We start from the raw sequence: 57,149 nt of genomic DNA, 5'->3' as shown, positions 1-57,149 counted from the left end.
GCCTGCGCCCCGCGGCGAGAATCTGACACCATTCCCCGGGGGCGCCGTTCAGCGGGCGGACGGTGCTCTGGAAGAGAGCTTGCGACCAGGGGACGGATGGGACCGCGCCGTGCGGGGCTACGAACGCCAGGAGAGTATTCAGGCTGAGGCCGACCATCTCTCGCGCTTCGAGGCCGAGATGGAGCGGCTGAAGAAGGAGCGCGAGAAGGCCGTCCAGCACGCCGACGACCTGGGCTACCAGGTGGAGGTGCTGCGCGCCAAGCTCCACGAGGCACGCCGCAACCTGGCGTCCCGCCCTGCCTACGACTCCGCCGACATCGGCTACCAGGCCGAACAGCTGCTGCGGAACGCCCAGATCCAGGCCGACCAGATGCGCACCGACGCCGAGCGCGAGCTGCGCGAGGCCCGGGCCCAGACCCAGCGCATCCTCCAGGAGCACGCCGAGCACCAGGCGCGGCTCCAGGCCGAGCTGCACGCCGAGGCCGTCAACCGCCGCCAGCGGCTGGACCAGGAGCTCAACGAGCGCCGCCAGACCGTCGAGTCCCACGTCAACGAGAACGTCGCCTGGGCCGAGCAGCTGCGCGCCCGTACGGAGGCCCAGGCCCGCCGCCTGATGGAGGAGTCCCGCGCCGAGGCGGAGCAGTCCCTGGGCGCCGCCCGCGCCGAGGCCGCCCGGGTGGCCGAGGAGACCCGCCGCCGGATGTCGGCCGAGGCCGAGGCGGCGCGTACCGAAGCCGAGGCGACGCTCGTACGTGCCCGCAAGGAGGCCGAGCGGCTGCTGACCGCCGCCTCCGCGCAGGCGCAGGAGGCCACCGAGCACGCCGAGCGGCTGCGGACCACGACCTCCGCGGAGGCCGAGCAGACCCGGCAGCAGACCCAGGACCTCGGCCGGGTGGCCGAGCAGCGGGTGCAGGAGGCCGACAGCGCCCTGCGCGAGGCCCGTGCCGAGGCCGAGAAGCTCGTCGCCGAGGCCAAGGAGGCCGCGGCGCGGCAGGTCAGCTCCGCGGAGTCCATCAACGAGCAGCGCACCCGTACGGCCAAGGAGCAGGTCGCGCGGCTGGTCGGCGAGGCCACCAAGGAGGCCGAGAGCCTCAAGAGCGAGGCCGAGCAGACCCTCGCCGACGCCCGCGCCGAGGCCGAGCGGCTGCGCGTCGAGGCCGGCGAGCAGGCCCGTACCGCCGCCGCCGAGGACACCGCGGCCCAGCTGGCCAAGGCCGCCCGCACCGCCGAGGACGTGCTGAACAAGGCCTCCGAGGACGCGAAGGCCACCACCCGGGCCGCGAGCGAGGAAGCCGAGCGGATCCGCCGCGAGGCCGAGTCGGAGGCGGAGCGGCTGCGCGCGCAGGCCGCCGACACCGCCGAGCAGCTCAAGGGCGCGGCGAAGGACGACACCGAGGAGTACCGCGCCAAGACGGTCGAGCTGCAGGAGGAGGCCCGCCGGCTGCGCGGCGAGGCCGAGCAGCTGCGCGCCGAGGCGGTCGCCGAGGGCGAGCGGATCCGCGGCGAGGCGCGCCGCGAGGCCGTCCAGCAGATCGAGGAGGCGGCGAAGACCGCCGAGGAGCTGCTGACGAAGTCGAAGGCCGACGCCGACGAGCTGCGCGGCGGGGCCGCCGCCGAGAGCGAGCGGGTGCGCGCCGAGGCGATCGAGCGGGCGACGACCCTGCGCAAGCAGGCCGAGGAGACCCTGGAGCGCACCCGCGCCGAGGCGGAGCGGCTGCGCACCGAGGCCGAGGAGCGCGCGGAGACCGTCCGCGCCGAGGCCGACGAGGCCGCGCGGGAGCGCCGCGAGGAGGCCGAGCGCGCGGTGGCGGCCAAGCGGGCCGAGGCCGACGCCGAGCTGACGCGGCTGCACCAGGACGCCGAGAGCCGGCTGAGCACGGCCGAGGAGACCCTGCGGGACGCCCGGTCCGGCGCCGAGGGCATCCGCCGCGAGGCCGCGGAGGAGGCCGAGCGGCTGCGCACCGAGTCCGCCGAGCGGGTCCGTACGCTCCAGGCGCAGGCCGAGTCGGGGGCCGAGAAGCTGCGGGACGAGGCCGCGGAGGACGCGGCCCGCACCCGCGCCGAGGCCGAGACGGCTGCCGTACGGCTCCAGTCGGAGGCCGCCGCCGAGGCGGAGCGGCTGCGCGTGGAGGCCCAGGAGACCGCGGACCGGCTGCGCGCCGAGGCGAAGGCCGCCGCCGAGCGGGTCGCCGAGGAGGCCGCCGAGGCGCTGGCCGCCGCACAGGAGGAGGCCGCGCGGCGTCGCCGCGAGGCCGAGGAGACCCTCTCCGCCGCCCGCGAGGAGGCCGACAGCGAGCGCGCCCAGGCACGCGAGCAGAGCGAAGAGCTGCTGGCCGCGGCCCGCAAGCGGGTCGAGGAGGCCCAGGCCGAGGCGCAGCGCCTGGTCGAGGAGGCCGAGCAGCGGGCCGGCGAGCTGGTCGCCGCCGCCGAGCAGACCGCGCGCGAGGTGCGCGAGTCGGTCGCCGGGCTGCACGAGCAGGCCGAGGAGGAGGTCGCCGGGCTGCGCAGCGCCGCCGAGCACGCGGCCGAGCGCACCCGCACCGAGGCGCAGGAGGAGGCGGACCGGGTCCGCGCCGACGCGTACGCCGAGCGGGAGCGGGCGGCAGAGGACGCGACCCGCATCCGCACCGAGGCGCGGACCGAGACGGACGCGGCGAAGGCGCTCGCGGAGCGCACGGTCACCGACGCCATCGCCGAGTCGGAGCAGCTGCGGGCCGACACGGCCGAGTACGCCCAGCGCGTGCGTACGGAAGCGACGGACGCGCTGGCCTCGTCCGAGCGGGATGCCGCGCGGACCCGGGCCGACGCCCGCGAGGACGCGAACCGGATCCGTTCGGAGGCCGCGGCGGAAGCCGAGGGCGTGCGCGCGAAGGCGCAGGAGGACGGCGAGGCCGTACGAGCCGAGGCCGCGCAGGTGCTGGACGACGCGCGGGCCGAGGGCGCGCGCCTGATCGGCGAGGCCACGGCCGAGACCGAGCGGATGACGGTCGAGACGCGCGCCGCCAACGACCGTACGGTCGGCGAGGCCGCGGAGGAGGCCGAGCGGCTGCGCACCGAGGCCGCGCAGAGCCTCGACGAGGCGCGGGCCGAGGGCGGCCGGATCATCGGCGAGGCCACGGCCGAGGCCGAGCGGGTCACCGCCGCGGCGAGCGAGACCCTCGCGTCGGCGGAGCGGGAGTCGGAGCAGACCCTCGACGAGGCCCGTGCCGAGGGCAACCGGCTGCGTACCGAGGCCGCCGAGCAGGCGGACCGGCTGGTCGGCGAGGCGACCGCCGAGGCGGAGCGGCTCACGGCCGAGACCCGCGCGGCGAACGACCGCACGGTCGGCGAAGCCGCGGAGGAGGCCGAGCGGCTGCGCACCGAGGCGTCCGAGTCGCTGGCCTCTGCCCAGGAGCACGCGGCGCGTACCCGGTCGGAGGCCGAGCGGGTCAAGTCGGAAGCGGCGGCGGAGGCGGAGCGGCTGCGCACGGAGGCCCGCGAGGAGTCCGAGCGGCTGCTCGACGAGGCGCGCGAGGCGGCCAACAAGCGGCGTTCCGAGGCGGCCGAGCAGGTCGACCGGCTCATCAGCGAGACGGCCGCGGAGGCCGACAAGCTCACGGCGGAGGCGCAGAGGCAGGCGCTCGCCGCCACGACCGCGGCCGAGGAGCAGGCCGATTCGATGGTGGACGCGGCGCGCAAGGAGGCGGCGCGGATCACCGCGGAGGCGACGGTCGAGGGCAACTCCCTGGTGGAGAAGGCCCGTACGGACGCGGACGAGCTGCTGGTCGGCGCGCGCACGGACGCGGCGGCCATAAGGGAGCGGGTGGAGGAGCTGCAGGGCCGGGTCGAGTCCGAGGTCGAGGAGCTGCACGAGCGTGCGCGCCGGGAGTCGGCCGAGCAGATGAAGACGGCCGGCGAGCGCGTGGACAAGCTGGTGAAGGCGGCCACCGAGCAGAGCGAGGAGGCCGACCGCAAGGCCAAGGCCCTGGTCTCGGAGGCGAGCAGCGAGGCGAGCAAGGTGCGCATCGCCGCGGTCCGCAAGGCCGAGCAGCTGCTCAAGGAGGCCGAGCAGAAGAAGGCCGAGCTGGTCCGGGAGGCCGAACGGCTGCGTACGGACGCGGAGGCGGAGGCCGAGCGGCTGGTGGCCGAGGGCCGGCGCGAGCTGGAGGTGCTGGTGCGCCGCCGGGAGGACATTCAGGCGGAGATCTCCCGTGTCCAGGACGTGCTTGAGGCGTTGGAATCATTCGAGGCGCCTGCGGGTGGCGGGAAGTCGTCCAACGGCTCGCCGGGCGGTCCGGCAGGGGGCGGAGTGAAGGCCGGAGCGGCGGCGGGTTCCACTCGTTCGGGTGGCAAGACGTCAGAGGGCTAGTCAGTGGGACTGGAAGTGTGCTCCTGATGGAGGATCAGGCGAACGAGTGACAAGCATTCCGTCGCCTTGCCACTCAAAAGGGGTGTCATTGTCCGGATCAAACGCGGATTGACTCGATGACACGCCGCTCCGGCGCCTAGGATTCCCCTTAACACCTCACCTAGCACCTCATCGGTCTCATTCGACAGGAACCCCATGAGCGACACTTCCTCCCCCTTCGGCTTCGAGCTCGTGCGGCGTGGTTACGACCGCGGTCAGGTGGACGACCGCATTACCAAGCTCGTCGCCGACCGTGACAGCGCCCTTGGTCGCATCAACTCTCTGGAAAAGCGCATCGAGGAGCTCCACCTCGAAACGCAGAACGCCCAGGCCCAGGTCAACGACGCCGAACCGTCGTACGCCGGCCTCGGCGCCCGGGTCGAGAAGATCCTGCGGCTCGCCGAGGAGGAGGCGAAGGACCTGCGTGAGGAGGCCCGTCGTGCTGCCGAGCAGCACCGCGAGCTCGCGGAGTCCGCCGCTCAGCAGGTGCGCAACGACGCCGAGTCGTTCTCCGCGGAGCGCAAGGCCAAGGCCGAGGACGAGGGCGTCCGTATCGTCGAGAAGGCCAAGGCCGACTCCGCCACCCTGCGCGCCGAGGCCCAGAAGGACGCGGCCTCCAAGCGCGAGGAGGCCGACGCTCTCTTCGAGGAGACCCGCGCCAAGGCCGCCCAGGCCGCCGCGGACTTCGAGACCAACCTCGCCAAGCGCCGTGAGCAGTCCGAGCGCGACCTGGCCTCCCGTCAGGCCAAGGCGGAGAAGCGTCTCGCCGAGATCGAGCACCGGGCCGAGCAGCTGCGCCTGGAGGCCGAGAAGCTGCGTACGGACGCCGAGCGCCGGGCCCGCCAGACGGTGGAGACCGCGCAGCGCCAGGCCGAGGACATCGTGGCCGACGCCAACGCCAAGGCGGACCGCATCCGCAGCGAGTCCGAGCGCGAGCTGGCGGCGCTCACCAACCGCCGCGACTCCATCAACGCGCAGCTGACCAACGTCCGCGAGATGCTCGCGACCCTGACCGGTGCCGCGGTGGCGGCGGCGGGCTCCCCGATCGACGACGAGCCGGTGACCCGCGGCGTCCCGGCGCAGCAGAGCCGCTAGTTTCCGAGCGGTTCCGGCACACACCCCCGTACGGCCAAGGGCCCCTGCGTCACTCCGGTGGCGGGGGGCCCTTGGCCGTTTTAGCGTGAACCGCATGATCGAGCTCGAGGCCCTCACGAAGCGATTCGGCACGAAGACCGCCGTGGACCACCTCAGCTTCCAGGTCAGACCGGGGGTGGTGACGGGCTTCCTCGGCCCCAACGGCGCCGGGAAGTCCACGACGATGCGCATGATGCTCGACCTCGACAACCCGACCGGCGGCTCGGTCCGGATCGACGGGAAGCACTACCGCGACCTGGACGAGCCGCTGAAGTACATCGGGGCTCTGCTGGACGCGAAGGCGATGCACGGCGGGCGCAGCGCCTACAACAACCTGCTGTGTCTGGCGCAGTCGAACCGGATCCCGCGCAGCCGCGTGGACGAGGTGCTGGACACGGTCGGACTGTCGTCGGTGGCGAAGAAGAAGTCGAAAGGATTTTCGCTCGGCATGGGGCAGCGGCTGGGAATCGCCTCTGCACTGCTGGGTGACCCGGAGATCCTGATGTTCGACGAACCCGTCAATGGTCTGGACCCCGAGGGAATTCACTGGATCCGCAATCTGATGAAGGATCTTGCGGCCGAAGGAAGAACGATCTTCGTGTCCAGCCATCTGATGAGCGAAATGGCGCTGACGGCAGACCATTTGATCGTGATCGGCCAGGGACGGCTGCTGGCCGATACATCGATGGCTGATTTCATTCAGCAGAACTCGCGCAGTTACGTGCGCGTGCGCTCGCCGCAGCAGGAGCGGCTGAAGGACCTGCTGCACGACTCCGGCTTCACGGCGGTCAGCGCCGGCAGCGGAGCCCTGGAGATCGACGGGGTGCCGGCCGAGCGGATCGGCGAGCTCGCCGCCCGCCACGGGCTCGTCCTGCACGAACTCAGCCCGCAGCGCGCCTCGCTGGAGGAGGCCTTCATGCGGATGACCGCGGGCACGGTGGAGTACCACGCCCACTCCCCCGGCGCCGACGGCGAGCTGCCGGCCGGGGAGCCGCTCGCTGCGGCTCCGCTCGCTGCGGCCGAGGCACCGCGCTGGGGCGCCTCGTACGACGAGCTGCGCAAGGGAGAGTGACCGATGGCCTCGGTACCCGCCGTCCTCACCTCCGAGTGGACCAAGATCCGTACGGTCGCCTCGACCAAGTGGACGCTGGTCAGTGCGCTCGTGGTGACCGTCGCGCTCAGCGCCGCGCTGTGCGCGCTGATGAAGTCCCAGTTCGAGAACCTCTCCGACATCGAGCGGGCCACCTTCGACCCGACCCTGATCAGCTTCTCCGGGATGGTGCTGGGCCAGCTCGCCATGGTGGTCTTCGGGGTGATGGTGGTCGGCACCGAGTACAGCTCGGGCATGATCCGCACCTCCCTCGCCGCGGTCCCCCAGCGCGCCACGTTCCTCTTCGGCAAGATCGCGGTCGCGGCGGCCCTGGCGCTGCTCATCGGCCTGGCGACGAGCTTCCTGTCCTTCTTCCTGGGCCAGGCCCTGCTGGGCGGGCACCGCACGGCCATCGGCGAGCCGAACGTCCTGCGCGCCGTCTTCGGCGCGGGCCTCTACATGGCGCTGATCGCGGTCTTCTCGATGGCCGTAGCGGCGATGCTGCGCAGCTCGATGCTCTCCCTCGGCATCCTGATGCCGTTCTTCTTCCTGGTCTCGCAGATCCTGTCCGCCGTCCCGGGCGCCAAGAACGTCGCGCAGTACTTCCCCGACCAGGCCGGATCCAAGATCATGCAGGTGGTCCCGGAGGCGATGGGCAGCGACAAGGCGCCGTACGGGCCCTGGGGCGGCCTGGGCATCATGGTGCTCTGGGTCGTCGCCGCGCTCCTCGGCGGCTGGCTGGTGATCAAGCGCCGGGACGCGTGACCCCCGCAGGACGGGACGCATGACGCCGGTCATGGGACGCACCGCCTCAGGGACGGGTCAGGGTCGGATCAGGGTCACCCCCGAGACCGCGACGGGGACGGAACCGTCAAGCCCCCGATAAGCTCTTAACCCTTACGCGGACGAAAGCCGTCCGGGCCTGGCAAGGGGCAGAGCAATGATCGAGGCAGTCGGCCTGACCAAGCGCTTCGGCGCCAAGACCGCCGTCGACCAGTTGTCGTTCCAGGTCAAGCCCGGTCTCGTGACCGGCTTCCTGGGACCCAACGGCTCCGGCAAATCGACCACCATGAGGATGATCCTCGGCCTCGACCGGCCCACCGCCGGTCACGTCACCATCCACGGGCACCCGTTCCGCGAGCTGCCGAACGCGCAGCGTCACGTCGGAGCGCTGCTGGACGCGAAGGCCATGCACGGCGGCCGGCGCGCCCGCGTCCACCTGCTCGCCCTCGCCCAGCTCTCGGGCATCCCCGAGAAGCGCGTCGACGAGGTGCTGAACGTCGTGGGGCTCCAGGACGTGGCCCGGCAGCGGACCAAGGGCTTCTCCCTAGGCATGGGCCAGCGGCTCGGCATCGCGGCCGCGCTGCTCGGCGACCCGCAGGTGCTGCTCTTCGACGAGCCGGTCAACGGCCTCGACCCCGAGGGCATCCTGTGGGTCCGCAACCTGATGCGGCAGCTGGCCGCCGAGGGCCGCACCGTCTTCGTCTCCTCGCACCTGATGAGCGAGATGGCGCTGACCGCCGACCACCTGATCGTGATCGGCCGCGGCCGGCTGCTGGCCGACATGAGCGTGTACGACTTCATCTCCCGCAACTCCGCCGACTTCGCCCGGGTGCGGGCGGCCGGCACCGACCCGGACGGCCGGAACCGGCTGGCCTCGGTGCTCGACGGCGCCGGCGGCCGGGTGCTGACCGAGCCGGACGGTGCGCTGCGCGTCACCGGCCTGCCGCTGGCACGGGTCAGCGACCTCGCCCACGAGGCCGGGATCCGGCTGTGGGAGCTCTCCCCGCACCGGGCCTCGCTGGAGGAGGCCTACATGCGCATGACGCAGAGCACGGTGGAGTACACCTCCACGGAGGACCCGCGGGCCGAGCTGTGGGAGCCGGAGCCGCAGGGCCTGAGGCCCTGGCCCGACGAGGAGGCGCCGGTGGTCCCGCAGGACGGCTGGTTCGTACCGCCGCCGCCGGGCAGCGGCGCTCCGGACGCCGCGCCCTTCCTGATGCCCGCCCGGCCCGGCGACCTGGCCCCCGCCCCCGCCCCCGCCCCCGCGGCCGCGAACGACCCCGAGGACTCCCGATGACCGGTACGAGCACCGGTGCGAACACCGGCACCCGCACCGACGGCGCCGCCGCGCCCGTCCGTACGGACTACACCTCGCCGCTGCCCGCGGTCCGCCCGCACCTCGGCCACGCCGTGGCCTCGGAGTGGACCAAGATGATCTCGCTGCGCTCCACGATGTGGACGCTGGGCTCGCTGATCGCGCTGGTCGTCGGCATCGGCGCGCTGGCCATCATGCAGACCGCGCAGGCCGACTTCCAGACGGTTCCGTACTTCACCCCCGCCATGTTCGGCCTCTACATCGGGCAGGTCAGCGTGATCGTGCTCGGCGTGCTGACGTTCAGCTCGGAGTACGGCACCGGCCTGATCCGCACGACGTTCACGGCCGCTCCCGAGCGGCACCGGGTGCTGACCGCCAAGCTGATCGTCTTCGGCGCCGTGGCCTTCGCCGCCGTGGCCGGCTCGGTGCTCGTGGTCGGGACGATGACGGCCCTGGTGCACAGCGGCCCGGAGGCCGGGCAGCACGGCGCCGACGAGTGGGTGGGCGCGCTCGCCGGCAGCTTCTACGTCACGCTGCTCGGCGTCCTCGGGCTGGCGGTCGGCGCACTGCTGCGGCACTCGGCCGGTGCGATCGCCGTGATGCTGGGCCTCGTCACGCTGCCGCCGCTCATGGGCGGCTTCCTGACCGTCTGGCAGACCACCGAGCCGATCGGCATCGCGCTCCTGCGGTACAACGCCCCGGTCGCCCTCAGCGAGCTGTTCGGCCTGCCGATGGCCGACAACGGCGGACCCACGAGCGCGGCGGGCCAGATCGCCCTGCTGCTCGCCGTGACGGGGGCCGCGGTGGCGGGCGCGTACGTCACGGTCGGCCGCCGCGACGTCTGAGCCCGCCGGCCAGACGGGACTTTGACGACGCGACCTAGTACCTGGGCGCGTTACGGGACCGCTGCACCTTCGAGGTGCGGCGGTCCTTCGCGTTCCAGCAGGCCTTGTGCCAGTGGCGGCGGTCGTCCACGCCGCCGTACTCCGGCCAGGCCACCAGGTGCGGCACGCCGGACGGGATCTCCTGGTCGCAGCCCGGGCAGCGGTACCGCTTGCCCTGCGCGCTCGCCCCGGCGACCTGGCGGACCTTCCAGTCCTCGCCCTGCCACTCCTCCGTCTGCTCCAGACCGAAGCGGTCCACGCCGGCGCTTTCGCGTTCCGGCGGATTCTCGCCGCCTCGGGGGCGGTTGTGGCGCGGTGACACGTATACCTCACGGGACAACAGCGGACAGGGACTTTTCTCCAGACTACGCGGCGGGGCACCGGGTACCCGCATGGTGGCAGGCGGAGGGAACGACTCCACGAGTCTTGCAAGAGTGGGCGGCCCCGCGGGGCGTTTCCCCGACAATCCCAATAACTTCCGCCTCTGCCCGTGCCCTTGGCACGTGTCGGACGTTGTTGCCATCGGGGGGAAGCCGCGTCAGCCGCAAGGAGGCAGAAGGCGATGCGTGTCGGAGCGTTTGTACTGGCGGCCCAGTTCCCGGGCCAGGGACAGGGGGAGGCACTGCACCGGGCGGTGCGGACCGCCGAGGTGGCCGAGGAGGCGGGGCTCGACTCCGTGTGGGTCGCCGAGCACCACTTCATTCCGTACGGGGTCTGCCCGTCGGCGGTGACGCTCGCGGCCCTGATGCTCGGCCGCACCCGGCGGCTGCGCGTGGGGACGGCCGTGAGCGTGCTGCCCACCGCCCACCCGGTGGCGCTCGGGGAGCAGGCGGCCCTGCTGCACCACACCTCGGGCGGGCGGTTCACCCTCGGGGTGGGCCGCGGCGGGCCCTGGGTGGACCTGGAGGTCTTCGACGCGGGCCTGCCCGCCTACGAAAGCGGCTTCCCGGACTCCCTCGACCTGCTGCGGCGCTGGCTGACCGAGCCGCGGGTCGGTGCCGCGGGCGGCCGGTACGCCTTCCGCGAGGTGGCCGTCGTCCCGCGTCCCGCGGAGGCGCTCGACGGCGACGGCGGCAGCCCCGAAGTGATCGTCGCGTGCACCTCGCCCGCCTCGGTACGGCTGGCAGCCGAACGGGGCCTGCCCATGCTGCTCGGCATGCACTGCGGGGACGAGGAGAAGGCCTCGATGGTCGCCCTGTGGCGGGAGACGGCCCTGGCGGCCGGCCGCTGCCCCGACGAGGTCGCGGCGGCCGGCCACGTGTCGGCGGGGGTCGCTCAGCTCGCCGACCGGACCGCGGACGCCGTGGAGACCCTCGTGAAGGCGATGCCCGGCTGGCTCCGGCAGGGCCTGGCCGCGTACGAGACGGTGGACGGGCGGCCGCGCACCATGCGCGACCCGGTGGCGTACACGGAGCTGCTGTGCGACCTCCATCCCGTGGGCACGCCCGCCCTGGCCGCCGACCGGCTCGCGGCCACGGCGGAGCGCACCGGCATCACGCGCTTCGCCCTGCTCGTCGAGGGCTCGGGCGATCTCGCGGCCACCGAGGAGAACGTCCGGCGGCTGGGCGCCGAGGTCCTGCCCTGCCTCGGCTGAGGTCACGGCGCGGTCCGTGACGGCGTACGGACTGCCGCTCCGGTATCAGTTGCACCTCCCGTGATACGGAGCGGCAGCGAAGGAGCGAGGCGGTCCGCAGGGCGCCGGAGGCGCGCGGACGGCCGCGCGCCTAGCAGTCCCGGAGTTCGGGCGACTGGTTGAGCAGCTGGCCGCGTATCGAAGTGAACTTGGCCAGCCGGTCGTCCACCGCGGGGTCCAGCGGGAACACCGCGACGCGGTGGCAGTTCTGGAACGCCAGGCGCACTCCGAAGTGGCGTTGCAGCGCCCCCCGTATCGCGTCACTCGCGAGGGCGCGCAGCAGCTGGCCGCGCGCCTGCTCGTCCGGCGGCGGCGTCTGGTTGTCGGCGAACTGGCCGCCGTCCACCTTCAGCTGGGCCACCAGGGAGCTGATCATCTCCCATGCGTAGGGCAGGGAGGTCCGGACGCAGTCGACGAAGGCGGCTTCGTCGACCTCGCCTCGCTCGGCCTGTTCGAGTAGGGCCGGTGAGACGTCGAGCGACATGGGTTCTCCTCTCGCGACCCCGGGTGACCGGGGTCTTACGGGCAGGGAAGAAGGACGGCGACGCAGCGTGCACGTTCGACGACCTCCTGCTAACACGGTAGGCGCCCGGTGGGTACGGCACCAGGAGAATGCGCATACAACGAGCCACCAGCGAAGGGGGCTTTCAGGGGCGAATCGCGCCGGGGCGTGTCGGTCGAGTAGCGTTGCGGACCATGCGTCTCGTCATCGCCCGCTGCTCCGTCGACTACGCGGGCCGGCTCACCGCCCACCTGCCCTCGGCACCCCGTCTGATCCTCGTCAAAGCCGACGGAAGTGTCTCCATCCACGCGGACGACCGGGCGTACAAACCGCTCAACTGGATGTCTCCGCCGTGCACCCTCAAAGAGGGCAGCGGAGACGACGCCGGCGTGTGGACGGTCGTCAACAAGGCGGGCGAGAAGCTCATCATCACCATGGAAGAAGTCCTCCACGACTCCTCGCACGAACTGGGCGTGGATCCGGGCCTCATCAAGGACGGCGTGGAAGCACACCTCCAGGAGCTCCTTGCCGACCGGATCGACACCCTCGGCGAGGGCTACACGCTGATCCGCCGCGAGTACCCGACGGCGATCGGCCCGGTGGACATCCTGTGCCGGGACGCCGGCGGCGCGACGGTCGCGATCGAAATCAAGCGGCGCGGCGAGATCGACGGCGTGGAGCAGCTCACCCGCTACCTGGAGCTGCTGAACCGCGATCCGCACCTGGCCCCGGTGCGCGGTGTGTTCGCGGCCCAGGAGATCAAGCCGCAGGCCCGGGTCCTCGCGACGGACCGGGGCATGGACTGCGTGGTCCTCGACTACGACGCCCTGCGCGGCATCGAGGACGACAAGCTCCGTCTGTTCTGACGCGGGCCCGGGAAGCCCCGGGTACCCGTCCGCTGCCCCGGACCGCACGAGCGGTCCGGGGCAGCGGCGTCAGGCGGTGTCCGTGCCGGCGGTGGTCGTGCCCGCGGTGGTGGTCCCCGCGGCGGCGGCGGTGCCCGCGTTCGTGGCGGTGCCTGCGGTCGTGTTGCCGTTGGTGCCCGTGCCGGCACCGCCCGTGGGGTCCGTGCCCCCGGTCTCCGTGCCGCCCGTGGGGTCCGTGCCCCCGGTCTCCGTGCCGCCCGTGGGGTCCGTACCGCCGGTCTCCGTACCGCCCGTGGGGTCCGTACCGCCGGTCTCCGTGCCGCCCGTGGGGTCCGTGCCCCCGGTCTCCGTACCGCCCGTGGGGTCCGTACCGCCCGTCTCGGTGCCGCCCGTGGGGACCGTACCGCCGGTCTCCGTGCCGCCCGTGGGGTCCGTGCCCCCGGTCTCCGTACCGCCCGTGACGGTTCCGCCCTGCGTGCCGCCCGGGCCCGTCGAGGGGCCGCCCGAGGAGGTCGGCGGGGTCGGCTTGGCCGTGCCGGGCGCGGACGGCTTGCCGGTACCCGGGACGACGGATCCGCCCGAGGAGCCCGAGGACGACACGGAGCCGCCGGAGCTGCCGTCGCCCGGCGCCGGGGCATCGCCCGCGTCTCCGCCGTCGCCGGCCGGATCGCCGGTCGGGTCCTGCGCCGGGCTGCCGGTCGAACCACCGGACACCGACTGCCCGCTGCGCTGGCGCTCGCCTCCGGGCTGGTCGCTGCCGGACAGACCGAGCGTGAGGACCGTACCGAGGACGGCGACCAGCACCGCGCCCACCGCTGCCGCCAGGACGTTGCGCCGCGCGCCCGCGAGTACGGACGGCCCGGTCCTGGGCCGCAGCGGCTCGGTGAGCTCCACCGGCGGCAGGACGGGCACGACCGGCTCCGGCGGGGTCGCGGTGACGACGCTCGGCGGTTCCAGCCGCGGGAACGCGTCCTTGACGACCTCCTCGGCGGGCTCCGCGCGGTCGAGCAGCGGAAGCCCCTGCGTCATGGCCTCCGAGGGCTTCGGGGCCTCCAGGACCAGCGGCGGCGAGAGGGGTCGCGCGCCGCGCGGTCCGCCCTCGCGGTCGTCGACGAGCGCGAGCGCGCGCCGGCCGGCGACCGTGCCGCGCTTGTCGGCCAGGGCGCCGCGCAGCCCGATGGAGGCCTCCAGCTCGGCGCGGGCGCGGTCCAGCTGGCCGTTGCAGAGTGCCAGGATGCCCCGCTCGTGGTGGAAGTACGCCTCTTCGGCCACTTCTCCGGCGATCCGCGCGGCCTCCTGCCCGGCCCGCAGGATCCGCTCCCACGCACCCCAGTGCAGTCCGCCCGCGAACGCGGGTGCCGCGGTCCGGGCGAGCAGCACGGCGGCGCTCGGCTTCCCGTCCTCCTGCCCGGCCACGAGGGTGGCGAGGGCCGCCAGGACGGCGTCCGCCTCGGCCACGGCCCGCTCCGGGGGCACCGAGGCATGTCCGGTCCACCAGGCGTAGTGCTGAGCGGCCGTCAGGGCCAGATCGGCGCTCTCGTCGCCGTACCCGGCCTCCTCGAGCTGCGCTGCGACGCCCGCGGCCAGCCGGTAGCGGGAGCCGACCGGCGTGAGCAGCCCGCAGGCCAGCAGCTCGCCGACGGCGGTGTCGGCGTGGGTGTCGCCGACGAGGGCCGGCAGGTGCGCGTGGTGCGGCACCTCGCCGCCGAGGGCGACGGCGAACCGCAGGGCGGCGCGGCCGGATTCGGTGAGCCGGGAGGCCAGCAGCACGGCGGGCGCAGCGGCCTGGCCGAGGGTGGGCAGCCCCACGTCGGCGGCCTCGCGGGAGCGTTCCTCGAAGACTCCCGGCTCGTCGTCGTCCTCGTCCTCGCCGGTGCGGTTGATCTCGTCGCGCTGCCGCAGCAGTGCTCCGGCCTGCACGAAGTGGCGGGGCAGGCCCTCGGAGGCGAACCAGAGGTCGCCGGCCCAGGCCGACTCCTCCTCGGTCAGCGGCCGGGTGAGGGTACGTTCCAGCAGCTCGGCGGCGGCGGACCGGCTGAGGCCGCCGAGTGCGGCCTCTTCGAGGTGGGCGTCCTCGGACGGCGCCGGGGCGTCGGTGGCCGCGGCGAACAGGAAGGCGCACTCGGGGGTGGCGCGCAGCAGCTCGTCGAGGGCGGTGCCGCCGATCTCCAGGTCGTCGACGACCACGACCGCGGCGATCTCGCGGACGCGGGCGAGGAGTTCCGTCTCGTCGGGGCGCTGCCGCGGGGCGTCGTAGACGGCGCCGTGGAGGGCGTAGAGCAGGTCGGTCGCGGTCTGCCGGTGGCCGCAGAGGCGGACCACGCCGTCGGGTGCGAGAGCCGAGCAGGCCCCGGCGACCGCGTCGAGGAGGGCGGACCGGCCGGATCCGGAGGAGCCGGTGACGCGTACGGAGCGGCCGCGGCCGAGCAGCCGGAGCAGCCGCTCGTGCTCCTCGTCCCGTTCGAGGAGCGGGGAGGCGGTGGCGGGGGTGCCGGGGCCGGGCGGTACGGGCGGCAGGGCGGCGGCGTGGAGCTCGGCGCGGTCGTCGGCAGGCCGCTTGGCGGGCTTGGGGGTGGAGCTTCCGGGCCGGCGGGGTTCTATCTCGCTGCCGTCGACGGGGTTGACCGTCAGGACGAAATCGGCGCAGTCCAGTCGGGTGATCCGGGCCGGCCCGGGCGTGCGCCCCTCGGCCTTGCCCCCGGGTCCGCCCCCGAGCCCCTGTATCCGGTCCATGACCAAAGCCCCCCGATCGCGTCGTGCGCCGTCGTTCCTCCCGGCCTTCGCACACTCCGCTGTCGCTTCTGGTCCGGCGTCCGCCCGCGGGTTCTCCAGGAGCCGACGGCCGAACCCTAGACGTAGGGCAAGTATCCAGGAACAGGCGGGGTACCCATCCGCACGGGACCATCACGTTATGGCCTCAGACGTGCAGCCCGGGGAAACGCGGGGGAAAGGATTGAGGGCTCAGACCCGGGGCAGGGTCTCGGCGGCGAGGCCGCCTTCGATGGCGAGGATCCGGTGAAGCCGCGTCGCCACGAGCAGCCGCTGCATCTGGGGCGGCACCCCGCGCAGGACGAGCCGGCGCCCGGAGCGTCCGGCCCGGCGGTGGGCGCCCATGATGACGCCCAGCCCGGTCGCGTCCCACGAGTCGAGTCCGGTGAGGTCCAGGACGAGGTCGCCGACGCCGTCGTCGAGGGCGGAGTGGAGGGCCGTACGGGCGTCCGCCGCGCTGCGCACGTCGAGGCGGCCCCCGACAGCGAGTTCGGCGTGGTCGCCCCTGATGTGCATGTGTGCTCCCCGGCAGGTACTGCGATACGTGTGGTCCGTTGGTCGGCAACTCTCACTGGAAGTGACTGCCCCGGGGGCAGGGAAGTTGCCGACCGTGAGCGAACCGATACCTAATTCACCCTGGGGGGTGTGGCATCCGAACGGCTGTTCGCTCAGTGCTTGTAGAAGCCCTGTCCGCTCTTGCGGCCGATGTCGCCGGCATCCACCATCCGGCGCATCAGCTCCGGCGGCGCGAACTTCTCGTCCTGGCATTCGGTGTAGATGTTGCTGGTGGCGTGCAGAAGGATGTCGACGCCCGTCAGGTCGGCGGTCGCCAGCGGCCCCATCGCGTGGCCGAACCCCAGCTTGCACGCGATGTCGATGTCCTCGGCGGAGGCCACGCCCGATTCATACAGCTTTGCCGCCTCGACGACCAGGGCCGAGATCAGCCGCGTCGTGACGAAGCCCGCGACGTCGCGGTTGACGACGATGCAGGTCTTGCCGACGGACTCCGCGAAGGCGCGCGTGGTGGCCAGGGTCTCGTCGCTGGTCTTGTAGCCGCGGACGAGCTCGCACAGCTGCATCATCGGCACGGGCGAGAAGAAGTGGGCGCCCACGACGCGCTCGGGGCGCTCGGTGACGGCGGCGATCTTGGTGATCGGGATGGCCGAGGTGTTGGAGGCGAGAACCGCGTCCTCCCGGACGAGCTTGTCCAGGGCGCGGAAGATCTCGTGCTTGACCTCGAGCTTCTCGAAGACGGCCTCGACGACGATGTCCACGTCGGAGACGGCGTCCATGTCGGTGGTCGTGGTGATGCGCGCGAGGGCCGCCTCGGCGTCCTCCGCGGTCATCTTCCCCTTCGAGACGAACTTGTCGTACGAGGCCTTGATGCCGTCCGTACCGCGCGTCAGGGCGGCGTCGGTGACATCGCGCAGTACGACGTCCCAGCCCGCCTGAGCGGATACCTGCGCGATACCGGAACCCATCAGTCCCGCACCGATGACGGCAAGCTTCCCAGCCACTGCACACCTCTGGATCTCTGTCGAAACTCCGGCTCTCCGGCGGAGACTAGCGCCCGTGAGGTGCCGTGTGACCGGGAAGTAACACGCGTCACGTCTCAGATGACGGACATCACACCGGTACGGCCCACCCGGCGGCGGGCGGCGCGCAGTTGGGTCGTGACTAGGCTGACCGCATGGTGAATCTGACGCGCATCTACACCCGCACCGGTGACAAGGGCACCACCGCCCTGGGGGACATGAGCCGCACGGCCAAGACGGACCTGCGGATCTCCGCCTACGCCGACGCCAACGAGGCGAACGCCGTCATCGGCACGGCCATCGCCCTGGGCTCGCTGCCCGCGGAGGTCCTCGCGGTCCTGACCCGCGTGCAGAACGACCTCTTCGACGTCGGCGCGGACCTCGCGACCCCGGTCGCCGAGAACCCGGAGTACCCGCCCCTGCGGGTCGAGCAGTTCTACATCGACAAGCTCGAGGCGGACTGCGACCGCTTCAACGAGGACCTGGAGAAGCTGCGCAGCTTCATCCTGCCGGGCGGCACCGCGGGCGCGGCGCTCCTGCACCAGGCCTGCACGGTGGTCCGCCGCGCCGAGCGCTCCACCTGGGCCGCCCTGGAGGTCCACGGCGAGGTCATGAACCCGCTCACCGCCACCTACCTGAACCGCCTCTCCGACCTCCTGTTCATCCTGGCCAGGACGGCCAACAAGGAGGTCGGGGACGTTCTCTGGGTGCCCGGCGGCGAGCGTTAGGGGCACGACCTAGTTCCCGGGGGCCCCGGCTCGGGCCGGGGCCTTCTTCGGCCAGACGGTGTAGCCCACGGCGATCAGCGCGTGGATCCCGAGGACCCGCAGGGCCGCGTACTGCCAGGACTCCAGCGAGCTGGTGTCCCCGGCGCCGCCGACGTACCAGACGGCCGCCTGGAGCAGGCCGTACGCCACGACGGCGGCGATCAGCGTGCGCCCGACCAGCTTCCACTCGTGGACGGCGCGCGCCTTGCCGTAGCCGGCGCCGGCCGGCTTCGGGCCGTCCCCGAAGCGGTACGCCGCGTGCCCGTCGAGCCACTTGATCGTGTAGTGGCCGTAGGCGACGGTGTAGCCGATGTACAGGGCGGCCAGGCCGTGCTTCCAGTCCGGTGAGGCACCGTTCTTCAGGTCGAGGGTGGTGACGACCAGCAGGACGAGCTCGAGCAGCGGCTCGACCAGCAGGACCGCCGCCCCCAGCCGGGGCATCTTCGCGAGGTAGCGCAGGGCCAGTCCGGCGGCCAGCAGCACCCAGAAGCCGACCTCGCAGGCGACGATCAGCGCGACGATCACAGCGTTCTCCGTTCAGGCGGTAAGGCGGGTTCGGTGGACGATCGCTTCCAGCGTCCCCCGGCGCCGGGCCCGGATCGTCGTCTGTACCGACGAGGTGCGACTGCATCCTTCGATGTACGCCGCAGCGCACCCGATTCACCTGCCGCGCCGAGGCCCCCGCCGCCCGCACCGTGTTGGATGGTCCCGTGCCGCTGCCACCCTTCCGCCCCCACCGCCACGACGTGCTGATCTCCGTGATCAGCACGCTCGCCGGCCTGCTCCTGTGGGCACTCGGCCTGTACACCACCGGTGTGCGGCTGCTGCCCGCCTGGGCCGCCCTGGTGCCCATGGCGGTCATGGGCGCACTGGAGCTCTTCCGCCGGACCGCCCCGCAGACCGTGCTGCTCATCGGCACCGCGGCGGTGATCGCGGACCAGTGCACGGTGGGCAATCTGGCCACCGTCTTCATGTTCACCGACATCATGTACGCCGCCGTGGTCTACGGGCACCCGGCCATGGCCCGCCGGCTGCCGATCACCACCGGCGTGATCACCATCGCCGTGACCCTGGTCTCCGTGGCCTGGCTGCGCACCCCGCAGTCGGTGCTGATCGGCGTGGTCACCGGCATCGTCTGCTTCGGCCCGGCGGTCACCGGGGCCACCCTGCGCAACCACCGGGAGGCCGCCGAGGCCGCCCGGCTGCGGGCCGAGCAGACCGCGCTGCTGGCCGAGATGGACCGGAAGGCGGCCGTCGTCGCCGAGCGGGCGCGGATGGCCCGCGAGCTGCACGACATGGTCGCCAACCACCTCTCGGCCATCGCCATCCACTCCACCGCGGCGCTGTCCATCGACTCCGCCGACACCAGCCGGGACGCGCTCGGGGTGATCCGGGAGAACAGCGTGCAGGGACTGGCCGAGATGCGCCGGCTGATCGGCCTGCTGCGGCAGGCCGGGGCCGAGCAGGAGCCGGTCGCCGTGCCCTCCCTGGACGGCCTGGCGGCCCTGCTCGCGCAGAACCGCACGGCGGGAGCGGCGGACGGCCTGGAGTTCGTCCTGGAGGACAGCCGGCCGCCCGGCGGAGAGCCGCTGCCCGCGCCGGTGGAGCTGGCGGCGTACCGGATCGTGCAGGAGTCGCTGACCAACGCCCTCAAGCACGCGGCACCGGGCACGGTACGGGTCCGGATCGGCCGCTCCGGCGCCCTGCTGACCGTACGGATCGACAGCCCGTACGGCGACCGGCCGGGCCCGCGCGCACCGGGCTCGGGGGCCGGTCTGGTGGGCATGCGCGAGCGGACGGAGCTGCTCGGCGGGGAATTCGAAGCGGGCCCAGCCGGCCCGGCGGGCACGGTGTGGCAGGTGCGGGCGGCCTTGCCCGCCGAGGAGAAGGCGGTGGACGCATGAGCAGCGAGGTCATCCGGGCGGTGGTCGCGGAAGACCAGTCGGCGGTACGTGCGGGGCTGGTGCTGATCCTGCGCAGCGCGGGCGACATCGAAGTGGCCGGGGAGGCCGCGGACGGCGAGGAGGCGGTCCGGCTGGCCCGCGAACTGCGGCCGGACCTCGTGCTGATGGACGTCCAGATGCCCCGGCTGGACGGGGTCTCCGCGACCCGTCAGGTGGTCGCGGAGGGGCTGGCCGACGTGCTGGTGCTGACGACGTTCGACCTGGACGAGTACGTCTTCGGGGCGCTGCGCGCGGGGGCGTCCGGGTTCCTGCTCAAGAACGCGGACGCCCGGGAGCTGATCGAGGCCGTGCGGACGGTCGCGCGCGGCGAGGGGCTGATCGCCCCGGCCGTGACCCGGCGCCTGATCGCGGAGTTCGCCGCGCCGAGGCCCGTACGGAGCGTGAGCGAGGCGGAGTCGGCCGCGGTGGCCGCGCTGACCCGGCGGGAGCGCGAGGTGCTCTCCTGCCTGGGCCAGGGGATGTCCAACGCCGAGATCGCGGCCCGGCTGGACATGGCAGAGGCCACGGCGAAGACGCACGTCAGCCGGCTGCTGGGGAAGCTGGAGCTGCGCAGCCGGGTCCAAGCCGCAGTGCTCGCACAGGAGTTGGGAATCTAGAGAAGACGTCGCAAGGCCCTCGCAAGGAGGTCTGGACCTCTTGACGCTTGGTCCAGACCTTTCTAGTCTCACCGCAACACTGTGGTGAGCGTGCCATGACAAAGCGTGCTCACGGGCGGCGCAGGTCCCACCCCCATGTCGCAGCCGGCCCACCGGCGCGACGGACCTACGGAGGAGCACCCTTGAGCACAGCTTCCCCCCCACGACACCGCATGCGCTTCTTCTCGAAGGTCGCGGCCGCCGTCGCCGCCTTCGCCCTGCCCGTCGCCGGACTCGTCGGCCTGGCCTCCCCCGCCCAGGCCGCGACCTCGGCGACGGCCACCTACACGAAGGTCTCCGACTGGGGCAGCGGCTTCGAAGGCAAGTGGACGGTCAAGAACACCGGCACCACCACCCTCACCAGCTGGACCGTGGAGTGGGACTACCCCTCGGGCACCCGCGTCACCTCGGCCTGGGACGCGACCGTCACCAGCAGCGGAAACCACTGGACCGCCAAGAACCTCGGCTGGAACGGCACCCTCGCCCCCGGGGCCACCGCCAGCTTCGGCTTCAACGGCGCGGGCAGCGGTGCCCCCAGCGGGTGCAAGATCAACGGCGCCTCCTGTGACGGCGGCAGCCAGCCCGGCGATACTCCCCCGACGGCCCCCGGCACCCCCACCGCCTCCAACGTCGGCGAGACCTCCCTGACCCTGAACTGGGCCGCCGCCACCGACGACAAGGGCATCAAGAACTACGACGTCTACCGCGGCTCCGCCAAGATCGCGACCGTCACCGGCACCACGCACGCGGACACCGGCCTGACCAAGGGCACCACGTACACGTACAGCGTCGTGGCCCGCGACACCGCCGACCAGACCGGCCCGGCCTCCGGCAGCCTGTCGGTCACCACGGCAGGGGGCGGTGGCAACCCGGACCCGGGCGCCAGGGTCAAGCTCGGCTACTTCACCAACTGGGGCGTCTACGGCCGCAACTACCACGTGAAGAACCTGGTCACCTCCGGCTCCGCCGCCAAGATCACGCACATCAACTACGCCTTCGGCAACGTCCAGGGCGGCAGGTGCACCATCGGCGACTCCTACGCCGACTACGACAAGGCGTACACCGCCGACCAGAGCGTCGACGGCAAGGCCGACACCTGGGACCAGCCGCTGCGCGGCAACTTCAACCAGCTCCGCAAGCTCAAGGCCCAGTACCCGCACATCAAGGTCCTGTGGTCCTTCGGCGGCTGGACCTGGTCCGGCGGCTTCGGCCAGGCCGTACAGAACCCGGCGGCCTTCGCCCAGTCCTGCTACGACCTCGTCGAGGACCCGCGCTGGGCCGACGTCTTCGACGGCATCGACCTCGACTGGGAGTACCCGAACGCCTGCGGCCTGTCCTGCGACACCTCGGGTCCGGCCTCCTTCAAGAACATGATGCAGGCCATGCGGGCCAAGTTCGGCGCGAACAACCTGGTCACCGCGGCCATCTCCGCCGACGGCTCCAACGGCGGCAAGCTGGACGCAGCGGACTACGCGGGCGCGGCCCAGTACACCGACTTCTACAACGTCATGACGTACGACTTCTTCGGCGCCTGGGCGGCGCAGGGCCCGACGGCCCCGCACTCCCCGCTCACCGCGTACGCCGGCATCCCGCAGGACGGCTTCAACTCCGAGGCCGCGATCGTCAAGCTCAAGGGCAAGGGAATCCCCGGCTCCAAGCTGAACCTCGGCATCGGCTTCTACGGCCGCGGCTGGACCGGCGTCACCCAGGCGGCCCCCGGCGGCACCGCCACCGGCCCCGCCGCCGGCACCTACGAGCAGGGCATCGAGGACTACAAGGTCCTCAAGAACACCTGCCCGGCCACCGGCACGATCGCCGGCACGGCCTACGCCAAGTGCGGCAGCAACTGGTGGAGCTACGACACCCCCGCCACCGTCGCCGGAAAGATGACCTGGGCCAAGCAGCAGGGGCTCAAGGGAGCCTTCTTCTGGGAATTCAGCGGGGACACCGCCAACGGTGAGCTCGCGAACGCCGTCCACACCGGTCTGCAGTAGCCGGCCGCTCCCGAACGGAAGCCGGGGAGAGGGGTCCGCCCCCCGCTCCCCGGCTTCTGCCGTGCGGACTCCTGCCGCGGGCGGGCCTCAGTCGTCCCACTCGCAGGTGGCGATGCCGTGGTCGATCTGGACCGCCGAGCTGCCGGGCGGGCACTCGTGGACCACAAAGTCACCGTTCTCGCACACGGTGTACAGGCCGCCGGGCAGCGCCCACACGCCGTCGTCGCACAGCACGCCCGGCGCGGCGTGCGCGGAGGCCCCGCCGAGCGTGAGCACGCCGGCGGCAAGGATGAGGGAGGCGGTGGCGGAAGACAGGCGGAAGACTCGGGGGGACGTCATGGGGCGCGGACCTCGTTCCTGTGAGGAACGTACGGGCGTACGTTCCGCAGCACAACGAATCCGGCGGCGCACGCGTCACCGCGGTGCAGCCGTCCGGCCCAACGATCCCGCCCGGAAGGGGTAAGCACGGCGGCGCCGCAAGACCGGATCAAGCCGGATCAGACCGGGTCAGGCCACATTGACGCGCTGCCCGGGAGGCGCGGCCTCCAGCCAGGCGAGGAATCCGGTCAGGGCGTCCTCGCTCATCGCCAGCTCCAGGCGGGTCCCCTGGTGGAGACAGCCGAGCACGACGGCGTCGGACAGCAGGGCGAGCTCTTCCTCGCCCTCGGGCGCGCGACGGGCGAGCACCTCGATCGAGGAGCGCTCCAGCAGCCGGCGCGGCCGCGGGGAGTAGCTGAAGACGCGGAACCACTCGATGCGGTCGCCGCTGTACCGGGCGACCCCGTAGACCCAGCCCTTGCCGGACAGGTCGGTCTCCTCGGGCACGTCCCAGCGCAGGCTGCAGTCGAACGTGCCGCCCGAGCGCTGGATCAGCCTCCGTCGCAGACCGAAGACGAAAAGGCCGATCACCACCACGGCGACGACCAGGCCGCTCACAAGCAGAGCGAGGAGCATCTTCACCGACCTCCTCGCTCATCCGAATGACGCTATGACAACAGCACCGTCACGTGCACCTGCATCGCCTCAGCCGCGACCCCGCCTGGAAAATTCCAGCGGGCCGCGGCTGAGAGGGTAAAGCTCTTCCGGTAACGGGGTCAGGACCCCGTCACCGCACGCAGCCGGACTTCGGCGCGACGCTCGGCGGCCGCGTTGGCCTCCGACTTGGCGCGCTCCAGTGCCCGCTCCGCACGCTGGACATCAATCTCGTCGGCAAGCTCGGCGATTTCCGCGAGCAGCGAGAGCTTGTTGTCGGCGAAGGAGATGAATCCGCCGTGCACAGCAGCGACGACGGTTCCACCCTCGGTGGTACGGATGGTCACCGGGCCCGATTCCAGCACACCGAGCAGCGGCTGGTGACCGGGCATGACGCCGATGTCGCCGGACGTGGTGCGCGCGACAACGAGAGTGGCCTCGCCGGACCAGACACTGCGGTCCGCGGCGACCAGCTCGACGTGCAGCTCAGCAGCCAAGGTGGCTCCTCGGGTCTCCACCCGGCGGGTCGGCCGGGTGTTGGGTCAAATTCTAATGGGCGTGGGGAGAGGGACGGGACACACCCGCCCCTCTCCGTCAGTCAGCTGTGCTCACGGATGAGCGCGGCTTCAGGAGACGCCCAGCTCCTTGGCATTGGCCTTCAGGTCCTCGATGCCACCGCAGAGGAAGAACGCCTGCTCGGGGAAGTGGTCGTAGTCACCGTCGCAGATCGCGTTGAACGCGGTGATCGACTCGTCGAGCGGGACGTCCGAACCGTCGACGCCGGTGAACTGCTTGGCGACGTGCGTGTTCTGCGACAGGAAGCGCTCGACACGACGGGCACGGTGGACAACCAGCTTGTCCTCCTCGCCCAGCTCGTCGATACCGAGGATCGCGATGATGTCCTGGAGGTCCTTGTACTTCTGGAGGATCCCCTTGACGCGCATCGCCGTGGCGTAGTGGTCCGCCGCGATGTACCGCGGGTCGAGGATGCGGGACGTCGAGTCCAGCGGGTCCACGGCCGGGTAGATGCCCTTCTCGGAGATCGGACGGGAAAGAACCGTCGTCGCGTCGAGGTGGGCGAAGGTGGTCGCCGGCGCAGGGTCGGTCAGGTCGTCCGCGGGGACGTAGATCGCCTGCATCGAGGTGATCGAGTGACCACGGGTCGAGGTGATGCGCTCCTGGAGGAGACCCATCTCGTCGGCCAGGTTCGGCTGGTAACCCACCGCGGAGGGCATGCGGCCGAGCAGGGTCGACACCTCGGAACCCGCCTGGGTGTACCGGAAGATGTTGTCGATGAAGAAGAGCACGTCCTGCTTCTGAACATCGCGGAAGTACTCCGCCATGGTCAGACCGGCGAGCGCGACGCGCAGACGGGTGCCCGGGGGCTCGTCCATCTGGCCGAAGACGAGCGCCGTCTTGTCGATGACGCCCGAGTCGGCCATTTCCTCGATGAGGTCGTTGCCCTCACGGGTACGCTCACCGACGCCCGCGAACACCGACACACCGTCGTGGTTGTTGGCGACGCGGTAGATCATTTCCTGGATCAGAACGGTCTTGCCGACACCGGCACCACCGAACAGACCGATCTTTCCACCCTTGACGTACGGGGTGAGAAGGTCGATGACCTTGACGCCGGTCTCGAACATCTCGGTCTTCGACTCGAGCTCGTCGAAGCGGGGCGCCTTGCGGTGGATGGCCCAGCGCTCGGTGACCTCGGCGTTCGCCTCCGGGTAGTTGAGCACCTCACCCAGGGTGTTGAAGACCTTGCCCTTGGTGAAGTCACCGACGGGAACGGTGATGCCCGTGCCCGTGTCGGTCACCGGGGCCTGGCGGACCAGGCCGTCGGTCGGCTGCATCGAGATGGTACGGACGAGGCCGTCACCCAGGTGCTGCGCGACCTCGAGGGTCAGGGTCTTGAGCTTGCCGTCCTCGGCCGGGTCTGCGACCTGGACCTTGAGGGCGTTGTAGATCTCGGGCATGGCGTCGACGGGGAACTCCACGTCGACGACCGGGCCGATGACCCGGGCGACGCGGCCCGTGGCGGCGGCCGTCTCAACAGTGGTCGTCATTACTTGTCACTCCCCGCGGTCGCGTCAGCCATGGCGCTCGCGCCACCGACGATCTCGCTGATTTCCTGGGTGATTTCGGCCTGGCGGGCCGCGTTGGCAAGCCGGGAGAGGCTCTTGATGAGATCCCCGGCATTGTCGGTCGCCGACTTCATCGCGCGGCGGCGGGCGGCGTGCTCGGAAGCGGCAGCCTGCAGCAGTGCGTTGTAGATGCGGCTCTCGACGTAGCGCGGCAGAAGCGCGTCGAGGACGTCCTCCGCCGACGGCTCGAAGTCGAACAGGGGAAGGACTTCGGCCTTCGTCCCCGTCTCCTCCGTGGCCTGGTCGAGGCTGAGCGGCAGCATCCGGCCGTCGACCGCGCTCTGCGTCATCATCGACACGAACTCCGTGTAGACGATGTGCAGCTCGTCCACGCCGCCCTCGGCCGTCTCCGTCTGGATGGCCTCGATCAGCGGTCCCGCGACGCGCTTGGCGTCGGCGTAGGCCGGGCTGTCGGTGAAGCCGGTCCACGAATCCGCGACCTTGCGCTCGCGGAAGCCGTAGTAGGCCAGACCCTTGCGGCCGACGATGTAGGTGTCGACCTCCTTGCCCTCGCCGCGCAGCCGCTCGGTGAGCCGCTCCGCCTGCTTGATGGCGTTGGAGGAGTAGCCGCCGGCCAGACCGCGGTCGCTCGTGATGAGCAGAACCGCGGCACGGGTCGGCGTCTCGACCTCGGTCGTCAGGGCGTGCTTGGTGTTCGAACCGGTCGCCACCGCGGTCACCGCACGGGTGAGCTCGGTCGCGTACGGCGTCGATGCCGCCACCTGGCGCTGCGCCTTGACGATGCGCGAGGCGGCGATCATCTCCATCGCCTTGGTGATCTTCTTGGTCGCCGTGACGGCACGGATGCGACGCTTGTAGACCCGGAGCTGCGCTCCCATGAGTCAGGTCCCTTCCGTCGTCACTTGGAGACGTTGACGGCCGCCGGAGCGTCCTCGCCCAGGAGCTTGCCGTCCGAGGTCTCGAACTGCTTCTTGAAGTCGGCGATGGCGTCGGCGACGGACTGCAGGGTGTCGTCCGACATCTTGCCGCCATCGGCGATCGAGGTGAGGAGGTCCTTGCGGCTGACCCGCAGGTGCTCCAGCAGCTCCGACTCGAAGCGACGGATGTCGTTGACCGGGACGTCGTCCATCTTGCCGGTGGTGCCGGCCCAGACGGAGACGACCTGCTCCTCGACGGGCATCGGCTGGTACTGGCCCTGCTTCAGCAGCTCGACCAGACGCTTGCCGCGCTCCAGTGCAGCCTTCGACGCGGCGTCCAGGTCGGAACCGAAGGCGGCGAACGCCTCCAGCTCACGGTACTGGGCGAGGTCCAGGCGCAGACGGCCGGAAACCTGCTTCATGGCCTTGTGCTGGGCGGAGCCACCGACGCGGGAGACCGAGATACCGACGTTCAGCGCCGGGCGCTGGCCCGCGTTGAACAGGTCGGACTCCAGGAAGCACTGGCCGTCGGTGATGGAGATGACGTTGGTCGGGATGAACGCCGACACGTCGTTCGCCTTGGTCTCGACGATCGGCAGACCGGTCATCGAACCGGCACCCATGTCGTCGGAGAGCTTCGCGCAGCGCTCCAGCAGACGGGAGTGCAGGTAGAAGACGTCGCCCGGGTAGGCCTCACGGCCCGGCGGGCGGCGCAGCAGCAGCGACACGGCGCGGTAGGCGTCGGCCTGCTTCGACAGGTCGTCGAAGATGATCAGGACGTGCTTGCCGGCGTACATCCAGTGCTGGCCGATGGCGGAGCCGGTGTACGGCGCCAGGTACTTGAAGCCGGCCGGGTCGGACGCCGGGGCGGCGACGATCGTCGTGTACTCGAGCGCGCCGGCGTCTTCCAGGGCGCCGCGAACGGACGCGATGGTCGAGCCCTTCTGGCCGATGGCGACGTAGATGCAGCGGACCTGCTTGTTCACGTCGCCGGAGCGCCAGTTGTCGCGCTGGTTGATGATCGTGTCGACGGCCAGCGCGGTCTTGCCGGTCTGACGGTCGCCGATGATCAGCTGACGCTGGCCACGGCCGACGGGCACCATGGCGTCGATGGCCTTGTAGCCGGTCTGCATGGGCTCGTGGACCGACTTGCGGACCATGACGCCGGGGGCCTGCAGCTCGAGGGCGCGGCGGCCTTCGGTCGCGATCTCGCCGAGACCGTCGATCGGGTTGCCGAGCGGGTCGACGACGCGGCCGAGGTAGCCCTCGCCGACGCCGACGGAGAGAACCTCACCGGTGCGCTGCACCGGCTGGCCCTCCTCGATACCGCTGAACTCGCCGAGGACGACCGCACCGATCTCGCGCTCCTCGAGGTTGAGGGCGAGACCGAGGGTGCCGTCCTCGAACTTCAGCAGCTCGTTCGCCATGGCGGAGGGCAGGCCCTCCACCTTCGCGATGCCGTCGCCGGCAACGCTGACCGTTCCGACCTCCTCGCGCGAGGCCGCGTCCGGCTTGTACGACTGGACAAAGTTCTCCAGCGCGTCCCGGATCTCCTCCGGCCGGATCGTGAGCTCCGCCATCTGGGTTCCCTGCTCTCCTTGTTGGGCCTGAAGCTTCTTAGGGGTCTGGGGGCGGCCCCCAGGAATCTTCTGCAAGTTCTGCACGGCCCAACCGGGCCGCTGGAAATGCTTTTCTGCTTGTGGTGGCTTGGTCAGCCGGCCATGCGCCGGGACGCCTCTGCGAGACGCTCCGAGAGGCTGCCGTCGATGACCTCGTCACCGACCCGCACCGAGATCCCGCCGAGGACCGCCTGGTCCACGTCGAGGTTCAGGTGCATCTGGCGGCCGTACAGCTTGGCCAGCACCGCGCCGAGACGCTGCTTCTGCACGTCGCTGAGCGGAACCGCGGTGGTCACCGTGGCGACCATGCGGTCACGCCGCGCAGCGGCGAGCTTGGAGAGGGACTCGAGTCCCCCTTCCAGGCTACGGCCACGCGGGTGAGTGACGAGACGGGTGACCAGACGCTCGGTGACGGCGTTCGCCTTGCCGCCGAGCAGGCTGCGCAGCAGCCCGCTCTTGGCGGAGACGGTGGCCGTGCGGTCGGTCAGCGCCGCGCGCAGCTCGGTGCTCGAGGACACGATCCGCCCGAAGCGGAACAGCTCGTCCTCGACGTTGTCGAGAACGCCTGCCTGCTGGGCGGCGGTGAGCTCGGCGGTGTCCGCCAGCTCCTCCAGCGCGTCCACCAGGTCACGCGACTGCGACCAGCGGGAGCGGACCATGCCGGACAGCAGGTCGAGGGTCTCCCCGCCGACCTGTCCGCCCAGCAGGCGTCCGGCCAGCTCGGCCTTGGCCTCGCCGGCCTGCGCCGGGTCCGTGATGACCCGACGCAGCGACACCTCGCGGTCGAGCAGCGCGGTGACGGCAGCCAGCTCACCGCTGAGCTTCCCGGCGTCGACGGACGTGTTGTCCGTCAGCGCGTCGAGACGCTCGCCTGCGGTGGCCAGTGCCTCGCGGCTCGCTCCGTGCATGGTCATCGAGCCGCCTCGGCCTTCTCCTCGAGCTCGTCGAGGAAGCGGTCGATGGTCCGGCTCTGCCGGGCGTGGTCCTCGAGGGACTCACCGACGAGCTTGCTCGCCAGATCGGTGGCCAGCTTGCCGACGTCCTGGCGAAGCGCCTGGGACGCGGCCTTGCGGTCGGCCTCGATCTGGGTGTGGCCGGCAGCGATGATCTCCTCACGCTGCCGCTGGCCCTCTGCGCGCAGCTCTTCCTTGAGCGCAGTGCCCTGCTCCAGCGCCTCCTGGCGCAGGCGCGCGGCCTCGTGGCGGGCCTCGGCGAGCTGGGCCTTGTACTGCTCCAGCACGCTCTGGGCCTCGGTCTGAGCGGCCTCGGCCTTCTCGATGCCACCCTCGATCGCCTCGCGGCGCTCCTCGAGAACCTTGTTGATGTTCGGGAGGAGCTTCTTCCAGAAGAAGAAGAAGACGATGGCGAAGGCGATGGTGCCGATCAGAAGCTCGGGGCCCGGAGGAACGAGCGGGTTCTGCTCTTCTCCGGCCGCCAGAACCAGGTTGGCGATCACATCAGTGCCTTTCGTCGAAAAGTGTCAGTAAGAAGTGATTACTTACCGAACACGAACGGCATAACGATGCCGATGAGGGCGAGCGCCTCACAGAACGCGAAGCCGAGGATCTGGTTGGCGCGGATCAGGCCGGCAGCCTCGGGCTGACGGGCGAGGGCCTGCGTGCCGTTACCGAAGATGATGCCGACGCCGACGCCGGGGCCGATGGCGGCGAGGCCGTAGCCGATGGAGCCGAGGGAACCGCTGACGGCTGCAAGGGTCTGAGACATGCCGGATCTTCCTTCTCTTTCAGAGACCGGTGGGGGTTGGCCACCGGACGACTGGGGTTTTGCGGGGCGGGTTTGGCTCAGTGGTGCTCGGCGAGAGCGCCCTGAATGTAGGAGCAAGCGAGGAGCACGAACACGTACGCCTGGACCGCCTGCACGAAAAGCTCGAAGAGGATCATGACGATCGTCATCACGAAGGAGACACCGGCGGCGGGGATCATCACGCCGTTCAGCAGGTACCAGGAGGCAACCGTGAACATGACCAGCATCAGGTGACCCGCGAACATGTTCGCAAAGAGTCGCACCGCGTGGGTGAAGGGCCGGACGATCAGGTTCGAGAAGAACTCGATGACCATGACGAGCGGCAGCACCGGGCCGAGCGACTTGTCGTAGCCGGTCACGTTCTTGAAGAACCCGACGAAGCCGTGACGCTTGAACGTCAGGGAGACCCAGACCACGTAGACGATCGCGGCCAGCACGATCGGGTACGCGATGATCGAGGACACCGGGAACTGCGCCAGCGGGATCACGGACCAGATGTTCATGATCCAGATGAAGAAGAACAGCGAGACCATGAGGGGGACGTACTTCTCGCCCTCCTTCTTGCCCAGGGTCTCGTAGACGATCCCGCGGCGGACGAAGTCGTAACCGGCCTCGCCGACCATCTGGAGCTTGCCCGGGACGACCTTCGCCTTGCCGAACGCCGCCCAGAAGAAGGCGACGACCAGGAGGGACGTGATCAGGGCGAGCAGCATCACCTTGTTGAACTCGAACCCGCCGACCGTGAAGATCGGCTGGAAGAGGAAGGAGTGCAGGCCCGGAGCGGGGAAGCCACAGCCGTTGTCGGACAGGATGCGGCAGCTCCAGTCAAAGGCCAACTGGGTCTGATCAGCACTCACCGCGGGCTCCTTCAGCGTGGCGCATAGGTACGGCAACCTCGTTGTGTCGGCGCGGCGAGAAGCCGCGGTTCGGCACTGGACTGGTCTTGCAAATGTGGGGGCGGCCGGCAGGCAGTGAGCCTCGCGCTTGAGCAGGCGTCAGCTCAGATGCCCGCGCCCGCGATGCCGCAGTTGGCACCGGACGATAGCAGGATCCCGAACGCGCACTTATCCCGCCCCTACCCTTCACGTCGAAGACCCCGGGTTTCCGGGCTTGTCGCCCTTCTCGGAATCCGGCTCGACGTAAAGGATCTTGGCCTTCATGTGCGCACGCGCCTGGGCGCCGATCCACACGAGGGTGGTGGCGACCAGCGTCGCGGCGAAGGCCTTCGGGTTGAACAGCGTCGTGTCCTTGAACACGGCGACGAAAACGAACAGCAGCAGCAGCTGGGTGGTGTAGAGCATCAGCCCCATGGCCTGGAACAGCTGCGGCAGAGACTTGGCGGTGCGCTGGAGTACCACCACGCCGATCCCCATGAAGAGGATCACGACCAGCGTCGCGACGACGGCCCCGAGCGCGCCCTTGCCGCCGGCGACGACACCGCTGATCGCGGCGGCAACAGCGCCGGCGGCAGCAGTGGGTACGACGGTACGCAGGAGGGATCGGGTGTCTTCAGAGCGCATGGCGAATTGCTCCGCGTGGTGGTGGGGGCACGGTACTCGTCGGGGACGAGCGTAAGCCCGGTCCGAGATAGCTCCTCGGGCCGATGGGCCGTCGCACTACGGTCCTTCGGCTCTGTCGCCGGGTTTAGTGAACGGTATCACAAACTATTTGATGAGGTCTTTACCTGCCAGGTGTGCCGACTGTCACACATGAGAGTGACCATGCGCGTGTGTGCACCCCGGGACGTCGTTATGTCTGCTATTGAGCACCGACATCCGAATCGTCAACGCCGTGTTTCGGCCCTCAGTCGACCTGCCGTGGGTAAAACGTCGCCCGCCGTGCACGTCCCGTTGACCTCCGCGCACGGGCGCCGGCCGACCGGCCGGCGGTCAGCGGGTGGACTCGGCCCTGTCGCGGTCGGGCACGCGGGCGCGGGCGCCGACGGCCGTGGCGCCGTTGGCCCCCGAGACGCCGACGGTGACCTTCGGGCGGGCCGGCTCCTCGGCCGTGGCGTCCGCCAGGGCCGCCTCTGCCGCCCGTTCGGCGTGCCGGTAGCGCGGAGGGACCATGCGCTCCGCCCAGTGCGGGGTGCGCGGGCTGAAGCGGGGCAGGAGGAGCAGGACGAGGCCCACGGCGCTCAGGCCCAGCAGCACCAGCACGATCCAGCTGGAGGCGGAGTGCACGGAGTACGCCACCGCGCCGAAGGCGACCAGCCCCGACCAGAAGTACATGATCAGCACGGCCCGGCTGTGCGAGTGGCCGATCTCCAGCAGACGGTGGTGGAGGTGGCCGCGGTCCGCGGCGAACGGCGACTGGCCGTTCCACGTGCGCCGGACGATCGCCAGCAGCAGGTCCGCCATCGGGATCGCGATGATCGTCAGCGGCAGCAGCAGCGGGATGAAGACGGGCACCATCGCGTGGGTCGCGCTGCGCTCGCTCGCGAACCACACCTGGAGGGCGTCCGGGTCCACCTGGCCCGTGATCGAGATCGCGCCGGCGGCCAGCACCAGGCCGATCAGCATCGAGCCGGAGTCGCCCATGAAGATCCGCGCGGGGTGCATGTTGTGCGGCAGGAAGCCCAGGCACATGCCCATGAGGATGGCCGCGAACAGGGTGGCGGGCGCCGCCGCCTCGATCCCGTACCCGAACCAGAGCCGGTAGGAGTACAGGAAGAACGCCGCGGACGCGATGCAGACCATGCCGGCCGCGAGCCCGTCGAGGCCGTCGACGAAGTTCACCGCATTGATGGTGATCACCACGAGGGCGACGGTGAGCAGGTTGCCCTGCCACTGGGTGAGCGCGACCGTCCCGACACCCGGGACGGGGATCCACAGGATGGTCAGACCCTGCATCACCATCACGCCGGCGGCGATCATCTGCGCGCCGAGTTTGATCAGGGCGTCGATCTCGAACTTGTCGTCGAGCACGCCGACGAGCCAGATCAGGGCGGCCCCGGAGAGCAGCGCCCGTGGCTCGTTCGACAGCTCGAAGACGCCGTTCATGTTCTCGAGGTGGTCGGCGACCAGCAGGCCGGCGCACAGACCGCCGAACATCGCGATGCCCCCCAGCCGGGGAGTCGGCTCGCGGTGGACGTCGCGCGCGCGGATCTCCGGCATCGCGCCGGCCGCGATCGCGAACTTGCGCACCGGTCCGGTGAGCAGGTAGGTCACCGCGACCGTGACGCACAGCGTCAGCAGGTATTCACGCACGGGCTGCCCCAGATGTATCGCCGGCCATCTCAGCCCCACACATTAGCTGCGATGCCCCCTGACGTGAGGACATGCGGGGGACCGTACATGGTTGCAGATCACCCCGTCCGCCTTCACCGGTCCGGATACGGGGGAAATCTCCCCGCCAGCTCGGCCGCGAGGGCCCGTACGTCCGTGTCCCCGCGCAGGGCGGCCCCGAAGAGCGTGCCGATCCGGGTCATCTCCTCGCGGCCCATGCCCTGGGTGGTCACGGAGGCGGTGCCCAGCCGGATGCCTCGCTGGGCGCCGTACGGCAGCGCGCAGGTGTCCACGACGATCCCGGCGGCGGCGAGCAGCCGGCGGGCGGCGGGCCCGTCGAGGCCGAGCGGGGCGGGATCGGCGGTGATCATGTGGGTGTCGGTGCCGCCGGTCGTCACGTGCAGGCCCTCGCCCTCCATCGCCGCCGCCAGAACCCTCGCATTGGTGACCACCTGATGGGCGTACGTGGTGAACGACGGCGCCGCCGCCTCGCCGAACGCGACGGCCTTCGCGGCGATGGTGTGCATCTGGGCGCCGCCCTGGGTGAAGGGGAACACCGCGCGGTCGACCCGCTCGGCGAGGCCCGTGCCGCACAGCAGCATCCCGCCGCGCGGCCCGCGCAGGACCTTGTGCGTGGTGGCGCAGACGATGTCGGCGTACGGGACGGGATTGGGCGCCGCTCCCCCGGCGACGAGCCCGATGGGGTGCGCGGCGTCGGCGATCAGGTAGGCGCCGACCTCGTCGGCGATCTGCCGGAAGGCGGCGTAGTCGGGGTGGCGGGGGTACGAGATCGAGCCGCAGACGAGGGCCTTGGGGCGGTGCCGGCGGGCGAGCGCCTCGACCTGGTCGTAGTCGATGAGCCCGCTCTCGGCCTCGACGCCGTACCCGACGAAGTCGAACCACCGGCCGGAGAAGTTCGCCGGGGAGCCGTGGGTGAGGTGGCCGCCCGACGGCAGGCCCATCGCGAGCACGGTGTCCCCGGGGCGCAGCAGTGCGGCGTACGCGGCGAGGACGGCGGCGGAGCCGGAGTGCGGCTGGACGTTGGCGTGCTCGCTGCCGAAGAGCGCGCAGGCCCGCTCCACGGCGATCCGCTCGGCGGCGTCGGCGTATTCGCAGCCGCCGTGGTGGCGGGCGCCGGGGTAGCCCTCGGCGTACTTGTTGGCGAGCGGGGAGCCGAGGGCGGCCAGCACGGCGGGCGAGGTGAAGTTCTCGGCGGCGATCATCTGGAGGCCGGTGGCCTGGCGCTGCTGCTCGCCCGCGAGAACGTCCGCGATGGCGGGGTCACGGCGGCGCAGGAGGTCGTAGTCGGCGGCGGCCGGGCGGGCGGGGTTGCTGACGGTGGTCATGGCGCGACTCCGACGCGTGGGGGCAGTACGCCCACTGTAGGCCGCCACCACCCCATACGCACCGAATACGGGCATTCCGGATTGCTCTGCCCGGTGCGGCGCCGAGCAGGGCGCCCGCGGCGGCTCAGCGGGGCGTGGTGACGCCCGTCAGCGCCGTGACCACCGGGTCCAGCGCCTGGTTGATCTCGTCGCCGATGGAGCGGAAGAAGGAGATCGGCGCGCCGTACGGGTCGTACACCTCGTCCGCCTCGGCCGAAGGGGCCAGCAGCCAGCCGCGCAGGGCCGCCGCCGCCCGGACCAGGGCACGGGCGCGCTCGGCCATGCCCTCGTCCAGGGGCGGGAGCGTGGCGGGGTCTATGGCGCGGACCAGGCGGGTGAACTCCTTCAGGGTGAAGGTGCGCAGGCCCGCCGAGTGGCCCATCGAGATGACCTGGGCGCGGTGGTCGCGGGTGGCGGTGAGGACGAGGTCGGCGCGGATGACGTGCTCGTCGAGCAGTTCGCGGCCGGTGAAGCCGGAGGCGTCCGCACCGAAGTCCGCCAGGACGGCCGCGGCGTTGGCCTCCATGGGCGCGCCCTCGTGGCCCCAGGTGCCGGCGCTCTCCACGATCAGGCCGCCGGCCGGGCGGTCGCCGCCGAGCCGGTCGGCGAGGGCATGCCGGGTGAGCCGCTCGGTGATCGGCGAGCGGCACACATTGCCCGTGCTGACGTGGAGGATGCGGAACGCGTCCGTGCCGGCTATGCCACGCCCCTGAGGGCTCACGGTGCCACCTCGAGGTCGGGTACGACCTCCCGCAGCTGCTCGGCGGTCAGCGCCCCTGCCCGGAGCAGGACGGGCACCTTGCCGGTGACGTCCACGATCGACGACGGCTCGATGCCGGGCGTGGGCCCGCCGTCCAGGTACACGGAGACGGAGTCGCCCAGCATCGCGCGGGCGGCGTCGCAGTCCTCCGGCGCCGGGTGTCCGGAGAGGTTGGCCGAGGAGACGGCCATCGGGCCGACCTCGGTGAGCAGCTCGATGGCGACCGGGTGCAGCGGCATCCGGATCGCGACGGTGCCGCCGGTCTCCCCCAGGTCCCACTGCAGGGAGGGCTGGTGCCGGGCGACCAGGGTCAGCGCGCCGGGCCAGAAGGCGTCGACGAGCTCCCAGGCGGCCTCGGAGAAGTCCGTGACGAGCCCGTGCAGGGTGTTCGGCGAGCCGATGAGCACAGGGGTGGGCATGGACCTGCCACGGCCCTTGGCGGCCAGCAGGTCGGCCACGGCCTCGGCGCTGAAGGCGTCCGCACCGATCCCGTAGAGGGTGTCGGTGGGCAGCACGACCAGCTCGCCGCGGCGGACGGCCGATGCCGCTTCACGCAGACCCGTCTTGCGGTCCGTCGCGTCGTTGCAGTCGTATCGCCGGGCCATCAGCGGGCCTCCTCGTGCGGGGTGGTGGGGGCGGGGTGGGGCGTCGTCACGGCATGGCCTTGCGGGCGGTGGCGAAGCGCGGGCGGTTGTTGAGGTCGGGGTGGTCGGCGGCATCCGCCCAGCCGCGTTCCTCGGCGAAGATCCACGGGACCTGGCCGCCCTGGGTGTCCGCGTGCTCGACCACGACGACGCCGCCGGGGCGCAGCAGCCGGTGTGCGGTGCGCTCCAGGCCGCGGATGGTGTCGAGGCCGTCCTCGCCGGAGAACAGCGCCATCTCGGGGTCGTGGTCGCGGGCCTCGGGGGCGACGTACTCCCACTCGGTGAGCGGGATGTACGGCGGGTTCGAGATCACCAGGTCGACCTGCCCGTCCAGCTCGGGGAGCGCGGTCAGCGCGTCGCCCTGGTGCACGGTGACGCGGGAGCCCTCGGCGTTCTTGCGGGTCCAGCGCAGTGCGTCCTCGGACAGCTCGACGGCGTGCACGCGCGAGCGCGGCACCTCCTGGGCCATGGCGAGGGCGATGGCGCCGGAGCCGGTGCACAGGTCGACGATCAGCGGCTCGACGACGTCCATGGCCCGTACGGCGTGTATGGCCCAGTCGACGACGGACTCGGTCTCGGGGCGCGGCACGAAGACGCCCGGGCCCACCTGGAGCTCCAGGTAGCGGAAGAACGCGCGGCCGGTGATGTGCTGGAGCGGCTCGCGGGCCTCGCGGCGCGCCACGGCTTCCCAGTAGCGCGCGTCGAAGTCGGCGTCCTTGACGTTGTGCAGTTCACCCCGTTTGACGCCGTGCACCCACGCGGCGAGCTCTTCCGCGTCGAAGCGCGGTGAGGGCACGCCGGCGGCGGCCAGCCGCTGGGTGGCCTGGGCCACCTCCGCGAGCAGCAGGTTCACGCTTCCTCCACCGGGGTCGTACAGGGGTTGGCCTGGTGCGGCCTGTCCGGGCAGGCCGGACGGGCCGGGCTTACTGTGCGGCGGCGAGCTTGGCCGCGGAGTCCGCGTCCACGCAGGCCTGGATGACCGCGTCGAGGTCGCCGTCCAGGACCTGGTCCAGGTTGTACGACTTGAAGCCGACCCGGTGATCCGAGATCCGGTTCTCCGGGAAGTTGTAGGTACGGATCTTCTCGGAGCGGTCGACGGTGCGCACCTGGCTGCGGCGGGCGTCGGCGGCTTCCTGCTCGGCGGCCTCCTGCGCGGCGGCCAGCAGGCGCGACCGCAGGATGCGCATGGCCTGCTCCTTGTTCTGGAGCTGGCTCTTCTCGTTCTGGCAGGAGGCGACGACGCCGGTGGGCAGGTGCGTGATGCGCACGGCGGAGTCGGTGGTGTTGACGGACTGGCCGCCGGGGCCCGAGGACCGGTAGACGTCGATGCGCAGGTCGTTCGCGTTGATCTCGACCTCGACCTCCTCGGCCTCCGGGGTGACGAGCACGCCGGCGGCGGAGGTGTGGATGCGGCCCTGGGACTCGGTGGCGGGGACGCGCTGGACGCGGTGCACTCCGCCCTCGTACTTCATCCGGGCCCAGACGCCCTGACCGGGCTCGGTGGCACCCTGGCCGCCCTTGGTGCGGACGGAGACCTGGACGTCCTTGTAGCCGCCGAGCTCGGACTCGGTGGAGTCGATGATCTCGGTCTTCCAGCCGATGCGCTCGGCGTAGCGCAGGTACATGCGCAGGAGGTCGCCGGCGAACAGGGCGGACTCGTCGCCGCCCGCGCCCGCCTTGATCTCGAGGAGGACGTCCTTGTCGTCGCTGGGGTCGCGCGGGACCAGCAGCAGGCGGAGCTTCTCGGTGAGCTCTTCGCGCTGCGCGGTCAGCACCTTGACCTCGGCGGCGAAGTCCGGGTCGTCGGCCGCGAACTCCTTCGCCGTCTCGATGTCCTCACCGGCCTGCTTCCAGGCGCGGAAGGTTCCCACGATGGGGGTCAGCTCGGCGTAGCGCTTGTTGAGCTTGCGCGCGTTCGCCTGGTCTGAGTGGACCGAAGGGTCGGCGAGCTGCTTCTCGAGATCGGCGTGCTCGCCGATCAGTTCCTCGACCGCTTCGAACATCGGGGGGCTCCTGGGGGAAGAGACGGGAAGGCTGCGGGACGACAAAGGCGCCGGTCCGGCCGCCCCCGCGTGAACAGGGGGCGACCGGTGACCGGCGCCGGAGTCGCGCTACTTCTTGGCCGCGGCCTTGCCGAAGCGGGCCTCGAAGCGGGCCACACGGCCACCGGTGTCGAGGATCTTCTGCTTGCCCGTGTAGAACGGGTGGCACTCGGAGCAGACCTCGGCACGGATGGAGCCCTCGGTCAGGGTGCTACGGGTGGTGAACGACGCGCCGCAGGTGCAGCTGACCTGGGTCTCGACGTACTCGGGGTGGATCTCGTGCTTCAAGGTGTCTCCTAGTTTCGGGAGGGCACCGGGTCGCATGCGGCGGAATTGCGCGCTGCGTGAACCGGGGCCGACGTACCAGTCTGCCAGGACTGGCCCGCCTGACAAAATTTGAGGACGCTCCCCTCAACGGGGGCGGGCGGGCATCTATTCCTTGACGATGGAGCCCGCGGTTCCCTTGTCGCCGGCGGAGTTCTCGGTGGCCGAGGCGGGGATCGGCCGGTCGGCGAGGAGGGCCTGCCAGACCTGGCCGGACTCCTTCGACAGGGGCACGACGCGGTTGGGGTCGATGCTGTCCGCGGCGACCGGAAGGGTGATCATCTTCAGGTCGTGGGGGTCGATCTCCGCGAGGCCGGCCGCGAAGCCCATGAGGTCCTTGACGTCGCTGAGCTTGCTGTCGGTGGTGATCGCCTTGGTGCCGGTGTCGGCGAGGTCGAGCAGCCGCGTCGGGTTGTCGAACACCCCGATGCCCTTGACCTGCTTGATCAGTGCCTTGATGAAGGCCTGCTGGAGCTGTATTCGGCCCAGGTCGCTGCCGTCGCCGACGCTCTTGCGGGTGCGGACCAGGCCGAGGGCCTGCTCGCCGTTGAGCTGGTGGGTGCCGACGCCCAGGTCGAGGTGGCTGGCGCCGTCCTTGATCGGCTTGGTGGTGGTGACCTCCACGCCGCCGAGCTTGTCGATGATCTTCTTGAAGCCGGTGAAGTCGACCTCGATGTAGTGGTCCATGCGGATCCCCGACATCTTCTCGACGGTCTTGACCGCGCAGGCGGCCCCGCCGATGGTGAACGACTCGTTGAACATCTGGCGCTCGCCGCCGGGGTCGGTCTTGCCGCCCTCCGTGGTGCAGGAGGGCCGGGTGACCAGGGTGTCGCGGGGTATGGAGACGACGCTGGCCTGCTTGTGGCCCTCGTAGAGGTGGACGATCATCGCCGTGTCGGAGCGGGCCGAGCCGCCGTCGTCGGCCCCGTAGTCGGAGTTGTCGCCGCCGCGGCGCGAGTCGGAGCCGAGGACGAGGATGTCCATCGAGCCGTTGTCGACGTCAGCGGGGCGGTCGTTGCCGAGCGCGGCGTCGATGTCGACGCTCTTCAGGTTCCCGTTGAACTTGACGTAGAAGTAGCCGAGGCCGCCGCCGCCCAGCACCACCACTCCGGCCGCCGTCCAGGCGACGATCGCGAGGGCCTTGCGCCGCGGGGCCTGCTTGCGCCGCCGGCCCCGCCCGCCCGCGGCCCGGCCCCTGCTGTCCTCCGTCATGCTCTCCTCAGTTCTCCGGCGATGTCCCCCGGGTGCTGTCGTCCCCCCGCTTCCCGTCAGGGGAGACGGGTGGCGGGGAGAAAGGGTTGCACGACGACCTGTGCCCACCGTGTGGACACGGTGGGCACAGGGGTGACACGTTTTGACGCCGTGATCAGCCCGTTATCGCGGGCTCACCTGGGCTTTAGCCGAACAGGTTGTACGCGTTCCAGCCACCGCCGAAGTTCACGCGTGTGGCGAAGGTCGCACCGGTGGACTTGCCGTAGCCGCGGTACAGCCACATGGTTCCGGCGCTGTCGCGGGCCAGCAGGTCGGCCTTTCCGTCGTTGTTGACGTCGCCGACCATGTTGATCTGGTTGTAGATCTGCCAGCCGCCGCCGATCTTGACGCGGGCGGCGAAGGCGCTCGCGCTCTGAACGCCGTTGCCCTTGTACAGGTACAGGTTGCCGGCGGCGTCACGGGCGACGAGGTCGGCCTTGCCGTCACCGTTCAGGTCGCCGTAGCCGCGGACCGCGTTGTAGCCCTGCCAACCGAAGCCGACCTTGACGCCGGAGCCGAAGGTGCCGTTGCCCTTGCCGGCGTTGATGTACAGGTCGCCGTTGGAGGTGACCGACACCACGTCGGGCAGGTCGTCGCCGGTCACGTCGCCGGGGGCGACGATCTGGCGGCGGGTCTGCCAGCCGGTGGTGACCTTGGACCACGTCTTGGTGGCGCCGTTCTGCAGGTAGATGTCGCCGCTGGCGTTGCGGCGGATCAGGTCCTGCGCACCGTCCCGGTTCAGGTCGGTCTGGCGGATCAGGTTCGCGGTCGTCGCGTCACCGGCGCTGCTGCCCTTGGAGAGCGAGGTGAGCTTCGAGTAGAACGGGTACAGGTCGGCGTTCGAGGAGTTCCGCGCGATCAGGTCCGCGGCGGAGTCGCGGTTCCAGTTCGCGTCGTAGACCTCGGCGCGCAGCGCGCCCGCGTAGGCGGTGGCCTTGGCGTAGACGCCGTAGGCGCCCTGCTGGACACAGCCGACGACGCCCCAGGAGACGATGCCGATCAGGCGGCCGTTACGGACGAGCGGGCCGCCGGAGTCGCCGTTGCACGCGGTGTTGGTGCCGGTGTTGGAACCGGTGGCGGGCTTGCCCGCGCAGACCATGTGGGCCTTGAAGAACTGCGTCTGCGGGTCCCAGAAGTTGTCGCAGGTGCTGTCCGCGACGATCGGCAGGTCCGCCTTCTTCAGGTACGGCGACAGGCTGCCGCCGGAAGAGGTGAGGCCCCAGCCGTACACGGTCGCGATGGCGCCGGGCGTGTAGGCGCCGGTGTCGGTGCTCCGGGCGAGCGGCAGGTTCTTCGCGGAGGTCTTCGAGCTCAGGGTGAGCACGGCCACGTCGTTGTCGAACGTGCTGTTGTTGTAGCCGGGGTGGATCCACTGGCGCTGCACCTTGTAGACGGTGCCGCCGTTGGGAACCACGGTGCCGTCCGAGTAGACGCTGGCCAGCTGCGTCCCGCCCGTGACGATGTGGCCGCCGTTGGCGTAGTTGAGACCCTCGACGCAGTGCGCGGCGGTCACGATCTTCGTGGGAGTGACGACGGAGCCGCCGCAGAACGAGCCGTTCTCGGGGTTGGACGGGTCGATCCAGAACAGCTGCGCCGTCCACGGCGCGTTGTCGATCGAGGTCTGCGACCCGCCGATGATCATGGCTCCGGCGGTGGGCTTGTCGCCCTGGGCAGCACGCAGCGCCTTGAAGGCGTCCGTGCGCTGCTTGACCCCGTCGGTCTTCACCGGCGCGGAGTCCGCGGCGGCGGTGGTCCCGGTGTCGGCGGCCTGAGCGCCGGTCGCGGTCAGGGTCGCGCCCGCGAGGGCGAGAACGGACACGGCCACGGGGGCCACGAGAAGCCTTCTGCTCTGCAGACGGCCACCACGAGTGCGTATGTGCACGCGTCATCCTTCGAAGTTGGCCGGCGCGCGCCCCCCGGGTGGGAGACGCGCGCCGGAATCAAGAGAGGCGGGTTCGATCCTTGCGCATCGGACCCGCCTCGCGGCAGGGGGGTGCCGCTAGTTGCGCAGCTGCGGCGCCACGATCTTGGCGTACGCGCTGTACTTCGCGAACACCGGGTAGACACCCTTCTGCACGCAGTTCACGACACCCCAGGACGTAACGCCCACGAGGCGGCCCTTGACGATCAGCGGGCCACCGGAGTCGCCGTTGCAGGTGGTGACGGTGGTGCGGTCGCTACCGGTGGTCTTCTTGCCGGCGCAGACCATCGCGCCCTTGATGAACTTGTTGCCCCACACGTAGCGGCTGCCGCACGTGGAGTCCGCCTGGATCGGCAGAACGGCGTGCTTCAGGTTGGGCGAGATGTTGTTGCTGCGGGAGCTGTAGCGGCCCCAGCCGGCCGTGACGGCCTTGGTGCCCGGACGGTACGAAGCCTTGTCCGTGGCGGTCGTGACCTTGATCGGCTTGGCGTTGGTCTTCTTCGCCAGCGTCAGGACCGCGATGTCGTTCTTGAACGTCTTCGGGTTGTACTTCGGGTGGATCCACTGCTTCTTGACGGCGAAGACCTTGCCGCCGTAGAGGCTGCTGCTGTCGGCGAGGTGCGTGGCACCGGTGACGACGACACCCTTGGTGACGTAGTTGCGGCCCTTGACGCAGTGGGCAGCGGTCACGATCTTGCGCGAGTTGACGACGGAACCGCCGCAGAAGTAGCCGCGGCCCTGGCTGTCCTGGACGAACAGCTGCGCCATGAAGGGGTACTTCTTGATGGACGTCTTGGCGCCGCCGATGATGTACGACTCCCGCTGCGGGGCGTCGTTGGCGGTGACGTTCTTGATGATGTTCATGAGCTGCGCGTCGGTCGGCTCAGCGGCGGTGGCGGCACCGGCCGGAGCCGCACCGGTGGCCAGCAGGCCGGCGGCTATCGCGGACGCGAAGCCCGCAGTGGTGAAGCGACGCACGGTCTTGGAAAGGAACACTCAAACTCCCCGTAGAACGGATACTCGTGCACGCCCGGGGAGGCTTCGGCAGGCGAAGCGCGGTGACGCGAAGGGCAGAAGCGCCTGGCAGACGCTGATGAGGAAGCGTCTGTTCCGGCAGCGCGACCGATGTCCCCCGATGTGCGGCCCGCTCACCATATGACGTGTCCGCGTCCAACTCCAATCAATAGAGGCCGAGTTACGAAGGAAGGTTGAGTCTGTTACAAGACACGGAAATACCCGTGACGCACCGGGGACAAAACGAAACCGCCCCGGCACCGAAGTGCCGGGGCGGTTGCATCGATTGACGTTTCGTCAGCCGATTCGGCCGACGCTCCGTCAGTCGTCGTTCTTGCCCGACGGGGTCGTCTTGGCGATCTGCATCAGGAACTCGGCGTTCGACTTCGTCTGCTTCATCTTGTCGAGCAGCAGCTCGATCGCCTGCTGCGAGTCGAGCGCGTGCAGCACCCGGCGCAGCTTCCAGACGATGCTGAGCTCCTCGCTGTTGAGGAGGATCTCCTCCTTGCGGGTGCCCGACGGGTCGACGTCGACGGCCGGGAAGATGCGCTTGTCGGCGAGCTTCCGGTCGAGCTTGAGCTCCATGTTGCCGGTGCCCTTGAACTCCTCGAAGATCACCTCGTCCATGCGCGAGCCGGTGTCGACCAGCGCGGTGGCCAGGATGGTCAGCGAGCCGCCGTCCTCGATGTTGCGCGCGGCACCGAAGAAGCGCTTCGGCGGGTACAGCGCGGTCGAGTCGACACCACCGGACAGGATGCGGCCGGAGGCGGGCGCCGCGAGGTTGTACGCGCGGCCCAGGCGGGTGATGGAGTCCAGCAGGACGACCACGTCGTGACCCAGCTCGACGAGACGCTTGGCGCGCTCGATGGCCAGCTCGGCGACCGTGGTGTGGTCCTCGGCCGGGCGGTCGAAGGTCGAGGAGATGACCTCGCCCTTGACCGACCGCTGCATGTCGGTGACCTCTTCCGGACGCTCGTCGACCAGGACGACCATCAGGTGGCACTCGGGGTTGTTCGTGGTGATCGCGTTGGCGATCGCCTGCATGATCATGGTCTTGCCGGTCTTCGGCGGGGCCACGATCAGACCGCGCTGGCCCTTGCCGATGGGCGAGACGAGGTCGATGATGCGGGTCGTCAGCACGCCCGGGTCCGTCTCCAGGCGGAGGCGGTCCTGCGGGTACAGCGGCGTCAGCTTCTGGAACTCGGGGCGGCCGCGGCCGGACTCCGGCGCCATGCCGTTGACCGAGTCGAGGCGCACGAGCGCGTTGAACTTCTCGCGGCGCTCGCCCTCCTTCGGCTGGCGGACCGCACCGGTGACGTGGTCGCCCTTGCGCAGGCCGCTCTTGCGGACCTGGGCCAGCGAGACGTACACGTCGTTCGGGCCCGGCAGGTAGCCGGAGGTCCGGATGAAGGCGTAGTTGTCGAGGATGTCGAGGATGCCCGCGACGGGGATCAGGACGTCGTCGTCGGCGACCTGCGGCTCGCCGGCGCCCGCGCCGAACTCGTCACGGCCACGACGCCCGCGGCGGTCCCGGTAGCGGCCGCGACGGCCACGGCGGCCGCCTTCGTCGTCGAAGTCGTCCTGGGGACCGTTGTCCCGCTGCTGCTGGCCCTGGCTCTGACCCTGGCCCTGGCCCTGGCCTCGGCCGCCCTGCTGCTGGCGCTGGCCGCCCTGGCCGCGGTCCTGACGGTCCTGCTGGCCGGCGCCCTGCTGCTCCTCGCCCTTGCCGCGCTCGCGGCGGTCGCGCTGACCGCGCTCACCGCGCTCACCGCGGTCGCGGCGGTCACGACGGCCGCGGCCCTCGGCGCCGTCCTGCGCCTGCACGGCACCGGCGTCGGCCCTGGCCTCCGCCTGGACGGTCTCGGTCTTCGCCTCGGTCTGCACGGGCGCGGTGGCCGCGGCGGACTGCTCGGGGCTGCCCGAGGGTGCGGTGGCCCGGCGACGGCGGCGCTCGCCGGCCGGCTGGTCCTCGCTGGCCGGCTGACCCGGGATGTCGATCTGCTGCGCGGCAGGCTTCTCGGCGCGCGCGGCAGCGGCCGGAGCCTCGGCGGCCTCGGCCGGCGCGGCGTCGGCGGTACGGGCCTTGGAGGTGGCGCGGCGCTTGGGCTTGGTCTCGGCGGCGTCGGCCGCGGCCTTGGGGGTGCTGCCCCCGCCCGCCTGCGCCTCCTTGATGACCTCGATCAGCTGGCTCTTGCGCATCCGCGCGGTGCCCCTGATACCGAGGCCGGAGGCGACCTGCTGCAGCTCGGCCAGGACCATGCCCTCGAGGCCGGTGCCGGAGCGGCGTCGCTTGGGCGCGGCGCCCGCGGCGGGCGCGCTGCTGTCGACAGAGGTGTCGGCAACGCCCATCAGATCGGTGGTGTCGCTCACGAAGGGTCCTTCCCTGGAGCGGACGTCGGCCTGTCTGGCTCGGCGACCGGTTGTGCTGTCCGACCTCGGCCCATTCGTTTGGACCGTGCCGGGGCGGTGGTCCGCCGGTACAAATACGGCGGAAGAATTAGTGCATGTGCATGGGTTCCGGCGAAGCCCCCCAGCTGGAAGCGTGGGAATGTCACGCCGATTCCGGAGCGTGCTCGAAACTGCCTGGCAGTGATCAAAGCAGTTGGGGAGGCTCCCGGAAGAAAGGTGGTCCCGGATGGGGACACTGAGCACCGAGCCACAAAGGCTTCGGATGCGTACTTGAGGTTAACACTACCGGATCCAACAGACATTCCCCCTCTCACTCACCGGCAATCGCGTGACTCACCGGCAAACGCGCTCTTGCGTGCCCTCGCGCAAGAGCGCCTCCTCCGCGCTCAGCCGCCGAGCGGCAGAACGCTCGCGCCCGCGGCGTCGAGGGCCAGCCGGTTGGCCGCCCACCCCTCGCCCGCGAGCAGCGCGACCTTGTCGGCGGCGCTGTTCTCGACCAGCGCGAGGACCGTGGGGCCCGCGCCGGAGATGACCGCGGGGACTCCGTCCGCGCGCAGTCGGTTGACCAGGGCCACGCTCTCCGGCATCGCCGGGGAGCGGTAGTCCTGGTGGAGCCGGTCCTCGGTGGCCGGCAGCAGCAGCTCGGGGCGCCTGGTCAGGGCCTCGACGAGCAGCGCGGCACGGCCGGCGTTGACCGCGGCGTCGACGTGCGGGACGGTGCGCGGCAGCAGTCCGCGCGCGGTCTCGGTCAGCACCGGCTTGGAGGGGACGAAGACCACCGGAACGATGGAATCGCTGGGCTCCATCCTGATGGCCTTGGCGGAGCCGCCGTCCATCCAGGCGAGCGTGAAACCGCCGAGCAGGCAGGCGGCGACGTTGTCGGGGTGGCCCTCGATCTCGGTGGCCAGCTCCAGCAGGGCGGTGTCGTCGAGCTTGGCCTCGCCGCCTATGGTCACGGCGCGGGCGGCGACGATGCCGGCGCAGATGGCGGCGGACGACGAGCCGAGGCCGCGGCCGTGCGGGATGCGGTTGGCGCAGACGACCTCGAGGCCGCGCGGCTGCCCGCCGAGCAGGTCGAAGGCCGTGCGCATGGAGCGTACGAGCAGGTGGCTCTCGTCGCGGGGCAGGGTGTCGGCGCCCTCGCCCGCGATGTCGATGTTCAGGCCGGAGTCGGCCACCCGTACGACGACGTCGTCGTAGAGCCCCAGGGCGAGGCCCAGGGCGTCGAAGCCCGGGCCGAGGTTGGCGCTGGAGGCAGGGACGCGCACCCGTACGGCGGCGGCGCGGAACGCTGGACCGGCCATCGCTCGATGACACTCCTTGTGACTGGCTGCGAGATTTCGCGGCGAATGTACTGCAGAAGGTACGACATCCACAGACCTGACGGGCCACTGACAGCAGACCCCGGGCATATGCAGCTCAGGCACGGCATATGCGGCTGACGGATGTAAGTACAGCCTATCGAAGGAAGGTTCTGTCGCGACATAGGGCGCACAGGAGGCGCACGATGCGTGTCGCGAGCCTCCTGTGCCCCTTTGTCGCAGTACCGACCGGGTTGGGTTACACCAGGCCCAGGCGGGCCGCGGCGGCCTCGGCGTCCACCGGCACGGTGACCGGCTGCGGCGCTCCGGCGACCGCCCAGTCGGGGTCCTTGAGGCCGTTGCCGGTGACGGTGCAGACGATCTTCTGGCCCGGGTCCACCAGGCCCGCTTCGGCGGCCTTGAGGAGACCGGCCACCGAGGCGGCCGAGGCGGGCTCCACGAAGACGCCCTCCTGGGCGGCCAGCAGGCGGTACGCGGCCAGGATCTGGCGGTCCGTCACCTCGTCGATGAAGCCGCCCGACTCGTCCCGGGCCGCCAGGGCGTAGTCCCAGGAAGCCGGGTTGCCGATCCGGATGGCGGTCGCGATGGTGTGCGGCTCCTTGACGATCTCGCCGCGCACGATGGGCGCGGAGCCGGAGGCCTGGAAGCCCCAGATGCGCGGGGTCCGGGTGGCCAGACCGTCGGCGCGGTACTCCTTGAAGCCCTTCCAGTACGCGGTGATGTTGCCCGCGTTGCCCACCGGCAGGACGTGGATGTCGGGGGCGTCGCCCAGCGCGTCCACGATCTCGAACGCCGCGGTCTTCTGACCCTCGATGCGCACCGGATTGACGGAATTGACCAGCGCCACCGGGTAGTTCTCGGACAGACGACGGGCGAGTTCCAGACAGTCGTCGAAGTTCCCGTCGACCTGGAGGATCCGGGCGCCGTGCACCAGCGCCTGGCCCATCTTGCCGAGGGCGATCTTGCCCTGCGGCACGAGCACGGCGCTGACCATGCCCGCGCGGACCGCGTAGGCGGCCGCGGAGGCAGAGGTGTTCCCGGTCGAGGCGCAGATGACGGCCTTCGCGCCGTCCTCCTTGGCCTTGGTGATCGCCATGGTCATGCCGCGGTCCTTGAAGGAACCGGTCGGGTTGGCACCCTCGACCTTGAGGTGCACCTCACAACCCGTGCGCTCGGAGAGCACCTGCGCGGGGACCAGGGGCGTGCCGCCCTCGCGGAGCGTCACCACGGGAGTCGTGTCCGTCACCGGCAGGCGGTCCCGGTACTCCTCGATGATGCCGCGCCACTGGTGGGTGCGATTGCTGCTCATGGGTGCTTACTCCCCTTCAACGCGCATGATGCTGGCGACACCGCGGACGGTGTCGAGCTTCCGCAGCGCCTCTACGGTCCCCGAGAGGGCCGCATCGGGCGCGCGGTGGGTGACGACGACGAGGGAGGCCTCGCCGTCCTTACCCTGCTGCCGGACGGTGTCGATCGACACGCCGTGCTCGGCGAAGACCGTCGCCACCTGGGCGAGCACGCCCGGCTTGTCGGCCACGTCGAGACTGATGTGGTAGCGGGTCACGACATCGCCCATCGGGCTGACCGGCAGCTGGGTGTACGCCGACTCGCCCGGCCCCGTTGCCTCGGCGAGCTTGTTGCGGCAGACGGCGACGAGGTCGCCGAGGACGGCCGAGGCGGTCGGCGCGCCGCCCGCTCCCGGACCGTAGAACATGAGCCGCCCGGCCGCCTCCGCCTCGACGAAGACGGCGTTGTAGGCCTCGCGCACGGAGGCCAGGGGGTGGCTCAGCGGAATCATCGCCGGGTGGACGCGGGCGGTGACGGACTCGCCGTCCGCGGCGCGCTCCAGGATGGCCAGCAGCTTGATGGTGCAGCCCATGCGCTTGGCGGAGGCGAAGTCGGCGGCGCTGACCTCGGTCATCCCCTCGCGGTACACGTCGTCGAGGCGGACCCGGGTGTGGAAGGCGATGCCGGCCAGGATCGCGGCCTTGGCGGCGGCGTCGTAGCCCTCGACGTCGGCGGTCGGGTCGGCTTCGGCGTACCCGAGGGCGGTGGCCTCGTCGAGCGCTTCCTGGTAGCCGGCGCCGGTCGAGTCCATCTTGTCGAGGATGAAGTTCGTCGTGCCGTTGACGATGCCCATGACGCGGTTGATCTTGTCGCCGACGAGGGACTCCCGCAGCGGGCGGATCAGCGGGATGGCGCCGGCGACGGCGGCCTCGTAGTAGAGGTCCTTGCCGTGCTGCTCGGCGGCGGCGTGCAGGGCGGCGCCGTCCTGGGCCAGCAGGGCCTTGTTCGCGGAGACGACGGAGGCCCCGTGCTCGAAGGCCGTGGTGATGAGGGTGCGGGCGGGCTCGATGCCGCCGATGACCTCGATGATCACGTCGATGTCGCCGCGTTTGACCAGGGCGGTCGCGTCGGTGGTGATGAGCGCGGGGTCGATGCCCTCGCGCACCTTGGAGGGGCGGCGCACGGCGACGCCGGCCAGTTCGACCGGCGCCCCGATCCTGGCTGTGAGGTCGTCGGCGTGCGTCGTCATGATGCGCGCCACCTCTGAGCCGACCACTCCACAGCCCAGCAGCGCCACCTTCAGCGGACGCGTACGCATCATTCGACCTACGCCTTTCGTCAAAAACACGGCTTGCGCTCTGCAAGCCTTTTACAAGCTAGGTGTCACCCAGTCTCACGCACTGGACACAAGTTTCCACCCTCCGTCCAGTGCGTGAGACACCTATTTCATTATCCGAGGTCGAGGCGCAGGAGATCTTCCTCCGTCTCGCGCCGGACGATCACGCGCCCGGCCCCCTCGCGCACGGCGACGACCGGCGGCCGCAGCGCGTGGTTGTAGTTGCTGGCCATGGAGCGGCAGTACGCCCCGGTGGCCGGTACGGCGATCAGGTCGCCGGGCGCCAGGTCCGCGGGCAGGAAGGCGTCCCGTACGACGACGTCGCCGCTCTCGCAGTGCTTGCCGACCACACGGGACAGCATGGGCTCGGCGTCGGAGCGGCGCGAGACGAGCGCGACGCTGTACTCGGCGTCGTACAGCGCGGTGCGGATGTTGTCCGACATGCCGCCGTCGACGCTGACGTACGTCCGCAGCCCCTCCAGCGGCTTGATGGTGCCGACCTCGTACAGCGTGAACGCCGTGGGCCCGACGATCGCGCGGCCCGGCTCCACCGAGATCCGCGGCGTGCGCAGCCCGGCGGACTCGCACTCGCGGGTGACGATCTCGGTCAGCGCCTTGGCGATCTCGTGGGGCTCGCGCGGGTCGTCCGAGGCGGTGTAGGCGATGCCGAGGCCGCCACCGAGGTCGATCTCGGGCAGCTCGACGCCGTGCTCGTCGCGGACGGCGGCCAGCAGCTGCACCACGCGCCGGGCCGAGACCTCGAAGCCGGCCATGTCGAAGATCTGCGAGCCGATGTGCGAGTGGATGCCGATCAGGTCGAGGCTGTCGTGCCCGAGGGCGCGGCGTACGGCCTCGGCGGCCAGCCCGTCGGCCACCGCGATGCCGAACTTCTGGTCCTCGTGCGCGGTCGCGATGAACTCGTGCGTGTGCGCCTCGACTCCGACGGTGACGCGGATCTGCACGCGCTGGCGGACGCCCAGTTCGGCGGCGATGTGCGCGACGCGCGCGATCTCCTGGAAGGAGTCGAGAACGATCCGCCCGACCCCGGCCTCGATGGCCCGGCGGATCTCGGCCACGGACTTGTTGTTGCCGTGGTACGCGATGCGCTCGGCCGGCATCTCGGCGGCGAGGGCGGTGCTCAGCTCGCCGGCCGAGCAGACGTCGAGGTTGAGCCCCTCTTCCTTCAGCCAGCGCACGACGGCCTTGGAGAGGAAGGCCTTCCCGGCGTAGAAGACGTCGGCGCCGGGCCCGAAGGCGTGCGCCCAGGCGCGGCAGCGCTCGCGGAAGTCGGCCTCGTCGAGGAAGTAGGCAGGGGTGCCGAACTCCTCGGCGAGCCGAGTGACTTCGATGCCTCCGACGGAGACCACACCGTCGTCGCCGCGCACGACCGTCTTCGCCCAGACCTTCTCGTCGAGGGCGTTGAGGTCGGAGGGCGGCGCGGTGTAGTGGCTCTCGGGGAGTACGTCCCCGTGGCGGGGCCCTGCGGGGTGCGCGGAACGGCTCATCGTCGGTCTCTCTTTGTTCTACAGGATGTCTGGGGCGTCGATGCCGAGCAGGGACAGGCCACCGGCGAGCACCGTCCCGGCGGCAGCGGCGAGGGCCGTCCGGGCGCGGTGGGCGGCCGAGGGTTTCTCGTCCCCCTTGGGAAGCACGTCGTACTGGAAGTCCAGGAAGGCGTCGGCGGTCAGCGCGAGGTGCCGCGTGATCCGCTCCGGGGCCCGGTGGTGGGCGGCGGCCTCCAGGACGAGCGGGTACTCGGCGATCAGGGCGAGCAGCGCGCCGGCGCCCTGCGGGTCCTCGTGTACGGGCTCGACGCCCAGCGCGCCGGCGCCCCGCAGCAGGGCGCGGGAGCGGGAGTGCGCGTAGCGGACCCGGAAGCACGCGTTGGACTCGTCCTGGGGCAGCACGCCGGCGGGGAGGCGGAGGGTCTCGCGGGCGGGGGTGGCGAGCATCAGCCAGCGCGCGTCGGCCGCGCCGAGCCGCTCGTACGCGTCGGCGTCGCGCAGAGCGAGCGGGGCAACGTCGGGCAGCGGAAGATCGGCGGCGGCCGCGGGAGCAGTGCCGGGCCGCGCCCCCTGGGCCTCCAGGATCCGCCCGACGCTCCCGAGCACGACGGCGCCCCGCAGCTCGCCGCCGTCGGGGCGGGCGTAGAAGGATCCGTCCAGCGCGTCCCCGTGCCCGTACCGCGCCCCCTGCTCGCCGACGACGCCGACGAGCTGACGGGCCGGGCTCCGCAGGGAGAAGTTCAGAAACCCGGGCCGGGTGATCTCGACGGCCGCGATCCCCGGGTTCCCGGCGAGCCGCCCGGCGAGCAGCTCCGCGAGCTCGTACGGAGGCCGCCCGGCCTCGCGCGCCAGCCGGAGCGCGATGTTGCAGGCGTACTCCCCCACTCCCCCCGGCCTGGTCCGCTCGACGACCACCCGGTCGGGCACCCGGACACGCAGCTCTCCGTCCTCGACGGCGCTGCGCACGGCGCGCACGACGGTACGGGAGAGGTCGGCGGGGATCACGGGTCCAGCCTAGGCGAGGAGGGGGTCCGGACCGCGAACAGTTTCGCCATGTGGGCGCCCGGCCCTCCCGGCCCGGCCCGACGGGCTCAGCCGCGGGCGCGTCCCGCCCTCGCGCGGCGCCCCTCGTGCTCCATGAGCCGGTGCACGAGCCGGATCAGCTCGGCCGGCTCGAAGGGCTTGGCCAGGAACGCGTCGACGCCGAGCGCGGCCCCGCCCTCGGCCTCGTACTGGGTGCAGGCGCTCACGATGGCGACGGGCAGGTGACTGGTCCGCGGATCGGACCGCAGCCGCGCGGCGGTCCCGAGCCCGTCGAGCCGCGGCATGACCACGTCCAGGGTCACGACGTCGGGGCACACGTCATGGACCACGTCCAGGCACTCGGCACCATCGCTCGCGGTCACGACCTCGAAGCCCTCCAGCTCGAGATTGACCTTGATCAGCTGCCGGATGACCTTGTTGTCGTCGACAACAAGCACCCGGCCCGACGCGCCTGGCACAACTCGAGAGTAGGTCGGCCCCGGCCCCCGCGTCCGGGTTTTCCCCACTTCCACCCCCTCCGGGCGACCCACCCCCCGGTCCCCCGCAAACCCGTTCCTGATCACCCCATGGAAGCTGGTAGTGTTCAACCCGTCGCCGCACAGCGAACGACACGCCCCCGTAGCTCAGGGGATAGAGCAACGGCCTCCGGAGCCGTGTGCGCAGGTTCGAATCCTGCCGGGGGCACTTCCGCTGGAACAGCGAAATCATCCGCTGACCAGCGCAAGTGCCAAAGAAGAAGCCCCGAACTCAGTTCCACTGAGTTCGGGGCTTTCTCGTTGTCTGTCACTGTTCGCGCGTGAGTGGCGCCCGAACGCCGCGCCTCGATGCGGCAGCTGGGCCCGGGCCGCGCGTCGCGGTCCGGGCCCTGCGGCGGCGGTGCGTCAGCTCTGTGCGGTGTCGTCGCCCGCCTGGCCGGCGCCCTCGGCTGCGCCCGTCTTCTCGCGCATCTTGCGCAGCAGTTCCGCCTTCTTGTCGGCGGCACCCTGGCGGTCGAGGTTGCGGTGCGGACCGTTGTTCTGCCGTTCGGCGCGGGACAGCCTCTTGCGCTGGCCGCCGCCCTGGCCCACGGGGTTGTTGATGTTCTTGCTCTTGGTCACGGGTTCTCCCGGTCGTTGTGTGGAGTGATCTGCGCATTCATCGGTGGGTGACGGGCGGCGACGTCGAAGGGCGTCAGCAGGGGCCCGTCACGCTCTCACTCGTAAACCGGCGTCTGGAAGAACATGACAACGACGTTACCCGCTTCCGTCGGCGCCGCGCACCAGCCTTTTCGCCGCCCCGGCGTCGGCCGGGACGAGCGTCGCTGCTTCCCTGGCGCATCGCTCCTCGCTGCCGTCCAGGCCGGCGGCGTGGTTGCGGGACCGGAGGTCGTACGGCGGTGCGCCAGGGGCGAGGCCGCCTCTTCCCGCAGCAGTGCCGAACTCGGCAAAACGTTACTCAACGGCACAACTCGGGCCGAATCGGCTCCAGATGGCCGCTGCGCCGGTCCACCCGTGCGACGACGTTGCCGTCCGCGTCGTTCACGTACGCCGGTCGTGCCCGTACTTCTTACGCACCCTGACGGACAGATCCCCGGCCCTGCGTCATGCAGGACGTCTCTGGGGCTGTAGGAGGGATGTACGAGGGGGAGGGGGGTTGGCGGGGGGTGGGGTTGGGGGATCCGACTGACCTGGGGCCGGCGCGGGCGTGTGGGGTGGGGGCGGGCATATGTTGGGGCTGACCAGGTAGTTCTCTGAGAGGGGCGGCGCGTGATGCGGGAGCTCGTGGAGACGGCGCGGCAGTGGGCGGTCGAGGGGCGCGGGGCGTTTCTGGCGCGGCCCGTCACCGAGCAGGGTTTCGGGCCTCGTGAGCCCGGCGGGGCCGTGCTCGTCGATCCGCGCGGGGCGTGCGTCGGGAGCCTGTACCGCGGGGTGTTCGACGCACAGCTGGTGGCCGAGGCGGCTGCCGTGCCCGCCGGGGACACGGCGCGCGTGTGCGAGGTGTCCGTGCACGGGAGCGAGGCCGAGGTGGCCGGGCTGACCTGTGGCGGTCAGGCGGAGGTTCTGTTGCAGCCGCTGGATTCCGTACCCGGGGAGTGGTGGCGTCTGCTCGGCGAGGGGGCCGGGGCGGCGCTGGTGTCGCGGCTCGACGAGGCCGGGCGGCACGTCGTCAGTACGGTGGTGCGGCCCGGCGCGACCCCCGGGGCCGGGGGAGGGTCCGGGGCCGGTGAGGCCGAGGAGCGGGCGGTCGAGATGCTCGGGTACCACCGTGCCGGGCGGGACGCGCGGTGCGGCGACGGGGACGCGGGACTGGTGCTGATCGAGGCGCTGCCGGCGGACCCGTACCTGGTGATCGGCGGCGGGGGCGAGCTGGCCGAGCTCATCGGGCGGCAGGCGCGGCTGCTGGGCTGGCAGGCGGTGACCACCACCGACGGGGCACAGGCGGCCGAGCTGCTCGGGTCCGGGCGGGGCTCGGAGTGCCTGGTGATGCTGAGCCACGACCCGGAATTCGACGTGCCGACGCTGCGGACCGCGCTGACGGGCGGGGTGCCGTACGTCGGTGCGCTCGGCTCGCGCAAGACGCAGGCGCGGCGGCGTGACGGGCTGCTCGCGGCGGGGGCGAGCGAGGAGCAGCTCGGCCGGATCCACGGTCCGATCGGCCTGGATCTGGGGGCCCGTACCCCGGCGGAGACCGCCATGGCGATCTGTGCGGAGGTCCTCAGCACCCTGACTGCCGGGGCATAACGGCGGCCTAGCGGCGGGTCGTGCGGTGCCACCAGCGTTTTTTGGTGGGGGGCAGGTGTTGGGACAGGGTCGCGCGGGCCTCGACGGTGTCGGGGTGGTCGGGGCCCAGGAGGCGTTCCCGGGTGGCGGCGACGCGGGCGTGGAGGGTGATCGCGTCCGCACGCCGGTCCACCGACCAGTACGCGTGGGCCAGGTGGGACATCGAGACGAGGGTGTCGGGGTGTTCCGGACCCAGGACCCGGGCCCGGTCGGCGGCGGTGCGTTCGAGGAGGGTGACGGCGTCCGTCAGGCGGCCCGCCGACCATAAGGAGACGCCGAGGCGGGCGGCTGCGGTCAGGGTGGCGGGTTCGTCGCGGCCCAGGCGGAGTTCGTGCGCTTCGAGGATCTCCTCCCGCAGCGCGAGGGCGTCCTCGGTGCGGCCGGCCATCGTCAGGGCCGAGGCGAGGCCGGCCCGGGCCTCGAGGGTGCGCGGGGCGGTGTCGCCGTGCAGTCGCTCGTGTGCGGCGACGACTTCTTCGAGGAGGGATACGGCCTCGGAGAAGCGGTTGACGTCGAGGTACGAGACGGCGAGGTTCGCGCGGGCGGTCAGGGTCTCGGGGTCGTCCGGGCCGAAGAGCCGTGCCCGGTCGGCGACGATCTGCTCCTTCAGGTCCAGGGCCTCGCTGCCGTAGCCGGCCTTTGCGTAGCCGACGGCGAGGCCGGCCCGGTGGGCGAGGGTGGTGCGGTGCTCGGGGCCGAGGACCTCCTCGCAACGGGCGCTCAGGTACTGCCAGTACGCGATCCCCGCCCGGTGGAGGCCGACGTCGAGCAGACTGTGCCCGGCGCGGTTCAGTGCCGGGTGGACCGTGGGGGTCCAGAGGGTGTCCGACGGCTCGTACGCGAGCGTGTTGGCGTTGGCGCGCAGCGCCTCGCCCAGGTCCGCGTCGGGGTCGGTGCCGGTGCCGGTGGCCGTGGCCGTGGCCGTGGCCGTGGTGGTGTCGGTGTCCGTTCCGGGGGGCTCCCCCGCGCGGTCGGCTTCCGGCCACAGTTCCAGTACGGCGTCCGCGGCCGCGGTCAGGATGGCCGGGAGGTCCCCGGCGGGGGTGGACTCGCGGGCCGCGCGTGCGGTCAGGGCGTGGATCCGTACCGCCCGCGGTCCCGCCCGGTGGTCGTGGGTGATCACGCCGTACCGGTGCAGCAGGCGTACGACGGCCCGGGCCTGGCCCGCGTCGACGTCCGTGCCCGCGGCCGCGGCGAGGTGGGCGACGACGGCGTCGCTGCTCCACAGGGCCCGCGGGTGGCCGGCCGGGTCGAGTACGGCGGCGAGGCGGACGGCGGGGACGGCGAGTCCGACCGGGTCGCACTCCTGGGCCGCGTCGAGGGCGAGCAGCAGGGCGGCGGCGACGTGTCGTGCGTGCCCTCCGGCTGCCGCGGGCTGCCGGGGCGGCCCGGACGCGCCGAGCCGCTGGTGGCACCGGGTGAAGAGGTCGAGGTACTCGCCGCACCGCGCGTCGACGTTGATCATGTACGCGGTCGCGAGGGCGAGGGCGAGCGGGTGCCTGCCCAAGCGCTCGGCGAGGGCGGTCACCCGGTCGTCGAGCAGGTGCGTGCGGCCCGCGCCGGTGAGGCGGCTGCGCAGGTAGGCGACGGCCTCGGCGGGGCTGTACGCGTCGACGTCCACGACGGCCCGCCCCTGTCCCGCCGGCACGGCGTCGCGCCGCCGCGTGGTGGCGAGCACCCGCCCCGAACCGGTCGGCGAGACGGGGGGCCACCAGCGGGCGAGGGCGTCGGCGTCGGTGATGTCGTCGAGTACGACCAGCCAGGCGCGGGGAGTGGTGGCCAGCCAGTCGAGGAACGCGAGGGCGTCGGCCTCGGCGTCCGGGTCCGCGTCCCGGCCGGGGTCGCGGGGATCGTCGGCGTCGGCGGGGCTGTCGAGGCCGGCGGGGCTGTCGGGGCCGGCGGGGCTGTCGATGCCGGCGGGGCTGTCGCGGTTGCCGGGGCCGCCGAGGGCTGAGATCCGGTGCGCGGCCCGGGCGTAGGCTGCGGGCACCCGGGCCGCATCGGCGGCGTTCACCCACACGACCAGTTCGGTGCCGTCGGCGAGGGCCTGGTGCGCGTACGCGGCGGCGAGCTGGGTCGTGCCGACTCCGCCCCCGTCGCCCGTAGAGACTTCGTCCGTCGACGCCTGGGTGAGGACGACGGTCGCTTGGCCGCTGCGGGCCTCGTCTATGCGGCTGCGCAGACCGGGCCGGGTCTGGAAGGCGGCGGCGAGGGCGGGGACGCTGCCGACCTGGACCCGGACCTGGACATGGCCGGTGCCGACCTGGACGGGCTCGGCGGCGGGCCGGCGGTCGGGCGGGCGGCCGGGTTCGCGGGCGGGCCGGCGGCGGGGACCGTCGGCAGCACGGCCGTCCGCAGGGTGGCCCTCCGCAGGGTGGCCCTCCGCAGGGTGGCCTTCATGCGGGTGCCCATCCGCCGGGGGGGTGCTGCTGCCCGGCACGCCTGCACGCCGGGCCCCCCGGCCCCGCCGCCCCGAGGGCGGGTGGGGGTGCGGGGCGTGGTCGGTCTCCGTGGTCTCCGTGGTCTCCGTGGTCACCGTGCCGCCGCCGCTGTGGCCGGTGTCGGAGACCTGGGCGGCGCCGGGACCGCGAGTGGCCCGGCGGCGTGCGAGCCACTTCATGTCGACCGTGTGCGGCGCGTCGGCGTCATCTCTGCTCCCCCCACTGCGCACCCTCTGCCACCCGGGGTATATGCCCCGGCAGCCGGCACACCACCACTCCGGCGCGGCGACTACGACGCTTAGCGCGACCTTTTTGGGGGTATTTTCATGATATGGACATACTCTCGGACATCGTATGGTTCCTGGCCGTGGGCATCATCGTCGTGGTGTTCCTGATGCTCGCCTTCTGGCTGGGCCAGCGAGTACGCGACCGCGAACCGGCGCCCCCGAGCGCCGAGAGCCAGCCGAAGCTGCCTGCCTCCGGCCAAGCGGAAATCTGTGAGGACCGGGAGTACGTGGAGTTCCCGGAAAGCGGACTGAGGCCGCACGAGATGCAGGGGTACGGGAACTTCGGCTCCCGCACCGCCGCCCACCAGGACGAAGGCACCGCGGCCCCTCCAGCGGTCCCGCCGACCGCTCCGCCCACCGCCGCCAAGGAAGACCGCGGAACCCGCTTCGGCGGCCCGAGCCGGATGAAGCCGGCCTGATCGTCGTTCCCACTCTTCGAACCGTCCACGGGAGTGGGGGGGGGGGGGGGGGGGGGGGGCCGTGGGGGGGGGGGGGGGGGGGGGGGGGGGGGGGGGGGGGCGGTGGGGCGGGCGGTACAGGGGGGAACGCGCGG

50 protein-coding genes and 1 tRNA gene are annotated in these 57,149 nt (G+C 71.4%); 15 read left to right on the top strand and 36 right to left on the bottom strand.

Annotated elements, in window-relative coordinates; genetic code table 11:
* The first annotated feature begins 109 nt into the window (after positions 1-109).
* From scy to ACZ7H1_RS24110, 6 genes are all read left to right on the top strand, one after another.
* A complete protein-coding gene (gene scy / locus ACZ7H1_RS24135; RefSeq protein ID WP_470789493.1) occupies positions 110-4,348 on the top strand; it encodes a polarized growth protein Scy in 4,239 nt (1,412 codons plus the stop codon).
* 195 nt (positions 4,349-4,543) lie between these two features.
* Entirely contained in the window at positions 4,544-5,482 is a 939-nt protein-coding gene (locus ACZ7H1_RS24130) for a cellulose-binding protein (RefSeq protein ID WP_470789491.1), read from the top strand.
* 94 nt (positions 5,483-5,576) lie between these two features.
* On the top strand, positions 5,577-6,593 hold the full coding sequence (locus tag ACZ7H1_RS24125; RefSeq protein WP_470789490.1) for an ABC transporter ATP-binding protein: 1,017 nt from the start codon (positions 5,577-5,579) through the stop codon (positions 6,591-6,593).
* 3 nt (positions 6,594-6,596) lie between these two features.
* The gene (locus ACZ7H1_RS24120) at positions 6,597-7,376 is read left to right on the top strand and encodes an ABC transporter permease (protein WP_470789489.1); all 780 of its coding nucleotides are present in this window, start codon (positions 6,597-6,599) and stop codon (positions 7,374-7,376) included.
* Positions 7,377-7,551: 175 nt separating this feature from the next.
* The gene (locus tag ACZ7H1_RS24115) at positions 7,552-8,691 is read left to right on the top strand and encodes an ABC transporter ATP-binding protein (protein ID WP_470789487.1); all 1,140 of its coding nucleotides are present in this window, start codon (positions 7,552-7,554) and stop codon (positions 8,689-8,691) included.
* Positions 8,688-9,554, top strand: coding sequence for an ABC transporter permease (locus tag ACZ7H1_RS24110; protein WP_470789485.1), 867 nt, complete (start codon positions 8,688-8,690; stop codon positions 9,552-9,554). Before ACZ7H1_RS24115 ends, ACZ7H1_RS24110 begins: the two co-directional genes overlap by 4 nt.
* 34 nt (positions 9,555-9,588) lie before the next feature.
* Here ACZ7H1_RS24110 and ACZ7H1_RS24105 read toward each other — a convergent pair whose 3' ends face one another.
* Positions 9,589-9,915 carry an ATP/GTP-binding protein gene (locus ACZ7H1_RS24105; RefSeq protein WP_470789483.1) on the bottom strand — a complete coding sequence of 109 codons (327 nt, stop codon included), beginning with the start codon at positions 9,913-9,915 and terminating at the stop codon, positions 9,589-9,591.
* Between the two features lie 240 nt (positions 9,916-10,155).
* Here ACZ7H1_RS24105 and ACZ7H1_RS24100 point away from each other — a divergent pair, with 240 nt between their 5' ends.
* Complete coding sequence (locus ACZ7H1_RS24100; RefSeq protein WP_470789482.1) at positions 10,156-11,187, top strand: LLM class flavin-dependent oxidoreductase; 1,032 nt, start codon at positions 10,156-10,158, stop codon at positions 11,185-11,187.
* Positions 11,188-11,317: 130 nt separating this feature from the next.
* Here ACZ7H1_RS24100 and ACZ7H1_RS24095 read toward each other — a convergent pair whose 3' ends face one another.
* Positions 11,318-11,710, bottom strand: a complete 393-nt coding sequence (locus ACZ7H1_RS24095) for an SCO5389 family protein (protein ID WP_257554130.1) — start codon at positions 11,708-11,710, stop codon at positions 11,318-11,320.
* 212 nt (positions 11,711-11,922) lie between these two features.
* Here ACZ7H1_RS24095 and nucS point away from each other — a divergent pair, with 212 nt between their 5' ends.
* Entirely contained in the window at positions 11,923-12,594 is a 672-nt protein-coding gene (gene nucS / locus ACZ7H1_RS24090; RefSeq protein WP_470789480.1) for an endonuclease NucS, read from the top strand.
* A gap of 69 nt (positions 12,595-12,663) precedes the next feature.
* Here nucS and ACZ7H1_RS24085 read toward each other — a convergent pair whose 3' ends face one another.
* The 3 genes from ACZ7H1_RS24085 to ACZ7H1_RS24075 all read right to left on the bottom strand — a co-directional run bounded on the left by ACZ7H1_RS24085 (position 12,664) and on the right by ACZ7H1_RS24075 (position 16,880).
* Positions 12,664-15,327 carry an ATP-binding protein gene (locus tag ACZ7H1_RS24085; RefSeq protein ID WP_470789478.1) on the bottom strand — a complete coding sequence of 888 codons (2,664 nt, stop codon included), beginning with the start codon at positions 15,325-15,327 and terminating at the stop codon, positions 12,664-12,666.
* A gap of 228 nt (positions 15,328-15,555) precedes the next feature.
* Positions 15,556-15,879: an STAS domain-containing protein gene (locus ACZ7H1_RS24080; RefSeq protein ID WP_470789476.1), complete on the bottom strand. Its 324-nt coding sequence runs from the start codon at positions 15,877-15,879 to the stop codon at positions 15,556-15,558.
* 152 nt (positions 15,880-16,031) lie between these two features.
* Positions 16,032-16,880 (bottom strand): 3-hydroxyacyl-CoA dehydrogenase family protein, encoded by an 849-nt coding sequence (locus ACZ7H1_RS24075; RefSeq protein ID WP_470789475.1) that lies wholly within the window; start codon positions 16,878-16,880, stop codon positions 16,032-16,034.
* 173 nt (positions 16,881-17,053) lie between these two features.
* On the opposite strand from ACZ7H1_RS24075, the gene ACZ7H1_RS24070 reads away from it, so the two are divergent.
* Positions 17,054-17,626, top strand: coding sequence for a cob(I)yrinic acid a,c-diamide adenosyltransferase (locus tag ACZ7H1_RS24070; protein WP_470789473.1), 573 nt, complete (start codon positions 17,054-17,056; stop codon positions 17,624-17,626).
* Positions 17,627-17,635: 9 nt separating this feature from the next.
* Here ACZ7H1_RS24070 and ACZ7H1_RS24065 read toward each other — a convergent pair whose 3' ends face one another.
* Positions 17,636-18,190 carry a hypothetical protein gene (locus tag ACZ7H1_RS24065; protein WP_470789472.1) on the bottom strand — a complete coding sequence of 185 codons (555 nt, stop codon included), beginning with the start codon at positions 18,188-18,190 and terminating at the stop codon, positions 17,636-17,638.
* 185 nt (positions 18,191-18,375) lie between these two features.
* Between ACZ7H1_RS24065 and ACZ7H1_RS24060 the strand changes: the two genes are divergently transcribed.
* The 3 genes from ACZ7H1_RS24060 (at position 18,376) to ACZ7H1_RS24050 (ending at position 22,258) form a co-directional block, all read left to right on the top strand.
* Positions 18,376-19,569 carry a sensor histidine kinase gene (locus tag ACZ7H1_RS24060; protein WP_470789470.1) on the top strand — a complete coding sequence of 398 codons (1,194 nt, stop codon included), beginning with the start codon at positions 18,376-18,378 and terminating at the stop codon, positions 19,567-19,569.
* Positions 19,566-20,225 (top strand): response regulator, encoded by a 660-nt coding sequence (locus ACZ7H1_RS24055; protein WP_470789469.1) that lies wholly within the window; start codon positions 19,566-19,568, stop codon positions 20,223-20,225. The genes ACZ7H1_RS24060 and ACZ7H1_RS24055 overlap by 4 nt, the downstream gene beginning before the upstream one ends.
* Before the next feature lie 212 nt (positions 20,226-20,437).
* Positions 20,438-22,258, top strand: a complete 1,821-nt coding sequence (locus tag ACZ7H1_RS24050; RefSeq protein ID WP_470789563.1) for a glycosyl hydrolase family 18 protein — start codon at positions 20,438-20,440, stop codon at positions 22,256-22,258.
* Positions 22,259-22,345: 87 nt separating this feature from the next.
* Here ACZ7H1_RS24050 and ACZ7H1_RS24045 read toward each other — a convergent pair whose 3' ends face one another.
* The 28 genes from ACZ7H1_RS24045 to ACZ7H1_RS23910 all read right to left on the bottom strand — a co-directional run bounded on the left by ACZ7H1_RS24045 (position 22,346) and on the right by ACZ7H1_RS23910 (position 51,639).
* Positions 22,346-22,597 (bottom strand): hypothetical protein, encoded by a 252-nt coding sequence (locus ACZ7H1_RS24045; RefSeq protein ID WP_470789468.1) that lies wholly within the window; start codon positions 22,595-22,597, stop codon positions 22,346-22,348.
* Positions 22,598-22,765: 168 nt separating this feature from the next.
* Positions 22,766-23,212 carry a DUF2550 domain-containing protein gene (locus tag ACZ7H1_RS24040; RefSeq protein WP_470789466.1) on the bottom strand — a complete coding sequence of 149 codons (447 nt, stop codon included), beginning with the start codon at positions 23,210-23,212 and terminating at the stop codon, positions 22,766-22,768.
* Positions 23,213-23,352: 140 nt separating this feature from the next.
* Positions 23,353-23,727 carry a F0F1 ATP synthase subunit epsilon gene (locus tag ACZ7H1_RS24035; RefSeq protein ID WP_468135083.1) on the bottom strand — a complete coding sequence of 125 codons (375 nt, stop codon included), beginning with the start codon at positions 23,725-23,727 and terminating at the stop codon, positions 23,353-23,355.
* Positions 23,728-23,856: 129 nt separating this feature from the next.
* A complete protein-coding gene (gene atpD / locus ACZ7H1_RS24030) occupies positions 23,857-25,299 on the bottom strand; it encodes a F0F1 ATP synthase subunit beta (protein ID WP_470789465.1) in 1,443 nt (480 codons plus the stop codon).
* Positions 25,299-26,216, bottom strand: coding sequence for a F0F1 ATP synthase subunit gamma (locus tag ACZ7H1_RS24025; protein ID WP_470789464.1), 918 nt, complete (start codon positions 26,214-26,216; stop codon positions 25,299-25,301). The genes atpD and ACZ7H1_RS24025 overlap by 1 nt, the downstream gene beginning before the upstream one ends.
* Positions 26,217-26,236: 20 nt before the next feature.
* Positions 26,237-27,835, bottom strand: a complete 1,599-nt coding sequence (atpA, locus tag ACZ7H1_RS24020; RefSeq protein ID WP_470789462.1) for a F0F1 ATP synthase subunit alpha — start codon at positions 27,833-27,835, stop codon at positions 26,237-26,239.
* 131 nt (positions 27,836-27,966) lie between these two features.
* Positions 27,967-28,782 carry a F0F1 ATP synthase subunit delta gene (locus ACZ7H1_RS24015; RefSeq protein ID WP_470789561.1) on the bottom strand — a complete coding sequence of 272 codons (816 nt, stop codon included), beginning with the start codon at positions 28,780-28,782 and terminating at the stop codon, positions 27,967-27,969.
* A gap of 2 nt (positions 28,783-28,784) precedes the next feature.
* Positions 28,785-29,330: a F0F1 ATP synthase subunit B gene (locus ACZ7H1_RS24010; RefSeq protein WP_470789461.1), complete on the bottom strand. Its 546-nt coding sequence runs from the start codon at positions 29,328-29,330 to the stop codon at positions 28,785-28,787.
* A 38-nt stretch (positions 29,331-29,368) separates the two neighbouring features.
* Positions 29,369-29,599 carry an ATP synthase F0 subunit C gene (atpE, locus tag ACZ7H1_RS24005; protein ID WP_328968503.1) on the bottom strand — a complete coding sequence of 77 codons (231 nt, stop codon included), beginning with the start codon at positions 29,597-29,599 and terminating at the stop codon, positions 29,369-29,371.
* A 77-nt stretch (positions 29,600-29,676) separates the two neighbouring features.
* Complete coding sequence (atpB, locus tag ACZ7H1_RS24000; protein ID WP_470789559.1) at positions 29,677-30,447, bottom strand: F0F1 ATP synthase subunit A; 771 nt, start codon at positions 30,445-30,447, stop codon at positions 29,677-29,679.
* 273 nt (positions 30,448-30,720) lie between these two features.
* Positions 30,721-31,158 carry a hypothetical protein gene (locus tag ACZ7H1_RS23995; RefSeq protein ID WP_470789460.1) on the bottom strand — a complete coding sequence of 146 codons (438 nt, stop codon included), beginning with the start codon at positions 31,156-31,158 and terminating at the stop codon, positions 30,721-30,723.
* 369 nt (positions 31,159-31,527) lie between these two features.
* On the bottom strand, positions 31,528-32,847 hold the full coding sequence (locus ACZ7H1_RS23990) for an MraY family glycosyltransferase (RefSeq protein WP_470789459.1): 1,320 nt from the start codon (positions 32,845-32,847) through the stop codon (positions 31,528-31,530).
* Between the two features lie 113 nt (positions 32,848-32,960).
* Positions 32,961-34,211, bottom strand: a complete 1,251-nt coding sequence (locus ACZ7H1_RS23985; RefSeq protein WP_470789457.1) for a serine hydroxymethyltransferase — start codon at positions 34,209-34,211, stop codon at positions 32,961-32,963.
* 124 nt (positions 34,212-34,335) lie between these two features.
* A complete protein-coding gene (locus tag ACZ7H1_RS23980; protein WP_470789455.1) occupies positions 34,336-34,971 on the bottom strand; it encodes an arsenate reductase/protein-tyrosine-phosphatase family protein in 636 nt (211 codons plus the stop codon).
* Positions 34,968-35,615, bottom strand: a complete 648-nt coding sequence (locus ACZ7H1_RS23975; RefSeq protein ID WP_470789453.1) for an L-threonylcarbamoyladenylate synthase — start codon at positions 35,613-35,615, stop codon at positions 34,968-34,970. The genes ACZ7H1_RS23980 and ACZ7H1_RS23975 overlap by 4 nt, the downstream gene beginning before the upstream one ends.
* A gap of 46 nt (positions 35,616-35,661) precedes the next feature.
* Positions 35,662-36,507: a peptide chain release factor N(5)-glutamine methyltransferase gene (prmC, locus tag ACZ7H1_RS23970; RefSeq protein ID WP_470789451.1), complete on the bottom strand. Its 846-nt coding sequence runs from the start codon at positions 36,505-36,507 to the stop codon at positions 35,662-35,664.
* A 70-nt stretch (positions 36,508-36,577) separates the two neighbouring features.
* On the bottom strand, positions 36,578-37,657 hold the full coding sequence (prfA, locus tag ACZ7H1_RS23965; RefSeq protein ID WP_470789449.1) for a peptide chain release factor 1: 1,080 nt from the start codon (positions 37,655-37,657) through the stop codon (positions 36,578-36,580).
* A gap of 108 nt (positions 37,658-37,765) precedes the next feature.
* Positions 37,766-37,984, bottom strand: coding sequence for a 50S ribosomal protein L31 (gene rpmE, locus ACZ7H1_RS23960; protein WP_470789447.1), 219 nt, complete (start codon positions 37,982-37,984; stop codon positions 37,766-37,768).
* A gap of 144 nt (positions 37,985-38,128) precedes the next feature.
* Positions 38,129-39,232 (bottom strand): LCP family protein, encoded by a 1,104-nt coding sequence (locus tag ACZ7H1_RS23955; protein ID WP_470789445.1) that lies wholly within the window; start codon positions 39,230-39,232, stop codon positions 38,129-38,131.
* A 184-nt stretch (positions 39,233-39,416) separates the two neighbouring features.
* Positions 39,417-41,096: a trypsin-like serine protease gene (locus tag ACZ7H1_RS23950; RefSeq protein WP_470789444.1), complete on the bottom strand. Its 1,680-nt coding sequence runs from the start codon at positions 41,094-41,096 to the stop codon at positions 39,417-39,419.
* Positions 41,097-41,270: 174 nt separating this feature from the next.
* Positions 41,271-42,188 carry a S1 family peptidase gene (locus ACZ7H1_RS23945; RefSeq protein WP_470789442.1) on the bottom strand — a complete coding sequence of 306 codons (918 nt, stop codon included), beginning with the start codon at positions 42,186-42,188 and terminating at the stop codon, positions 41,271-41,273.
* A 339-nt stretch (positions 42,189-42,527) separates the two neighbouring features.
* Entirely contained in the window at positions 42,528-44,576 is a 2,049-nt protein-coding gene (gene rho, locus ACZ7H1_RS23940) for a transcription termination factor Rho (protein WP_470789440.1), read from the bottom strand.
* 425 nt (positions 44,577-45,001) lie between these two features.
* Positions 45,002-45,919, bottom strand: coding sequence for a homoserine kinase (gene thrB / locus ACZ7H1_RS23935; RefSeq protein WP_470789439.1), 918 nt, complete (start codon positions 45,917-45,919; stop codon positions 45,002-45,004).
* Positions 45,920-46,175: 256 nt separating this feature from the next.
* Positions 46,176-47,246 (bottom strand): threonine synthase, encoded by a 1,071-nt coding sequence (gene thrC, locus ACZ7H1_RS23930; RefSeq protein ID WP_470789438.1) that lies wholly within the window; start codon positions 47,244-47,246, stop codon positions 46,176-46,178.
* A gap of 6 nt (positions 47,247-47,252) precedes the next feature.
* The gene (locus ACZ7H1_RS23925) at positions 47,253-48,542 is read right to left on the bottom strand and encodes a homoserine dehydrogenase (RefSeq protein ID WP_470789557.1); all 1,290 of its coding nucleotides are present in this window, start codon (positions 48,540-48,542) and stop codon (positions 47,253-47,255) included.
* A gap of 131 nt (positions 48,543-48,673) precedes the next feature.
* On the bottom strand, positions 48,674-50,065 hold the full coding sequence (gene lysA / locus ACZ7H1_RS23920) for a diaminopimelate decarboxylase (protein WP_470789436.1): 1,392 nt from the start codon (positions 50,063-50,065) through the stop codon (positions 48,674-48,676).
* Between the two features lie 18 nt (positions 50,066-50,083).
* A complete protein-coding gene (nrtL, locus tag ACZ7H1_RS23915) occupies positions 50,084-51,070 on the bottom strand; it encodes an ArgS-related anticodon-binding protein NrtL (RefSeq protein WP_470789435.1) in 987 nt (328 codons plus the stop codon).
* An 86-nt stretch (positions 51,071-51,156) separates the two neighbouring features.
* A complete protein-coding gene (locus ACZ7H1_RS23910; RefSeq protein ID WP_470789434.1) occupies positions 51,157-51,639 on the bottom strand; it encodes a response regulator in 483 nt (160 codons plus the stop codon).
* 82 nt (positions 51,640-51,721) lie between these two features.
* Between ACZ7H1_RS23910 and ACZ7H1_RS23905 the strand changes: the two genes are divergently transcribed.
* Positions 51,722-51,793, top strand: a tRNA-Arg gene (locus ACZ7H1_RS23905).
* A gap of 197 nt (positions 51,794-51,990) precedes the next feature.
* Here ACZ7H1_RS23905 and ACZ7H1_RS23900 read toward each other — a convergent pair.
* Positions 51,991-52,206: a DUF6243 family protein gene (locus tag ACZ7H1_RS23900; protein ID WP_470789433.1), complete on the bottom strand. Its 216-nt coding sequence runs from the start codon at positions 52,204-52,206 to the stop codon at positions 51,991-51,993.
* A gap of 651 nt (positions 52,207-52,857) precedes the next feature.
* On the opposite strand from ACZ7H1_RS23900, the gene ACZ7H1_RS23895 reads away from it, so the two are divergent.
* Positions 52,858-53,829 (top strand): XdhC family protein, encoded by a 972-nt coding sequence (locus ACZ7H1_RS23895; protein ID WP_470789431.1) that lies wholly within the window; start codon positions 52,858-52,860, stop codon positions 53,827-53,829.
* Positions 53,830-53,836: 7 nt separating this feature from the next.
* Here the strand turns inward: ACZ7H1_RS23895 and ACZ7H1_RS23890 are convergent, their stop codons facing one another.
* Positions 53,837-56,488 carry a tetratricopeptide repeat protein gene (locus ACZ7H1_RS23890; RefSeq protein WP_470789429.1) on the bottom strand — a complete coding sequence of 884 codons (2,652 nt, stop codon included), beginning with the start codon at positions 56,486-56,488 and terminating at the stop codon, positions 53,837-53,839.
* 152 nt (positions 56,489-56,640) lie between these two features.
* Here ACZ7H1_RS23890 and ACZ7H1_RS23885 point away from each other — a divergent pair, with 152 nt between their 5' ends.
* On the top strand, positions 56,641-57,015 hold the full coding sequence (locus ACZ7H1_RS23885; protein ID WP_470789427.1) for a DUF6479 family protein: 375 nt from the start codon (positions 56,641-56,643) through the stop codon (positions 57,013-57,015).
* Positions 57,016-57,149: the final 134 nt, after the last annotated feature.

It is taken from the genome of Streptomyces sp. NPDC037401 (assembly GCF_055602345.1).
Note: the sequence above shows the minus strand (reverse complement) of the source record. Positions and strands in the feature narration are given on the sequence as shown.

Bases quoted from the DNA above. Each gene is read 5' to 3' on its own strand.
- ACZ7H1_RS24130 (WP_470789491.1), top strand. From the start codon at position 4,544: ATGAGCGACACTTCCTCCCCCTTCGGCTTCGAGCTCGTGCGGCGTGGT.
- ACZ7H1_RS23890 (WP_470789429.1), bottom strand. From the start codon at position 56,488: ATGAAGTGGCTCGCACGCCGCCGGGCCACTCGCGGTCCCGGCGCCGCC.
- ACZ7H1_RS23975 (WP_470789453.1), bottom strand. From the start codon at position 35,615: ATGGCCCGGCGATACGACTGCAACGACGCGACGGACCGCAAGACGGGT.
- thrC (WP_470789438.1), bottom strand. From the start codon at position 47,246: ATGAGCAGCAATCGCACCCACCAGTGGCGCGGCATCATCGAGGAGTAC.
- prfA (WP_470789449.1), bottom strand. From the start codon at position 37,657: ATGTTCGAAGCGGTCGAGGAACTGATCGGCGAGCACGCCGATCTCGAG.
- ACZ7H1_RS24045 (WP_470789468.1), bottom strand. From the start codon at position 22,597: ATGACGTCCCCCCGAGTCTTCCGCCTGTCTTCCGCCACCGCCTCCCTC.
- ACZ7H1_RS24100 (WP_470789482.1), top strand. From the start codon at position 10,156: ATGCGTGTCGGAGCGTTTGTACTGGCGGCCCAGTTCCCGGGCCAGGGA.
- ACZ7H1_RS24015 (WP_470789561.1), bottom strand. From the start codon at position 28,782: ATGCACGGAGCGAGCCGCGAGGCACTGGCCACCGCAGGCGAGCGTCTC.
- ACZ7H1_RS24115 (WP_470789487.1), top strand. From the start codon at position 7,552: ATGATCGAGGCAGTCGGCCTGACCAAGCGCTTCGGCGCCAAGACCGCC.
- atpA (WP_470789462.1), bottom strand. From the start codon at position 27,835: ATGGCGGAGCTCACGATCCGGCCGGAGGAGATCCGGGACGCGCTGGAG.
- ACZ7H1_RS23895 (WP_470789431.1), top strand. From the start codon at position 52,858: ATGCGGGAGCTCGTGGAGACGGCGCGGCAGTGGGCGGTCGAGGGGCGC.
- ACZ7H1_RS24050 (WP_470789563.1), top strand. From the start codon at position 20,438: ATGCGCTTCTTCTCGAAGGTCGCGGCCGCCGTCGCCGCCTTCGCCCTG.
- ACZ7H1_RS24040 (WP_470789466.1), bottom strand. From the start codon at position 23,212: ATGCTCCTCGCTCTGCTTGTGAGCGGCCTGGTCGTCGCCGTGGTGGTG.
- ACZ7H1_RS24120 (WP_470789489.1), top strand. From the start codon at position 6,597: ATGGCCTCGGTACCCGCCGTCCTCACCTCCGAGTGGACCAAGATCCGT.
- thrB (WP_470789439.1), bottom strand. From the start codon at position 45,919: ATGGCCGGTCCAGCGTTCCGCGCCGCCGCCGTACGGGTGCGCGTCCCT.
- ACZ7H1_RS24025 (WP_470789464.1), bottom strand. From the start codon at position 26,216: ATGGGAGCGCAGCTCCGGGTCTACAAGCGTCGCATCCGTGCCGTCACG.
- ACZ7H1_RS23925 (WP_470789557.1), bottom strand. From the start codon at position 48,542: ATGCGTACGCGTCCGCTGAAGGTGGCGCTGCTGGGCTGTGGAGTGGTC.
- atpD (WP_470789465.1), bottom strand. From the start codon at position 25,299: ATGACGACCACTGTTGAGACGGCCGCCGCCACGGGCCGCGTCGCCCGG.
- ACZ7H1_RS23995 (WP_470789460.1), bottom strand. From the start codon at position 31,158: ATGCGCTCTGAAGACACCCGATCCCTCCTGCGTACCGTCGTACCCACT.
- ACZ7H1_RS24110 (WP_470789485.1), top strand. From the start codon at position 8,688: ATGACCGGTACGAGCACCGGTGCGAACACCGGCACCCGCACCGACGGC.
- ACZ7H1_RS24055 (WP_470789469.1), top strand. From the start codon at position 19,566: ATGAGCAGCGAGGTCATCCGGGCGGTGGTCGCGGAAGACCAGTCGGCG.
- atpE (WP_328968503.1), bottom strand. From the start codon at position 29,599: ATGTCTCAGACCCTTGCAGCCGTCAGCGGTTCCCTCGGCTCCATCGGC.
- ACZ7H1_RS24080 (WP_470789476.1), bottom strand. From the start codon at position 15,879: ATGCACATCAGGGGCGACCACGCCGAACTCGCTGTCGGGGGCCGCCTC.
- nucS (WP_470789480.1), top strand. From the start codon at position 11,923: ATGCGTCTCGTCATCGCCCGCTGCTCCGTCGACTACGCGGGCCGGCTC.
- ACZ7H1_RS23985 (WP_470789457.1), bottom strand. From the start codon at position 34,211: ATGACCACCGTCAGCAACCCCGCCCGCCCGGCCGCCGCCGACTACGAC.
- ACZ7H1_RS24095 (WP_257554130.1), bottom strand. From the start codon at position 11,710: ATGTCGCTCGACGTCTCACCGGCCCTACTCGAACAGGCCGAGCGAGGC.
- ACZ7H1_RS23955 (WP_470789445.1), bottom strand. From the start codon at position 39,232: ATGACGGAGGACAGCAGGGGCCGGGCCGCGGGCGGGCGGGGCCGGCGG.
- ACZ7H1_RS24070 (WP_470789473.1), top strand. From the start codon at position 17,054: ATGGTGAATCTGACGCGCATCTACACCCGCACCGGTGACAAGGGCACC.
- ACZ7H1_RS24085 (WP_470789478.1), bottom strand. From the start codon at position 15,327: ATGGACCGGATACAGGGGCTCGGGGGCGGACCCGGGGGCAAGGCCGAG.
- ACZ7H1_RS24125 (WP_470789490.1), top strand. From the start codon at position 5,577: ATGATCGAGCTCGAGGCCCTCACGAAGCGATTCGGCACGAAGACCGCC.
- lysA (WP_470789436.1), bottom strand. From the start codon at position 50,065: ATGAGCCGTTCCGCGCACCCCGCAGGGCCCCGCCACGGGGACGTACTC.
- ACZ7H1_RS23885 (WP_470789427.1), top strand. From the start codon at position 56,641: ATGGACATACTCTCGGACATCGTATGGTTCCTGGCCGTGGGCATCATC.